Source organism: candidate division TA06 bacterium B3_TA06, assembly GCA_005223075.1.
Lineage (GTDB): Bacteria > Hydrothermota > Tepidihabitantia > B3-TA06 > B3-TA06 > B3-TA06.
In genome coordinates this window covers 1-57,671 of sequence record NJBO01000010.1, presented here as the reverse complement: position 1 = coordinate 57,671, position 57,671 = coordinate 1, and the positions used below count along the sequence as shown (strand labels likewise).

Below are 57,671 nucleotides of genomic sequence, written 5' to 3'. Positions count from 1 at the left end.
GCACGCTTACGAGGAGCACGATCAAACCGGCCAGAACCGCACACACTCCTATCTTGAGGATGATGGATACCGCGGGGTTGATAATGAACTCCTTTATCAACATGAACCCGCCGAACCCCAGTAAAAGGATCGCGCCCAGGGATAGGAAGATCCAACCTAGCCCCCGCTCCAGACGGTTGTAGAGCGAGCGGGCGTAAGCGGCGCGCGCGTCCTCACTCAAATCCTTCAACTTGATGGTAGACATAAGTTCCTCCAGACTTTTGAACTCTCCGTACTCGCACCGGCACTCTTCACAGGAGCGGATGTGAGTTTCAAACTCCTCTCGCTCCTTCTCTGTCGCGACCCCATCAACCACCTTCAAGAGCAGATGCTTGAAGCGCTCGTGAGTCATCTTTCCCCCTTTAACATACGATCCTTCAGATGCTTGCGGGCGTAGTAGAGCCTGGACATAACCGTTCCGATCGGAACACCCAGCTCATCCGCAATCTTCTTGTAGGAGAGGTCTTCAAAGTAGAACTTTCCGATGATCTCTCTATCCTGCGGCGAAAGCCCTGCCAACGCACGATTGAGGACGATCTTGGTCTCGACGGCGATCCCTGAGGAGGGTGAGGAGGGCTCTGCGATTTGAAAGTCTTCTATGTTATAGGCCTGTTTCCGTTTACGACGCCGCAGGAAGTTGTAGCACAGGTTGCGGAGAATCGTGGCAAACCACGGGAAGAATGGGCGGTTGGTGTCGAAACGGTTCAGGTTTCGATATGCGCGAATGAACGCGTCCTGAGATACATCCATCGCGTCCTGCTCGTTCCCAAGAACGTATAAAGCCATTCGGTAAGCCCTTTCCGTGTATCTTGCCACGATTACTGCAAAGGCATCTTTATCTCCGGCGATGGTAAGGGAGATCGCCTCCGCATCGGCGGTGTTCATGTCTACCATACCTACATTATCCGCGCCTGTTTTATTCAGTCAACCCGTAACACACCAATGCTCCTTTTAGCCTATGGCTAAAAGATCGCAATTAAAAGAAGATCAAAGTCAGGCTGACCTCTACATATTCCATCTCAGATCCTTCCCGTTCAGGGGTGCTGAAGACTTTAGGGAAAAACGAACCTAATTCCTGCGATCTTTTCTCCAAAGGAGAAAAGGAGCATAGTCGGGTTGACAAGTTACAAACCCTGTATAATCTTAACCGATGATAAAGGGTAAGCGAACGATAACAGAGCTTGCAGTCACTATCTTGCTACTGCTGGCCAGCGGTAGCTGTCGCCGCCCTGCTCCACCTGTGACCGAAATCAGCACCTTTGATATACTCTTAGACTACGATGAGCAAAAGGGCACAAACCTTGCCCAGGTCTACCGCCACGCAATGGAACGCTTTGAGGACTACGATATGTCAAAGGATAAGATAGAGGAACGCACGGATACTGTGGGTGATCACATCATCCATATCTTGGGCATTCGTCACGAGTCCAGGCTGGCCATCATTCGCTTCCTGCGCAACGTGCTTCCCTTCATTCAAAATCCAGATGAGTGGATATTCCTTGTAGAGGGTTGTGAGGAGGAAGATCCCGTACTGCCCGAGCTCTACTTCTTCACCGGGGTCGCCAAAGAACTAAACATATCTACAGTTGACCCCATAGTCTCGCTTCTGGGGGAAGAAGTAACGCATCGGCTCATCTCCGGGGCACATCCACTCCTAACCCTGAAGGACATCCACTTCGCCGTCCTCAACAGCATCTTCCCTGACCAGGAGTCGCTCCATTCATTAAGCGAGAAAGCCCGCGCACGCTACGTCTTGATGATTGCTTCCTACAGTTCGCTCCCCGCAGACTCTATAGAAAGCTTTCTTGTTGAATACGACACCATCTTTCTTGCCCATCCCTTAAACCTGGCTGCTGCTCGACGGGTTTACGCACAGATCCGCAATGACATGATAGATACGGCCAACGTACTGAGCAGTGAAAAGTTGACGGGAGAAATGCCAAAGATAAGTCGAGCCCGACACATATTCATCTGCGTGGGTACCTATCACCTGCCGGTATTTGATGATCTTAGCGAACTCTTTGGAATCGTCCACGAGCTGCATATCTTGCCTGAGGAGGAAGCGTCGAAAAAATAGTGTCTGACTCGACAGACTGGACCCGCCGCACACCAGAAGAAACGAGCAAGATACTCGAAACCGATCTTGCCTCAGGTCTTACGGTAAAAGAAGCAAAAAAGCGACTTCAGGAGTACGGACCGAATCGCTGGATTGAAGAGAAGAGACCGAATCCACTTGCGATGTTCGCCTCCCAGTTCGTTGACCCTATCGTTCTTATTCTGGTGGCGGCACTGGTGGTATCGGGCTTTATCCTGGGTGAGTGGCTCGATGCCGCGGCCATCGGCGTAATCCTGATCCTGAACGCTGTCTTAGGTTTCGTCCAGGAGTACCGCGCGGACAGGACCCTGGCGGCCTTAAAGAAACTGGCAAGCCCGCGCTGCCGGGTGATGCGGGAAGGAAAGATAGCAGAAATTGACACAGAGGAGTTAGTTCCAGGCGACGTGGTTCTGCTTGCGGCAGGTGATAAGGTACCGGCTGATGGTCGTCTTATAGACGCCAAGCACATCCTTGTGGATGAGGCCAGCCTCACCGGGGAATCGGTTGCGGTGGATAAGCAAACCGCCCCGCTTGAGGCCCAAACGCGTCTTCTGGGCGAGAAGCGCAACATGACCTTTTTGGGAACCAGCGTGGTCAAGGGACGTGGGGCGTTTGTGGTAACGGCGACCGGCCGTGGAACCGAGATGGGAAAGGTGGCCTCCTCCCTTGCAACCAAGAAGGAAGAAACCCCGCTTCAGAAAGACCTGCGCAAGCTAGGCACCAAGATACTGTTTATAGTTCTGGGCACCTGTGCAGTGGTGTTCCTGGTCGAGCTCTTCAAGCAAAGTGCGGAAAGCAACTGGCTCACCCCTCTGCTTGTGGCTATCAGCCTAGCCGTGGCAGCGATCCCTGAAGGGCTGCCTGCTGCGGTTACCATCTCGCTTGCCTTGGGGGTAAGACGCATGGCCGAACGCCGCGCCATCGTGCGCCGCCTGCATGCGGTAGAAACCCTTGGATCAACAAGCTTTATCTGCACAGACAAAACCGGTACCATCACCGAAAACCGCATGAGGGTGGAGAAGATCCTTACCCTTGATCCGAACTCCGAAAGGACGCTTCTTCAGGCAATGCTTTTATGCAACGACACCCATCACTCGGGCGAGGGGGAGCTGGTGGGTGATCCAACCGAGACCGCCCTGGTGCGTTTTGCTGAAGAGAGGGGGTTTGTTTTAGAACAGATGCGTCAATCCTGTGCCAGGGTAGATGAGCTTGCATTCGACTCGGAGCGCAAGATGATGACCACCCTGCACCGCACCGACAGTGGTTTCGTATCCATGACCAAGGGTGCTCCTGAGATGGTTCTGGAACGCTGTGCCAATCTCGACGACAGGCAACGTAAAGAATGGTACAGACGCTGCGAGAGGCTTTCTCGTCAGGGGTTCCGACTGCTCGGCTTTGCCAAAAAAGACGTCTCACAGATGAGCGCCGATTCATCCCTGGAGGAGGATATGGAGTTTTTGGGGTTGGCAGCAGAAAGCGACCCGCCCCGCGTCGAGGTGCCTGGTGCACTCAAGGAGTGCACCAGTGCAGGCATTCGCGTAGCAATGATCACGGGCGATCACATGGCCACCGCCCAGGCTGTAGCCGAGCGTGTGGGTCTTAAAGGAGAGGCACTCTCAGGCGAGGAACTTGCCCGGATGAGCGATGAGGAACTCTATGATCGGGTACAGAATATAGGAGTATATGCACGCATCTCCCCTCTTCAGAAGGTAAAGATACTTGAGGCACTCAAGTACCGCGACCAGGTAGTGGCCATGACCGGGGACGGGGTAAACGACGCACCGGCGCTGAAGTGTGCTGACATCGGGGTGGCGATGGGTATTACTGGGACCGACGTGGCGGTGGAGGCGTCTGAGATGGTCCTCACCGACGACAACTTCGCCACCATCGTTTCCGCGGTAAGGGAAGGAAGGTTGATCTTTTCAAATATAAAGAAGTTCGTCCACTTCCTTCTGTCGTGCAACGTGAGTGAGGTGCTCACCGTGCTTTTAGCCTCGCTTCTGGGGATGCCCTTCCCTCTCTTACCTATACAGATCCTGTGGGTGAATCTGGTAACCGACGGCTTGCCTGCTTTAGCCCTTGGGTCTGACAAACCCAACCGAGATTTAATGAGCTCCCCTCCGCGCAAATTGGGTGAAGGCATCATTACCCAGATGGGGCTTCTGGGCATAATCCTTCAGGGGCTGATATTGACCGTGGGGGTACTCGGCGCCTACACCGCCTCGCTTTATCTTCTGCCAAACTGGTTCGCGGGCTGGCTGCCCCGGTTGGGTGAGGGACAGGCCCAAGCCTACACCGTCAATCTCGCCCGCACCATAGCCTTCTCAACCCTGGTTTTCAGTCAGTTGCTGCACGCATTCAACTTCCGCGTGGGGCGCAGTTTCCTTTTCTCAAAACAAACCCTGCGTAACCTGTTCCTTAACGGCGCGTTCGGGCTCTCGCTTGCACTTCAGGCTGCGGTGATCTACTTCGGCCCGGTCGCCACCATCTTCAAAACCGTTCCTCTGAGTTGGATTCACCTGGTTGTTATAGCCGTCGCTTCGTTGATTCCGGTAATCTGCATCAATCTCCTGCGCCGAGCCACGAAGATCCAGTGAGAACAGAAGATCTGGAAAGGGTCTTCCGTATACTGAGAGACGAAACAAAGCGACTTAATCCACCTCTGGCGGAGAAGGAAAACCGCACAAGCCCGTTCATGGTTTTGGTTGGGGTGCTGCTTTCATCAAGGACGAAGGACGACACAACCGGCCCCGCGGTGGACAGGCTCTTTGAGCAGGCATCAACACCTGAGAAGATTGCATCACTTCCAGAAAAACGGATCGAGGAACTGATCTTCCCTGTGGGCTTCTATCACACAAAGGCCAGGCATCTGAAGAAGACGGCAAGGATGCTTGTTTCAGAGTTTAACGGGGATGTGCCACAAACGATACAGGAGCTGCTTTCGCTGCCAGGGATAGGTCGAAAGTCGGCCAACCTTATCCTCGCTGTGGCGTTCGGGATACCTGCGATCTGCGTGGACACCCACGTGCACCGGATAACAAATCGCTTGGGGTATGTAAAGACCAAGGACCCTTACCAGACAGAGACGGCCTTAAGGGAGAAGTTACCCAAGAGATATTGGATAGAAATAAATAGACTACTGGTAATTTATGGGCAGAATGTGTGTACCCCACTATCACCCTACTGTGCTAAATGCAAGATTGAGACGTATTGCGATAAGGTTGGGGTCACGAGAATAAGGTAGTGTTAACTCCGATCTTTTCTCCGGAGGAGAAAAGGAGGATTAGCATGTAGTGCGAGGCTTCAGCCTCGCTCCCAATAAGCGAACCTGAAGGTTCGCACTACGAGCGGCGGTTATGAATGTAAATCATGTGGGGTGATTTATTTGTGTGGTACGAGCCGTGCAAAACGCAGCTTGCCGACCTTGAGTACGGATGCACCGACAAGCTTGAGGGCGTAATTCACATCCCCAACCTTCTCGCCATCCAGACTTACCGCCCCCTGCTTGATAAGCCTGCGCGCCTGGGTTTTGGATGGAGCAAGGTCATTTGCGGCGATCACGTCAACCAACCTACTTCCCGGATTAACCCTGATTTCAGGCATCTCCTCTGGCACGCCACCTTCGGAGAAGACGCGACTAAAGGTCTGTTCAGCCTCACGCGCGGTCTGCGCTGAGTGATAGCGGACAACCACCATCCTTGCCATCTCAGCCTTCAGATCGCGTGGATTCTCGCCCGAGGCAAGTCTTTTCCGTACCTCCTCAAGCTTAGCCTCATCCGCGCATGCGGCCAGGTCGAAGTACTGCTCTATAAGACGATCCGGGATGGACATGAGCTTGCCGAACATCCCGGAGGGGGGCTCCTCGATTCCAACATAGTTGTTGTAGGATTTTGACATCTTGAGGGTGCCGGAGAGGCCTTCAAGAAGCGGCATCATCATGATCACCTGAGGGGGCTGGTCGAAGGAGCGCTGAAGCTCGCGCCCCACGATAAGGTTGAGCCGCTGATCGTATCCGCCCAGCTCCACGTCAGCCTCTACCGCAACCGAGTCATACCCCTGGAAGATGGGATAAAGTAGCTCGTGAAGGAATACAGGATCGCCAGCATCAAGCCTCTTTGAAAAATCCTCGCGTTGAAGGATCTGGGAAACCGTGTACTTGCCGAGCAGCTCAAGCACCCCTCGTGTACCCAGAGCCTCGCTCCACTCCGAGTTGTAGCGAATCTCGGTGCGCTTTGGATCGAGTATTCGGTAAAGTTGTTGTTCGTAGCGGACCACGTTCGCCTCAACCTCTTCGCGGGTAAGCTGAGGACGTGTCTTGGATTGGCCCGAGGGATCACCGATCATCGCGGTAAAGTCTCCGACTATGAGAACCGCGGTGTGGCCTTCATCCTGGAACTCGCGCAGCTTGCGCAGAGGAACGGCAAAGCCAAGGTGTATCTCGGGTCCGGTTGCGTCTATCCCCAGTTTGACGCGAAGTGGACGAGCATCTTTTTGGGCCGCATCGAGCTTCGCGCGAAGCTCCCCTTCGGTCACACACTCCTGCACCCCTCTCATGAGTTTTGCAAGCTCCTCAGCCATTATCAGAGCCTGAAGTCCCCGAAGTTCTCCGGATCGGTGTCCTTAAGCCTTTCCTTAAGCTCGTCAAGCTTCGCCTGCTCGTCTTCGGCAATCTCCTTGGCCTGGGCGTCCATAAGGGCATCGTCAACAAAGATAGGAGCATGCATGTGAACTGCAATAGCCACCGAGTCGGATGGACGTGCGTCTATTGAGATCAAAGACCCATCGCGGGAAAGGACCAGGTTCGCGTAGTAGGTGTTGTTCTTCATCTTGTTAATAATGACCCGCTCCACGCTGGCCCCCAACGCCTCAACAATTCGTTTGATAACATCAAGGGTAAGTGGCCGCTCAAAAGGTTCGCGGCGAACAGCATAGGTGATAGCAGATGCCTCGACAGGCCCGACCCAGATGGGCAGCACGCGGTTGCCTCCACGTTCACGCAACAAAAGCACCGGCGTGTTGTTCAAATCCAGGGAGACCCCATGCACCTCCACCTCAATCACACTATCCCTCCTTGGCAGGCTTGGATATATCCTCTACCTGAGCGGATTCTCCCTCTGGAACAATCCAAACCTTGACGGTGGCGGTCACATCCTCAAAGAGACGAATCCGCACGTCGTGAGCACCGGCCTCCTTGAGGGGATACTCGAGCATAACCTGATGGTGATCAAAGTAAATCCCCTTCTCGCGGAACCCTTCTGCGATTTGCTTTGCGGTAATTGAACCGTAGGCCTTACCTGTTTCCCCAAAGGCAAGGGTGAACTTTACATGCTCCCCATCGAGTTTGGCGCGAAGCTCCTCCACGGAGGTACGCTGTTTTTGTATCCTGGCGCGAGTCTGGCGCATCACCTCTTTAAAATGACTCCTGTTGGCGTCGGTTGCACGAAGAGCAAGCTTCTTCGGAATCAGATAGTTGCGAGCGTAACCGTCTTTCACCCCAATTATCTCTCCTCGCTTACCAAGTTTAGCTATGTCTTCGGTAAGAATCACTTCCATAACACCTTCCTACTACCTAGCCACGTAAGGCAGAATCCCCAGGTTACGGGCCTGCTTTATCGCCCTGGTCAGCTTACGTTGATGGCGAGCGCACAGACCCGTGGTGCGACGACCAAGCAACTTCCCCTTATCGGTCAAGAAATCAGAAAGATAGCCAGCAAACGGAGAGATCACATCCTTCTTCCCCGCACAGAACCGACATTCCTTCTGGCGTCTCATCATTCTCACAGTGCTCCTTTGTTCCTTATAACTACTAGTTTACTATTATTCAGGTAGTTGTCAACTTGCGAACGGGTCTTCCTCATTACCATCCGGGCCAGCGGAGCCTGCCTCCGGAGAAACCTCGCCCGCACTGGGTGCCTTCTCAAGGAACTGCAAGCGTCGCGAGACGACCTCTACCACGTAACGTCTACTCCCGTCCTGGGTCTCGTAGGAACGGGAACGCAGTGTCCCTTCGAGGAGAACGGGCGAGCCTTTACGCAAACGCTCCCCGGCCATCTCCGCCATGCGATCCCAGACAACCACGTTGAAGAAGCTTGTTTCCTCCTTGAATCCGCCTGCATCACGGTCTCTGTAGTAGCGTGAAACGGCTATGCGGAACGAGCACACGGCTGTTCCTTTAGGGGTGTAGCGCAGCTCGGGATCGGCCACCAGACGACCCGACACTATAACCAGGTTAAGATTGGGCAGCCGTAAGTCAGCCATTTTTCTCCTCCTGTGAAGACTCCTCTTCTTGCCCCGGAGCAACACTCAGATACATCTGACGCAGCAGACGTTCGTCGTGACGGATCTCTTCCTTCAGCTTGGCGATCAAGTCGGGCTCTGCATCAAAGGCCACTCTCCAGAAGCGTGTACGAGGATGCTTCTTGATAGAATGCGCCATATCGCGCACATCTGCTTGTAGTTCCTTGACGTTGACGGCCTTGCCTTTTTTAAGGAGCTTATGGAATCCCGCTTGGAAATCCTCAAGGGCCTTGTCTTCAAGATCCGGGTCAAGTATTAATACGGCCTGATAGCGTCTCAACGATCCTCCTATCTGAATTTAACAAGCAGGACATCTTGATCCTGCACTACGTAATCCTTTCCTTCGACTTTCATCTTTCCTGATCCAGAGGCCTCCTGCCAGGAACCAGCCTCTATCAAATCACCGGCACCCACAACCTCGGCCTTTATAAACCCATCTGCTATATCGGTGTGAATCTTTGCCGCGGCTTCGTGCGCTGTGGAACCTTCAGTGATCAGCCAGGCGCGAACCTCGGAACCCTTGATGGTATAGAAACGTATAAGTCCCAGAACCTTGCGCCCCTCTTCCACGAGACCGCCCACCCCCCTGTTGTCCACACCGACCTCCCCACGCAGCTCCTCACGCTCACCCGGATCAAACCCATCAAGGACCTTCTCCAATCCAACGGATAACCGGTAGGCGCCACGAAGTTCCACCGAAGAGCACCTATCAGGGAGGTTAAGCACATCGATGCGTGGACGAGGGATAAGAAGACCCCATAACCTCAAGCACAGCGTCTCATCCTCTGTGTAGGAATCATTCAGGCTGAAAGCACCTCTGGAGGTAAGCGAGTGGTAGCGTTCAAGTAGCTGAACCTCATCGCGAGCCTGGGGCTTTTTGCGCTGCTTTGCCAACCTGCGCTCGACTATCTCCAGATCGGCAAGGGCAAGCTCTGAGAGGACAATCTCGGCATCGCGGCAAGGATCAACGGTGTCGAAAACATGGGGAATGTTCTCATCGGCAAATCCCCTGATCACGTGAAGCAGAAGATCCACGTCCCGGATATGCCCGAGGAAGCGGTTGCCCAACCCCTCGCCCTTGTGCGCGTCCTTGATAAGACCAGCTATGTCGATTACCTCTATCTGGGCATGGGTCAGCTTTTGGGGGGATAGCATCTGCCCCAGGCGATCCAAAGTATGGTCTGCAAGGACCGCCATGCCACGATTGGCGTCGATGGTGGTAAATGGATAGGTCTCGACCGCCGCCCCTGCCTTGGTAAGGAGATTGAAAATGGACGATTTGCCCACGTTGGGCAATCCAACGATGCCTATCCTCATGCCGGATTGACCTTATTCATCGCGATATCAATCCCTTCACTCGTTGCCAGTAGAACTGCATCACGCGCACGTTCGATCATTCCAGGAAGCTCGGCAAGCTCGGTTTTGGAAAAGGGCGAAAGCACGTACTCGGAGAGATCAGCTCCCTCAGGCCTCGGACCGATGCCGATACGCAGCCTTGGGAAATCCTCGCCTCCAAGATGATCCCGGATAGAGTCAAGTCCATTGTGACCGCTAGTACCCCCCCTCTTCCGAAGTCTCAGTTGACCCCACTCAAGGTCAACATCATCGACCACGACAAGGAAATCATCGCTGCACTTTTCCAAAACGTCCTTGACCACCTGTCCCGAGCGGTTCATGTAGGATAGCGGTTTTACCAACCAGAGCTCCTGCAAGCGGTATTTCCCCTCTGCAATAAGGGTCTGGCCATGGGGCCGGAATCGCCAGCCAAGCTCAAGAGCCAAGGCGTCTGCAACCATGAATCCAAGATTGTGCCTCGCAAAAAGGTACTCATCGCCTGGATTACCCAGACCGAATACAATCACCCCTTGCCCTCGGTCTCCTCTGCGCCTGTCTCGCCCTCTGCAGGCGCGGCTTCTTCGCCTTCCTCGGCTTCGCCTTCCTCCTCAGCGGCGACCTCAACGACACGACGAGGAGAGGCGATGGTCACGATCACAGCCTGAGGAGGATCAACTACTTCGATACCCTCCTCGAACTTAAGGTCGCGTATCCTGACCGCATCGCCCAACTCAAGGTGGCTTATGTCGATATCCATATGCAATGGGAGCTTCTCAACCGACCCTCGAACATCAACCTCGTAGCGGATGTGATCGAGAATACCACCCATCTTGAGTCCTTCCGGGGTGCCATGGGTTATGATCGGTATCTTGACGTGCAAAACCTCACCAGGATGAATATTCTGGAAGTCAATGTTGAGGAACTCATCGGTCAAAGGATGCTTCTGAATCGCCTTTATAGCCGCACGGAAAACATCGCCCTTAGGAGGCGCGAGCTCGGTTATCATGAGCTTTCCTCGCAGGTGTGAAATTAGATCCTTAAACTCCTCTGCATCTACCGTGATAGAGTAGCTTTCTTCACCGCGTCCGTAAATCACACCAGGAATCTTGCCATCCCTGCGCAACTTACGGGTAACCGACTTGCCCGTACCCTCTCTTGTCTCAAAGTGAAGCACGTTCTTCGCCATCGTTCTCCTTCAGTTGCAACCTTAAATAAACAACGAACTCACCGATTCACCGTTGTGGATGCGACGCATCGCCTCGGCCAGAAGCTTCGCCACGGAAAGGACTTGAAACTTCTTGCCCTTCAGCCGATCGTGCACCGGAAGCGAATCGGTAACAACTATCTCCTCCATTGGAGAGGCAGTAAGTTTTGCTATTGCTTCTCCTGCAAATACCCCGTGACTGATAGCAGCTCGAACCCCACGTGCTCCGTGTTTCAAGAGAAGCTCCGTAGCCTCGATAAGGGTAGTACCGGTAGTCACCACATCATCCAGAAGTAAACAGGTCTTGTCCTCTACATCTCCCACCAGGTTAAGGGCTTCAGGCCTGTCCTTTTTCTCCCGGCGCTTGTCCACGATAGCCATAGGCAAACCGCCCATACGCTTTGCATAACCTCGGGCACGTCTTGCGCCACCTGCATCCGGTGAAACCACTACATAATCAGATAGATCGCGTTTGGCGTAAAACTCTGCGAAAACCGGCGAGGCATAGAGATGATCAACCGGTATGGAGAAGAACCCCTGTATCTGCTCGGCGTGAAGATCAAGAGCCAGCACCCTGTTCGCACCGGCCTGGGTCAAAAGATCGGCAACAAGCTTGGCGCTTATGGGCACACGAGGCTCATCCTTCTTATCCTGTCGGGCATAGCCGTAGTATGGGATCACCGCTGTTATCCTAGCAGCCGATGCCCTCTTTGCCGCATCAAGCATCAGCAAAAGCTCCATGAGATTCTCAGCTGGAGCCTGGGTGGATTGGATCATAAAAACGTCCACCCCACGAACGTTTTCCTCTATCTTGACCCTTATCTCACCGTCCGAGAACCGATCCACGGTTATTTTACCAAAGGGAACTCCAAGCTTCTCACAAATGGCCTTAGCCAATCCAGGAACCGAGTTCCCACAGAATACCTTCATAGTATCTTGCTCCACAAGCCTCCTTTGTCTACTGGGGCGCAGGGAGTCGAACCCCGATTGGAGGAACCAAAATCCTCCGTCCTGCCATTAGACGACGCCCCAATGCTCTAGTGTTCTTACACAAAACAAACGTCCGCGTGCGCCTGCAGGAAGCGAAACCTCCACATCCGGCCCAACCGCGGCAAACAAAGCAGACCCTGATCCCGAAAGTCCTGCAAACCACGCACCATTGGAGACAAACCACCCCACCATTCTTTCAAGTTCCGGGCACCGCTTGTAAACCACCTCTTCAAAAGAGTTATAAAGCCACCGCGACGCCTCGTGGTAGCGACGCGCGCGAAGCGCTTTAGCGAGAAGTTTACATGGGTTTTTGCCGTTTGTCAACCGCTTAAGCTGCTTGTAAGCCCACCGGGTTGAGATGCCGAACCCAGGCGAGTAAATCACAAGATCAAACGAAGGAACATTCAGGGGTTCCATCCTCTCGCCGCGCCCGGTCACCAGGCAGGGACGTGGATCAAGAAAGAAGGGGCAATCCATCCCCAACTCTATCGCAAGCGAGTGAAGTTCATCACGAGAAAGACGTGTATTAAAAAGCCTGTCCAATCCAAGGAGCGTTGCCGCCGCATCCGAGGAACCTCCACCCAGCCCATGACCTACTGGTATTTCTTTCTCCAACTCGATCCTCACCCCGGAACGAACACCCGTATACGTAAAGTAAAGATCGGCTGCACGCCAAACAAGATTTTTGGAATCGGATGGAACGCGCGGTATCTCACACGAAAGCTCTATGCCGCCCTGCTCACGAGCCTCAAAGCTCAACCGGTCGAAAAGGCTTACCGGAAAGAACAGCGAACGTAACTCGTGATAGCCGTCCGGGCGCCAGCGCTCCACCCACAGACCGATATTTACCTTAGCCGGTGTTCTTAAGGTAAGCACGCAGCGTCTCCTGCCATGGCCTTAGGGTACGTCCAAAGGCCTGCTCGAATTTAGCGCACGAAAGGGCCGACTGCCTGGGCCTTGTGGCAATGAAGCCGATCTCAGCACCTGTGGAAGGTATTGGTTTAACCCGGCTTCCAAGGATTCGGATAATCTCCTGCCCCATCTCGAAACGATTACAGCTACCTCTGTTGGTAAGGTGAAAGATGCCGCAAGCACTGGATTGGGCGATCTCATAAATTGCCGGAAGCAAATCCGGTATATAGCCGGGCGAACCTTGATGGTCTGTAGCAAGCTTAGGGGAACGCCCTCGAGCGATCTCTCCCTTAACGAAGGAGCAGAAATCTCTTTCTACCCCGAACAACCAGGCCATCCTTATGATCACATGATCGCTGACCAACAAGCTCACCGCACGTTCAGCCTCAAGCTTAGTCTTGCCATAGACGCTCAAGGGAGTTGGGGTGTCAGTCTCGGTGTAAGGTGAAGATTTGTGCCCGTCAAAGACGTAGTCCGTGCTGAAATGGATGAACCGGGCGTTGAGCGCAGCCGCCGCCTCGGCCAGGTTACGTGTAGCCTCTACGTTATCGCGCCGAGCCCGCGTCGGGGCTCGTTCACACTCGTCTACGTTAGTCATAGCCGCAGCGTGGAATATAAGATCAGGAGGAAGTGCGGCAAGGCATTTACTCACCCCTGCCTTCTCGGAAAGATCAAGCTCATTTCTGGATATCGCCCTAACCTCCTCACCCCTGGAAACAAGGAACTCATAAAGAGCCGAACCCAACCTTCCTTTGGCACCGGTAACGAGAATGGAACCCATATCGAAGTCTAGTCCCCAAAAGGGCTTGTGTCAAGAATCCCTACAAGAGGGGTTGACAATTTAATCCATAGCGTTATAATAAGAATTGTGAACAGACTTAACACTACAGTTCGCTATGCTGTTCGAGCTACTCTTCTTTTGGCGCAGCAGACCGATCGTCCTCTTTCTATCAAGGCAATCTCTGAGTCAGAGGGGCTATCTATCAAGTATCTCGAGCAGCTGTTCCTTAAGCTGCGCAAAGCCGGGCTCGTGAAAAGCGTACGAGGCATGCACGGTGGCTATTTTCTGGCCAGGCCTCCGGAAAAGGTCACGATAGGTGACGTCATCCGGGCGGTTCAAGCCGATGGGATTTATGCCGCGCCATGCACCAAACGCAGGGGCCGCTGCGAACGCCAGAAGGAGTGCAAAGCCACTAACTACTGGAGCAAGCTCCAGAAACTCCTGGATGACTTCTTCAACAATACCACCCTTGTCAGCTTTAAGGAATGACGTTCCTCGCTGTCCATACCAGCTTTTCAAACCGTACGGATGCAGAGCGGGTATCCCGTATCCTCGTGAACGAAAAGCTCGCCGCATGCGTCAACATATTACCTGCCCACTCGATATACCACTGGAAAGGAAGTGTGGAGGCCGAAGACGAGGTGCTGGTAATCTTAAAGACCGACGAGGAAACCTACCCGGCGCTGGAGAGACGGATTTTAGAGCTGCATCCCTACGAGGTACCCATGATTGTAGCTACACCTATCTGCTCTGGATCAAAAAGTTACCTTGCCTGGATCAGCCAGAGCCTTGCAAAGGAGGAATAAATGGTAACTAAAGCCCAGGTGCGCGAAGCCTTAAAGAGGGTAATCGATCCTGAGATCGGAATCAACATCGTGGATCTGGGGCTTATATACGACGTTAAGGTAGAAAATGACGTAGCCCACGTCTGTATGACCCTTACAGTTCCAGGCTGCCCCCTGGCAAACATGCTTACCCAGCAGGCCGAGAAGGCGGTGCGAGCAGTGGAAGGGATCAAGGACGTCAAGCTCGAACTTACCTGGGACCCACCCTGGAACCCGAAGATGATGAGTGAGGATGCAAAACGCAAGCTGGGCTGGGGCTAACCAGTAACACACTCACCCTACAAGAAATACGTCATCGAGAGCAACTCGTAGATTTGCATGGCGATCTTATATGGGAGAGTATGTAAGGATTTAGGTTTAGGTGTTTATTTCTCGAGTGTATTCTATCTTCGGCTCTTATCTAAGAAGACTTACAGGTAGCGAATCTCAGGGGAGAGTTCCGCAGTCTTCCCTCAGGAGAAGGTGGAGGGACGTGGCATCCTGCTGACACGTGCACGAACTTAGCCACCTTGACAAATCGTCTGAGGTGAATATAGTTAGCGTATGCATCTCGGGCGATTAGCTCAGTTTTGGTTAGAGTGCTTGCTTGACATGCAAGAGGTCACTGGTTCAAGTCCAGTATCGCCCATCCTATCCTCAGAGGAATGGCCCTGTGCCTGACCTGAAGGAGCTACTTAAAGAACTTCAGGCCACCGACACGGAACTTCACAAACTGACAGCCGAACGAGATGTGATCCCTGAAAAAATCGCCGCCCTTGAGCAGGAGATCAACCTGTTGAGCCACCGTCTTGAAGAAGCCAAGCAGAAACTCACAAACTCCCGTACGGAACTAAAGCTTGCAGAACTCAATCTAACCTCACAGGAAGAGACGCTCGCCAAATACAACTCGCAGTTATTCAGCGCCAAAACAAACGAAGAATACAAAGCGTTTCTCAAGGAGATCGAAACCGCAGAGCGCAAGAAGAACGAGATGGAGGATCAGATAATCATGCTCATGGAACGCATCGAGCAAGAGGAAGTCCAGCTCGCCAAACGAAGAACTGAGAAAGAGACCGAGGGGAGCAAGAAGGAACAAGAGATTCAGGCGGTGAAGGCTTCACAATCGCAGTTGGAGGCTAGGCTCAAGGAGGTGCGCGAAAAGTACGAACGGCTACGCAAAGAGTTGCCTGCGAACATCCTTGCACTCTATGATAGGATCAAGAAAAGCAAGCACGGATTGGCTGTAGCGCGGATACTGGATGCGAATCGTTGTTCCGCCTGTCTTAACCCTGTCCCAACCCAGCAGGCAATCGAGGCCGCTCATTCCAACACGCTAATCTTCTGCGAGTACTGCGGACGCATCCTGTTTGTGTAACCAAACAAGGGGGAAGCACACCAAAGATGCAGAAACATCTTTCTGGCGAAGATAAAACCACGGCTCAGGCCTGGATTGATGGGTCCTCATCAGGCAATCCTGGACTGGCAGGGGCAGGGGTGATTATAAAGAAAGGTAACGAGGTTTTGGGGAGCTGGCAGGAGTTTTTGGGCAAGACCACCAACAATGTCGCAGAGTACAAAAGCCTTATCCTGGCGATTCGCAAATCTCTTGAGCTCGGGATCAAACGCCTCGTGGTCTATACCGACAGCGAACTCCTGCATCGTCAGCTCACCGGTCGGTATCGGATACGCAACCCGCGCATCAAGGAGCTTTTTGCCAAGGTCAGGGAGCTGCTCAAAGACCTCAAGGATTTCAGGATAAAGTATATCCCCCGCGAGCAGAACAGCGAAGCCGACCGACTGGCACGAGCAGCCCGAAGACGCAGATGAGTGCCGCTGCACGGTTGATTCCATATATCGCATTGATGCAACGCATTATGCCCGCAAAACTCCTGCCTGTGTTGACCAAGAGCATCGGACGGATGCTGGCCAATATTCAAAAGAAAAGACGAAGGGTGCTCCAACGCAACCTCTCCTTGATCGGGGTTCAAGCAACTCAAGATCGAATCACACGAACCATCGAGAACTGGACATACTCCCTCTCAGACCAACTGAGCTCCCTGTGGTTCTCCAAAAGCAAGCTTCAGGGCATGGTTCAAGACTGCTGGAGCCATAATCTCAACCAGGCACTTCTCATGAAGCGCGGAGTAGTGCTGCTTACAGCCCATCTTGGTAACTACGAACTGGCCGGTTCGTATCTTGCATCCTTCGATCTTCCTGTCTATGCAGTGGTGGAGGATATACCAAGCGGACACACCCAGGTCTTCAACCGCATCCGCCGCCGCTTCGGGATGGGGGTGGTCGGATACTCTGATGTCCCTCGAATGCTCAAGATACTTCGCTTGCGCAAGATACTCGTGCTTCTAGCTGACCGAGACCTGGAAGGGACTGGTGTGTGTGTGCCCTTTGGTAAAGGCATAAGACGCGTTCCTGTTGGTCCTGCACTGCTTGCTTTGCGGACCGGCGCTTGCATCCAAACCGGATACTTCGTTTGGGAGAAAAACAGAAAGAGCTACCGGTGTGTCATAAATCCGGTGCTTGAGCTGAAGCCCAAAGGATCACTGAAGAAAAAAACCGTCTCCATCACACAAGCGATCTCTGAGGAGTTGGTAGCCGCCATCCGCAGCTATCCTGACCAGTGGTTCGTGTTCCAGGACGAGTGGGGTTCGGCGGAACCCTGCCCTCCTCAGCCCCCTTGCCCTCCTCAGAAATCCTTTTAGACGCTTGCCGCAACTACTTCGCTTCAATTTGCATTTTGCACTTCATTATTGAACCCACGAATTTAAAATGAGTGTCGCAGGCACGTTTGCTTGACGCAACCTGAATCCTGAGTATTCTACGGTAGATGAAAAAAGCCAAGCTTGCGATCCTTGCATCAGGCCGCGGCTCGAACGCGGTTGCCATTATCAAAGCGACCCAGGCGGAAGATTTCCCTGCAGAGGTAGCAATTGTTCTATCGGACAACCCCGATGCGCCGGTTCTTGATAAGGCACGCAGCCTGGGGGTTAAGGCGATCTGGCTTGACCCGGGCCCCAAACGTACCTTCCTTATCCCTGAGGTTGAAGCCAAATGGATCCAGGTGTTGCGAGAGCACAACATTGACTATGTGCTCCTTGCCGGATTCATGCGGGTAATAAAAAAATCCATGCTCGATGCTTTTGCGGGTCGGATACTCAACATCCATCCTGCGTTGCTCCCATCGTTCAAAGGACTGGAAGCTCAGCGTCAGGCATGGGAGCACGGGGTGAAATACTCAGGTGCGACGGTGCACTTTGTTGATGCCTCCCTGGACGGCGGACCGATTATTATTCAAGAGCCGGTCGAGGTAGCCGACGATGATACCCCTCAGACACTTGCGGCACGCATCCTTGAGGTTGAGCACCGCATATACCCTGAGGCAGTCAGATTGTTGGCGGAAGGGCATCTAAGGATAGATGGACGAAGGGTAAAGATCCTGAAGGAGGTCCATGGCGGATAAGCTTAATATTGCACTCGTGGGATGCGGAGCCAGAGCTCAAACCGCGCATCTCCCCTACCTGAAGAAAAATCCCCGTATAGACATAGCGGCACTTTGCGATGTCGATGAAGTAAAGCTCGCGACCCTGGGGGATCGTTATAAAGCTCGTAAAATCAGCACCACCTACAACGAGATCCTCAACGACCCCTCGATTGATGCGGTAGTAATAACCACTCCCCCCCACCTGCATCATCCCATGGCCCTGGCAGCCCTTGACTACGGCAAGCATGTTTTTGTAGAGATGCCCATAGCACTCAACGAAGCCCAGACAAAGGAGATGATAAGCAAATCCAGGCGCAAAAAGCTCGTACTGGCCGTGGCTCACGACGACCACTTCCGACCCGACGCAATACTCATGCGACAGTTCATGGAACGCAAGGAGGTCGGAGAACTGACCTATGCCAAAACGGGCTGGCTGCGCTCAGCCCAAAGGTGGGGCCATCCAGGATGGCAGGAAGAAAGCTTAAAATCAGGCTCCGGAGCATTCCTTACCCTGGGCATACCCTTAATCGACCTCGCTCTCTTTGTGCTTGGCGAACGTCAACCCAACGCCATATCGGGAATGGCGTTCAAGCGCAGTCCTGATCTGGAGGCCGAGGACACTGCAGTTGCACAGATAAGGTTTACCGATGATACCATTCTGGTTGTTGAGGTAAGCTGGATACTACACGAGCCGCGTGACGTACTCTACCTCAACGCATACGGAACCAAGGGTGCTGCCCTATTCAACCCCCTGGAGATACACAAGGAGATGTTCGGCAGGCTGGTAAACGTGGCACCAGCCATGAATAAAAAGACCCTTGGCCCGACTTCATACCAGGGACAGATAAACGCCTTCGTATCCGCGGTTATGGGCAAGGCACCGTTCCCTGTCCCCATAGAGGACGCCCTGCTTCTTGCCCGCATATCAGACGGGTTCTACCGTTCAGTCAAGGAACGAAAGGAAATCCCATTAAAAACCAGAGGAAGCTAGACCGCTTCAAGTGGCTTGCGGCCCTCGGATCAGGACTCCTGCTCTCTTTCGCCTTTGCTCCATATCCTACGCGGTTTCTAGCATTTATAGCTTTAGTTCCCCTGTTCTGGTTGATAGAAGAGGAAAGACGCGTCTTCCTTTACGGCTACCTGTTCGGGCTGGGAATGGCCGGAGGCCAGATGTGGTGGCTTGTTTCGCAGACCTACCCCTTATTGCCCCTGATACGATTCCTGCTGTGGATAGGCGTCATCCTGTTGATCGGATTCCTGGCGCTCTTTCCTGCTCTCTTTGCATCGCTCACCAAGAGGATAGGTCTCTGGTCAGCGCCGCTTGTCTGGCCTGCGGTGGAGATGCTGCGGGAGATAACCGACCTGGCCTTCCCCTGGGAGCTTTTAGGCTACAGCATGACGCCGTGGCCGCTTTTTACCCAGACTGCCTCGCTGTGGGGAGTATACGGCCTAGGCTCTCTAATAATCCTTGTTAACCTGTGTATATACAGACTGCTGAAAGAATGGAAGACACCAAAACTCCGACTGCGTTGGGGAGGCATACTTGCAGGGGTGATGATCTTTATGGTAGGATTTGGGGCTATTCGATTGATGACCGCCAAGCGCACCTCCCCAATCAAAGTTGCCCTTATCCAGCCAAACGTGCCTACGGTTCTCAAGGGGTCCAGAAATCTCTATGACTCACTAATCACGGCCATGCTTGATCAAACGCGGCAAGCCGCACTGACAAACCCCGATCTCATCCTTTATCCGGAGACTTCCACCCTGGTTGATCTCACGCGGTCAGGAGACTACTCATCCCTGTATCTTGATCTGGTTGACAGCCTGGATATTACGCTTGCAACAGGCATCCCCCATCGGGTCAGGGATGAAGGGCGCTCGCGCTTTGCAAACGCTGCCACCCTGGTTCATCCGGACGGATCGCTCGATAAGGTCTATATCAAGATACGTCTGGCTTCGTTCGGGGAGACTATCCCATTTGAACACATTCTGCCCTTCCTTCGAAAGATAGACGTTCAGGGAGGCCACCACTATCGGGGCAAGGAGTACGTTGTCTTTCACCGCGCACCCGAACCGCTCGCATTTCTCATCTGTTACGAGTCGATATTTCCTCTCCTGACGCGGAACTTCGTGAACAAGGGCGCAAGATTACTCTGCAACGTCACGAACGACGTGTGGTTCGGTCAACTTCAAGGACCGGCTCAACATGCCGAGATGGCGGTTTTGCGCACGGTTGAGAACGGGGTGCCCTTGATTCGCGCGGCCAACAACGGCATCTCCATGATCATTGATCCCTATGGAAGGGTTCTTGCCCAGAGTCCGCTTCTGGTAAAAACCATCGTTACCGGTGAGGTGGCGAAAGCTTCTGGACGCACGATCTACACGAGCTTCGGTTTCCTGTTCCCCTATGCAGCGGCTGTTTTTGTAGTGGTTATGCTTGTTTTTAGAGGAGTCCAGCGCGGCAAGCGGCGTAAAAAGAAAGGTTAGGCGTTGCGCACGCCGTCAAATTTGCGATTTGCATTTTGCAATAAGTAGCATGTAGCGCGAACCTTTAGGTTCGCCGCGAGGCTAAAGCCTCGCACTACATGTTAGCCTTGACCTTATTGGGCCATTACCTTATACTAGCACATGACCAAAACCAAAGGCGTTCCCCTCCCCGACCCGAAAGAATGGAAGTGGTGCGAGCACCCTGAATGCATGGAGAAAGCGCAGATAGAAAGTGGCTTTGGTGTTGGAGGAGAAAGAGAACAAGCACTGATGCGGGAAGAACCTCATCTCTGCGCCCGTTACGACGAAGAATACTGCTGGAAACACTTGTCAGAAAAAGCAGAATCCTTGTATGAGGCAAAGATTGAAAAATGGATGAAAGATGGCCGTTCTCTTGCAGGGGCTAATCTCATTGGTATAAGGCTCCAGAAAGCTTTCCTCTGGCACGTCAACCTCCAGGGAGCCAACCTCCAGTGCGCCAGGCTCCAGGAAGCTGGTCTCAGGTTTACCCAACTACAGGGAGCTGACCTCCGCTGGGCTAAGCTCCAGGGTGCTAATCTCATGAGTATCAATCTACAGAGAGTTAATTTCTGCTTCGCCGAGTTCTATAGAACCAACCTTAGAGGAACCAACCTCCAGGAAGCCGACCTCCGCTACGCCAACCTCCAGGAAGCCAACCTCTCTGGGGCCAATCTCCGTGAAGCTTACCTCTCAAATGCTAGACTACGTGGGACTTTTTTGCACGGGGTCCTCCTGGATGGTGCACTAGAGCTGACGTGGAAACAGGTAGAAAGGGTAGGTGAAGAGAAAAACGAAAACTGGAAAGGTGCTCGCGATGCCTACCGGCGACTCAAAAATTACTTTCACCAGCAAGGGCGTTACGACGACGAAAGCCAGGCCTACTACAGAGAGAAGCTTATGGCTAAGCACGAAGCGCACGAGCAGTGCTTCAAGCAAAAACACCCCAAGAGTTTCTTCAACTGGTTCGGCCTGTGGCTGCTTTGGGCGGTGGCTGGGTTCGGGGAGCGGTGGATGCGAATTATCCCCTGGGGGGCGGGCATCCTTTTATTCTTCACCGGGCTTTACTTCCTGGGCAGCAACCTGGGCTGGGGAGCACCGTATGATCACCCAACGCTTTTATCCATCGGCAATCTCTTCGACTGCTTCGTGTTCAGCGTGGTGACGTTCGTCACCCTCGGCTTCGGTAAAATATGGACCTCAGCTTGGCTGACCAAGGCTCTCATAATACTCGAAGCAGGGTTAGGGTTCGTATTCCTGGGAATGTTCGTAGTCCTCATCGCCCGCAAGTTCGGGCGATAACTTTCACCCCACGCGTCTACTTCGTAGCCGCGCGGGGACCCCGAATAAATACCACAAATAACGCCCTGACGCGCTGATTGCAGAATGTAAATTTTAAATTTGATAGCGATTCGCTCAATCCGTGTAATCTGTGCAATCTGCGGTTAGGCAAATCCGGCAAGGTGGACGCCGTAGGCAACAAGATGGGAGCAGATAAGGTTCCCCTCCACGATCGTTTCAAATAAAACGTCCGAATATACCTTTTCCCCTCTGGTCAACCAAAGCATCACAAACGCATAGACCAGGTTAAAGATAAGAAGCAGGGCGAGCACCGAGCACCATCCCAGGATAAAGGAGGCAACAAGTCCACAAGCGGCCAAGAAAAGCACAACCGCTCCCAGTCTGCGGGTGAGGCTCTCGCCGATAAGAACAGGTATGGTCTCGCGGCCCACCATCCGGTCGCCCTGAACGTCGCGAATGCTGTAGACAAGCGAACGGGTGAAGGCCAGGCTGAATACAAATAGTGCCGTGATACCTGTGGCAGGACTGAAGGTTGAGCCGCTTGCAGGAACAACAAGAAGCGCAATCACCACGGTCCAGGCAAGCCCCAGGAAAAGGTCCTTTGAGCCAGGGATGTCCATAAGCCTGTGTGCCCCTAACCTTCGCTTTCCGAAAAGCTCCACCCGGTAGATAAGACCCAAAAGGGACATGGCAAGGATCAAGATGAAGGTGAAAGGCCCCAGCAAGTAGGAAACAACAAGGGTGGAGCCTATTCCCAAGAGTCCCAGTGTGAGCAGCAATCTCCGGAAACGAGCATAGAACCCTACTCTGGCAGGGTAGTTGATCTGGATGGAGAAGACATCGGTAAAGTGATTGAGAAGGTGCATCCCGAAGATGTATGCGGCAACGATCCATTGATAGTAAAGTTCAGGTTCTATCCCCTGCAACCGGGATGAGGTGTATACGAGCTGGGCTGCGGCAAACGCTACGAGTATGTTGCTGCGAACGATGAATCGCCATACCTCCTGTAAAAAAGAGACAAACGAACGTCTCTTCCCGACGAGTTCCATCGCATGAAGTACGCGGCGGATCATCCATGAGGGAGTCGAGGCACCGGCAGCCACGCCTACCACTTCAAAACGCCCCAACTTGTTTGCTGCTAAATCAGCCTCGGTCTCAACGTGGAACGCGGGTATTCCCTCTTCCCGCGCGACTTCTGCTAAACGCCGGGTGTTGGCACTTCTAAGACCTCCAACCACCACCATCGCCTTGACTTCCCTGGCCAGTTCTCTCACCTCAGATTGTCGCTCGTCGGTGGCTCCACAGATGGTTTCGTGTATCTGGGCATCAGGTTTCAGGCGACACACCTCCCTCTTAAGTTCCTCCCAAGCGGAAAGATTCTGTGTGCTCTGCGCAAGCAGGGTAATCTTTTCTTTACGAGGGATTCGCCTCAGTGCCCTGCGCAATCCCTTCAGGTCCTTCACTATGCTTACCCTTCTGCCTGCATGCGCCGCGATACCCTTGACCTCTGAGTGCTCCCTGTCCCCAAAGATAATCACGTGTCTCGCTCTTCGTCCGGCACGTTCGGCAAGCTGCTGGACACGCACCACCCTGGGACAGGTGGCGTCTATTATCCTCAAACCACGTTTTCCAAGCTCTGCCTTTATCTGTGGGCTTACCCCGTGCGAGCGGATGATTACCGACGCGCCGTCCGGGATCTCATCCACGCTCTCGGCAATCTTAACCCCCCGCAGCTTGAGGATCTCAAGTACCTGGGGGTTGTGGATCAGCTCGCCCAGTGTGTAAAGATTGTCCGCATGAAGGGCCTCGTCGAACGTCCTGTTAACCGCTCTTCGGACCCCGTAGCAGAACCCGGAGGTCCGCGCAAGTTTTATCTTCACGTTCTGGGATAAGGTTTGGCAGAGTTGCGCTCCGCCGCGATCTGATCGAGATCGGCGTCGGTTACCGGGGTGGGGTATTTGCCCGAAAAACAGGCGGTGCAGAAGTTCATCTTCCTGCCGCCTGCAACCGCGGCTACCATGTCATCGTAGGCCTGGTAGATCAACCGATCGGCGCCTATCAAACGTTCGATCTCTTCCTCGGGGTGATCCTTGGCGATGAACTCGTCACGGGTAGCCATGTCGATCCCGTAAATGCAGGGCGAACGCAGAGTTGAGCCGTATACCGCATAGTAGACCTCCGATGGCCCGGCCTGACGCAGAAGCTTGATAAGCTCAAGCGAGGTGTTCCCACGGACGATGGTATCGTCAACCAGAAGAACCTTCCTCCCTGCCAGTTCGCTACGAACAGGGTTGAACTTTTGGCGAACAGAGGAACGGCGCTTGGTCTGGGTAGGCATGATGAAGGTACGCTGGATGTAGCGGTTCCGGATCAGTCCCTCGGAAAGACGCCAACCCGTTGCCTCAGTCAAAGCCAGGGCGGCGGGACGCCCGGTATCAGGAACAGGAACTACCACCTCGGGCTCGATCCCCACCTCGCGGCATCGCCTTGCCAACGCCTCACCCAGACGTCTGCGTGCCTCAAGCACACCTATACCCTCGATGACCGAGTCGGGCCTGGCAAAGTAGACCCACTCAAAGATGCAGGGATGATGATCCGGTTCGGCAATCTGACGGCGTGTCTCTTTTCCGTCCGCACTTACATGAACCGCCTCTCCAGGCGCCACATCGCCCAGGCTTTCAAATCCCAAGAAATCAAAGGTAACCGTCTCCGAGGCGAACGCCGTCACAGCATCCTTTCTGCCCATCACGAGCGGACGGATACCCAGGGGGTCACGGAAGGCTAAGAGACTGCCGTCGCCGAGCATGGCCACAACCGAGTACGTCCCTTGCACCCTTCGGAATACACCGGCCACCGCATCGAAGAGATCGTCAAGGGAGAAGACGGACGAACCTTTATGCACCAGCTCGTCGGCGAAGACGTTAAGTATGGCCTCAACGTCGCTTGTGGAGTTCAGCTTCCTGCGATGCACCCTCTGCAGCTCCTCTTTAAGGGCAAGGAAGTTGATAACGTTACCGTTATGCACCATGGCCACCCCGTAGGGGTAGTTAACGTAGAAGGGCTGGGAGTCCTCCGGCGACCCACGACCTATAGTAGGGTATCGCGTCTGGCCAATCCCGACCGTACCGCGCAAACGAGAAAGGTTCTTACGATTGAAGACACGCTGAACCAAACCGATTCCCTTCTTCAGATGCAGAATGCCGTCGTAGGTTGCAATCCCTGCCGCATCCTGACCTCGATGCTGAAGGGTCAAAAGCGCCTCGTAAAGATCGTATCCGACATCACGATCCTGACTGATTATGCCGACGATCCCACACATCAGCGATCACCTCGGTTCAAAGAATCATTGGCAGGATTTCCGGATCGTGCAGTATCTGTTTGGACACTTTCCTTTTTTACTGTATCCTGTGGATCGATCATCTGCAGCCTTTCCTTTGCTACCTGGCGAAGGAAGTCGGGATCAGAAGCTAGTCGCTCGACCTTCTGGTGGGTAATCTCGATCTCTGCTTGGAGCTCGATCATGCGTTTCTCAAGCTCGGCTTCACGATGCTTCATCTTTATTAGCTTCACAAGTCCGTTCGGCCCGGCCAGGAACAAAAACGCCACCACAGCCACCACGGCAAGCACAATTAACCAGCGTCTGCCCTTTTTCATGTGAAGAGTCTGGATCCAAAGAAGCGAGCACCGGTCTCTTCTTCGATCCTTAAAAGTTCGTTGTACTTGGCCACCCGTTCCGAGCGCGTCGGTGCACCGCTCTTGATCTGAGATACGTTAGCGGCCACCGCAAGGTGGGCTATGCTCACATCCTCGGTCTCACCCGAACGATGAGAAAGAATGGTGCTGTAACCTGCATCCTGCGCCAGGCGGATGGCGTCCAGGGTCTCCGAAAGCGTGCCTATCTGGTTCGGCTTCACCAACAACGAGTTAGCCACTCCTTGCTCTATGCCGCGGGAAAGGATCTCAGGGTTGGTAACGAAAATATCATCACCCACAAGCTGAACACGATCACCAAGGCTTGTTGTAAGAAGCTTCCAACCGTCCCAGTCGGTCTCAGCAAGTCCGTCTTCTATCGAGACAAGGGGGTAGCGTTCCAGGAGATCTTCGTATAGATCTATCATCTCCTCGGCACTCAACGAACGCTCACCCAGGAGATAACGACCGTCGGTGTAGAACTGGCTTGCGGCTACGTCGAGTGCTAAAAATATCTGCTCACCTGGCTTATAACCTGCCTTCTCGACCGCCTTGACCATCAGCCCTATTGCCTCTTCGGTATCGGCAAGATTGGGGGCAAAACCTCCCTCATCACCGATTCCAGCATCCACACCTGCATCCACAAGCTCCCTTTTGAGCGCATGGTAGATCTCGGCACCGGCACGAATCGCCTCGGCAAAGCTCGTAAATCCTGCAGAGACCAGCATGAACTCCTGAAATTCGAGGTTGTTGGTTGCGTGCGCTCCTCCGTTGATCACGTTGAGGAGCGGAACAGGCATGGTGTAACCGACTATACCACCAAGATACCGATATAGAGGGAGGCCGAGGCTCTCAGCAGCCGCCTTTGCAACCGCAAGTGAGGCGCCGAGAATCGCGTTTGCGCCCAGCTTTTGCTTGTTTTCGGTTCCGTCAAGATCGAGAAGGATGCCGTCAATCAACCGCTGGTCAAAGGGAATCTCTCCCACCAGAGCCTTGCGGATCAGGGTGTTTACGTTACCGACCGCCTTAAGAACACCCTTGCCGCCGTAGCGGTTCGCATCTCCGTCACGAAGATCAAGCGCCTCAAGCTCGCCCCTGGATGCACCTGAAGGAACCATAGCCCTGCCCGAAGAGCCGTCCTCCAGGATACACTCTACCTCAACTGTAGGGTTGCCCCGGGAATCAAGAACCTCACGGCCAACAAGATCAAGAATACTCATCATGTTTCCTTTCACTCTCCCTGAGCTGAGATACTTCCATACTCCTTACGACGCTCCGCATAGAGTGGGAAGCTCTCGCAGAGCTCGCGGACCTTTGCTTTTACGCGAGGATAAACCTCTTCGTCTTCGATGTTGGAGATGACCTCATCTATAAGTTCTGCCACCTTTGCCATCTCAGGCTCCTTCATCCCACGAGTGGCAAGTGCCGGGGTTCCCAATCTGATGCCTGAAGCGATGAAGGGCTTTTCAGGATCGTATGGTATGGTGTTGCGGTTGCAGGTGATGCCTGCACGCTCCAGCCTGCGTTCGGCCTTGCGCCCGGTCACGCCCTTGGGACGCAAATCCACCAGCATGAGATGGGTGTCTGTCCCGCCTGCCACCATCCGGTAGCCACGCTTGGTTAATTCCTCAGCAAGGGCCTTGGCGTTGGCCACGATCTGCCTCTGATAGAGAACGAACTCCTCGCTTAACGCCTCCTTGAACGCCACGGCCTTGGCAGCAATCACGTGCTCCAGCGGACCGCCCTGCATGCCCGGGAAGCTGACCTTGTCCACGGTCTTTGCGTGTTCCTTCTTGCACATGATGATCGCGCCGCGCGGCCCACGAAGCGTCTTGTGAGTGGTGGTGGTGGTGATATCCGCATAGGGAATGGAGGAGATGTGCAGCTTGGCAGCAATCAGGCCTGCGATGTGGGCGATATCCGCAATAAGATAGGCTCCCACATCGTCGGCAATCTCGCGGAACTTATCAAAGTACATGGTTCTTGGATATGCAGAAGCACCGGCAACGATCATCTTCGGCTTTGCCTCACGGGCGAGTTTGAGCAACGTGTCGAAGTTGATCTGCTCGGTTTCGGGATCAACCTCGTACTGCACCACCTTGAAGAATCTTCCTGAGAAGTTTATGGGATGGCCGTGCGAGAGGTGCCCGCCGTGTGAAAGGTTGAGTCCAAGGAGTGTATCGCCAGGCTCTGCCAGGGCGAAGTAGGCGGTCATGTTGGCTGTGGTGCCGGAGTGCGCCTGAACGTTCACGTGGTCTGCGCCAAAAAGCTCTCTGGCACGCTCGATCGCAAGCTTCTCCGCCTCGTCAATGAACTCGCATCCGCCGTAGTAGCGTCCGTACTTGGAATAGTCAATCTCGTCTGTCTCCTTATCCCACTTGTAGGGATAGCCCTCGGCGTACTTGTTTGTAAGTACCGACCCAAGGGCGGCAAGCACCGCCTCGGATACGAAGTTTTCCGATGCGATCAGCTCCAGACCGGCGTGCTCACGAACTGTCTCATTGTGAATAGCGGCAAAGATTTCCGGATCAGTTTTATACAACTCTTTCGAGTACATAAAACCTCCTCTGGTTTGAAAAATCCAAACAACTGAATTCACATTCTTTTAACTGCGATCTTTGGCCCGAAGGGCAAAAGGAGCATGTAAATTCCTTCGAGTACATATGACCTCCTTGGAATCCTTGAATCTTTATTTTATACTCATTATAAGCTAAGTCAAGGGTTAGCTCTTTATATAAGGACGCGGAGACTACCTCTTATCTCGAAATAAAACGGAATCCAAGCAAGGCAGGAGCTCGTAGGGGCCGACCTCAGCGTGCCCCTTGGGGTACTGAGTGCCCCATAGGGTATTAGGTCGGCCCGCCTTCCTAAAACCGGAGGGTGGAACCTACCAATTGAGACGATCCAACTCGGCAAGGAACCTTTTCGTCTCATAAGCAGGGTTTCCGGCACCAAAGACAGCCGAGATCACCGCCACCCCGTAACATCCTGCATCTAGCATCTCCCCTACCCTCTCGGGCGCGATCCCTCCGATCGCATAGCAAGGCAGGCGGCTTGCGGCAACCAGTTCCTTGAACTTATCCAGTGGTACCACTTCCTTATGCTTGGTTGTCGAAGGATAGGGGCTTGATAGACCGATGTAGGAGATATCTTCAGGAGTCCAACGTTTTACGAGATCCATATCCTCGTAGCATGAGACACCGATGATTGCATCCTTGCCCAGGATTCCCCGCGCTTGAGGGACTTGTGGATCATCCGCACCCAGATGCACGCCGTCGGCTTCGATCGCATTGGCAAGCTGGGGCGAATCGTTGACTATGAGCAAGGAGTTATATTCCCTCGTGAGTGCCCTGATCTCCTGGCCCAGCCTCAGCCGCTCATCAGCCGGAGTCTTTTTGAATCGAAGCTGAAGAAATCCGGCTCCCGCCTCAAGAACCTCCCTCACCTTGGTGATCAGTTGAGCATTAGGCAGAACCTTCTCGTCGGTTATTGCGTATAGACGTGGTAGCCTCATCCCTTCATTGCCCGGTCGAACGCAGACCAGAAGGGATCAACCCTGGGATGCTTCAACGGCTCGCGCTTGCCGCCGCGGATGACCATAATCCCATCCGATGCTTTCATGAATCGACCTATCTCGGTTATTGGTGTGTTACGGGCGGCCATGTGTTTGCTAAATGCCTGCCAGTGCTTCTCTTTGACCGCAAGAATCAGCGTTCCTTCGCTTATGGAGATCTCAGACTGCATGCCGAACATCTCGCAGATTGCGCGGATCTCAGGGTAGACCACACACCACCGAGATCAACACTCTCGCCCGCCACGACCCGCCTCCGATCCCTCGCACGCGGCACCGATACCCCCGCACTCGGTGGCATCGTGCATGGCGGCCACACCGGCTTCACGCACACCGAACCGTGCCGCGGCCAGGGAATCGTCCACCGTACTCATAAGGTTGAATATCTCCCAGCCCTTCTTTGCCACTTCCTCTCCCAATCCTTCCTTTATCTTCTCGTTGAAGAGCCTTGAGAAGATGCCAACGGCTTCAACCGCGGCGCTCTTGGTCATGCAGAGGATGTCACCCGGCCTGGCCATCTGAGGGGTGATGTAGGCATCCTCATCGCCAACGGCAATGAACGTGGCGCCTCCGACCATCGGGTAGTCGGTGCCTGTGTAACGTGCGGTGTGCCCGCCGATTATGGCCACCCCGTACTTCTCTGACTCGCGGTCAAACACCTTCCAGATCTTAGCAAACTGCTCCTCGGTGATACTCATGGGCATGTTGAAATCGAAAACAGCATAGGCCGCAGGAAGTGCGGAGGTTGTGACGTCTGAGGCAAGGATGTGCCAGGCGAACCACGCCGCCTCTTCCCAACCGTAAGGCGGAACGATGTAGATGGGATCGGTGGTAACTGCCATCACCTTGCCGGGTGCGGTTCGCACGATTGAGATATCCACTCCGTGATGGGGACCTACCAGAACCTCGGGGCGTTTGGCGCCTAGTGCCGGATAGATTACTGTATTGAAGAACTCCGGTGAGACCTTACCTATGGCAGGAAACTTGGCTTCTTCGTTCACTGAACCTCCTTAGTCTTATCAGAATTGCTGAATTATAACTGCTCCGAGGTTTCTGTCAAAGGGGAGGGACTTAACCACAGATTACGCAGATTTCACTGATTTTACCGATCTGCGTCATCTGCGATCCGAAGGAGAACGACTGCAAGGAGTTCTACCGAAGGGAAACGAGTGAAACGAGTTTCAATCTGCGGTTTATCTTACTTGAGGTGATTGATTATTGGCGTGCCCTCACCGGCATATAAAAGATCGGCCAGTTTGCGGTCTATGTATGCTTCAGCAGAAGCAACGGCATCGGCCATGGAAGAGCCCCTCGCTAAATACGCGGTTATCGCTGCAGAGAGCGCGCATCCGGTACCGTGGACGTCGCGGAAACCTCGCCTGGGCTTAACGAATCTGCGGGCATCGGTTCGGGTAAGGAAAAGATCCACCACCTGATCTTCCTTCAGATGCCCGCCCTTAATGAGCACCGCCTTGGCCCCGATATTGAGCAAAGAACGCGCGACCCCTTCAAGTGAACTGTTGTCAACGATGGTGATATCCAGAAGCCTCTCCACCTCAGGCACATTGGGGATGATCAGAGCGGCGCGGGGAATCACCTCTTTTCTGTAGAGTTCAATCATCTGGGAGGAGGCAAGCAAAAGGCCTGAACCGGATTCAAAGATCGGATCAACCACCACAGGGAACGAAATCTTCTTCAGGAACTCGATTATCGCAGGCAGAACGTTGGTGGTAAGAAGACCGGTCTTGGCAGCAGCAGGCTGGCGGTCCTCCAAGAGACAGTTGATCTGTTCTGAAACCAGTTCAGGCTTAACCACTACGGCCCTGCGCATCCCGAAGCTGGACTGCACTGTAATCGCTGAGACTACTGAAAGTCCATGCACACCCAGTTCGTGAAAGACCTTGAGGTCCTCCTGGATACCGGCACCGCCAGATGGATCAAAGCCGGCTATGGTAAGCGCTAAAGGCACCTTAGCGTTCATCTAAAGATAGATATCCTTTCTGCTTGCCCTTGCGGTAGGCAAACCCTACGTTGTACCGCTGACATCGAAGACAGCGCTTTGCTTCCTCCTGATCTGATTCTCCGGTCAATCCGCATATGGTCTCTACGTAAAGACCCGGATTCTTGTAATTGGTTTGTTCTCTGACCCGTGATTTGACCGGAGGCTTTTTCTCGGTCCATGCAGCGCCCTCAAGTCTCTCAAGCCCGAAGTCAGGATCAAAATCTGCAATATGCTCAAAGAATCCGGGCAGGAACCGCGGCCTTAAGAAGAAATCTATGGCCTGTGCTGCCTTACGTCCGTCTGCCACAGCCTCGACAACTGCTGCCGGACCGCGGACCATGTCGCCGCCGGCAAAGAGCTTGCGGTGAGGGACCCGTAAGCTGCGGCGCACCTTGATCCTGCCGTCTATGTCTGTAGGAAGGTTTTCTAGGAGTGTAAGGTCAGGCTCCTGACCGACCGCGACGATCACCGCCTCAACCTCTTCGTTCCACTCTTCACCTTCGACCGCCTCAAGTTCAGAACCGCGTCCTAATCCGTGACTTAGGAGCCTCATGCGTCCGAAACGCACACGTTCAACCCTATCCTTGCCTTCGAACCTTAGGGGAGCGGCAAGGAACTTAATCTTCACCCCTTCCTTCTCGGCCTCGGCTACCTCTCCTGCATAGGCAGGCATATGCTCACGCCTACGACGGTAGAACAGGGTCACGTTCTTTGCTCCAAGCCTTAATGCTGCCCTGGCTGAGTCCACAGCGGTGTTGCCTCCACCCAGAACCGCAACGTGGCCGGAGAATGAATAAGAGGATTCACCTGTGCAAACATCACGTAAGAATAAAAGTCCTGGGATTACGCCTCTGAGGTTTTCTCCCTCTATTCTTAAGGGCCTTGGCTTGGATGCCCCCAAAGCCAGATATAAGGCGTCGTAGGAGCGCTCCAGTTCACCTAGATCGAGGTTCTCTCCCAGTGTCTTGTCGCCTTTGAAATGAATCCCCTCGCTTGATGAAAGGATAAAGTCGATGTCTTCCTTCAAAGCCTCACGCGGAAACCTGAAACAAGGGATGGTAGTTGAAAGCAGCCCGCCAGGACTCCCCTCCCGATCGAATATATCAACCGAATAACCTCGTTTTGCAAGAAAATAGGCGCAGCTGAGGCCCGATGCACCCGCTCCAACAACCGCTACTTTTTGAGGATGCTTGACGGTGAACTGCGAGTTAGTAGACTCGCCACCGCTGTGTTCCCCGACACTTCGCTTGAGTGCCCGGATAGCTATGGGTTCTTCTATCCTTGTTCTGGTGCAAACCTCCTCGCAAGGTGCAGGACATATCCTGCCAAGGGTCGCGGCCAGAGGTGCACGCTCACGAATAAGCTCAAGCGCTTCGGCATAACGTCCTGCTGCAACAAGCGCCACGTAGTCTGAAACGTTTATCTCCGCAGGGCAGTCACCCCTGCAAGGAGCGGTCCGGAGCCGTGTGCCGCGGTAGGCGTCGTAGGCAACAAGGAGATAATAGAGTCCAAATGTAACACCCCATAACAGCCAGATAAGCCAGGTTAGATTCGTGAGTTCATTCTGGATCACCACTATCCTTATCATGGTCAAGGGGAAAAGCACGAAACCCGCATCCAGGATCAAGGCTGCGATACCGATACCTATCCTTCCCGTAGCAAGTTGTCCCAAACCGGGAAGAAAGAGCGAAAGTATAACTCCTGTCAGCCTCTTTTTACGTTCCCTTCTCCTTCGTTCAGCAACACTCATCCTGCTAGAAGCCATAGCTCAAGCCCGCTCCTGCGCTCAGGTAGTTTATGATACCCAGATCCGGCACGTCCGGATCGATCGCCGCGGCGTACTCACCAAAGAACGCGGTTGTTGTGTTCGCACGAATTGAAAGATCAAGCCCCAGACCTTTCCATTCAAGCGTGGTGGAGACCCCGAAGAAGAGTCCGGGGATCGAGTAGATAGGCATCTCTTCTATCTTCGTCACGCGGTAGAAGAGAGCCTGACTGAAGCGGATAGGTACCTTCCAGTTATAACCGAAACCTGTCCCGAAGAACACCTCACTAGTTCCGCGCCCCCATGTTCTTGACGCGGTAAAACTCGCATCTATGATCCAATCCCCAGGTGTTACTTGAATCCCTCCACGGAAAGAGGTCCGCGGGGGCAGGGTAAGCAACTCCCTACTCTCCACCTCACTCACCTGAAGATCATCATAGCCCAGCACAACGGTCATCTCACCTTTAAGAATCCTTGCATCAGCGTCCACCTCGAGGTTCTCAGTATTAAGCTCGACAACCCGAGGCAGCCCTCCTCTCCTGCTTCCCCCGATCCTTGTGCGCAGTATGTTCGCGCCTAGATCCTGCTCCACTGAAAACCCCCAACTAATTAGATCGCTCGGCTTCTGCATTCCGAAAGCTGCTCCCAGCTGATTCCCAACGAGGATAGCAGAGTATTTGTTGGAGTATATCTCGCCCCCTTCAACCACCGCTGAAATAGACACCCCGACGTCCCATTCATCAGATTCGGAGTAAACCATAGCACCGGTTGGCTTCAACACAGGGGTAAGGGTGTCAGTATAGTCAATCCAGCCGTCGAAGGTGCTCCAACGAAAAGCAACCCCGTAGTTTATCCCCCTATCTTCGGTGGCAAGGATAAGATAGAAGGGCGTTGCCTTGAGTCGGGCTCTGCCCTCAATAGCCATCGATCCACCCCCCTCTCCCTTCAGGTCTATGAGTATAGGGATAGTAGTTCCCTCTTCCTGGCCGGGAAGATCGGCCTCTGTAAGGGTGTCGCGCAACGAGTAGGTGGCGCTGAAGGCAACATCTGCACGTGCAAAAATATCCCCATTGAAGCGGTCTCCTTCTACGTACGCAAACCCCACAACTACCTCACCCATCCTTGCCGCACCGCCGCCGAAGTATACCCCGCTTGCCTCCTCAGCGTAGAAGGAGATGGGCACCTTCACCTCGCCCACGTAGGGTATCTCGGAACTCAGGGTAAGTTCCACCCCGCCAGTCCGGCCGAAGCCTGCTGCAAGGCCTCCTGCGGCGGTTTTCACCAAGGCAAGTGCAGCAGGATTGGTAACCGCGCCGCGCATACACGAAGCAGATGCTGGGTTCTTGTAATCATAGTTCAAAAGATACAGGTAAGGATCAACATAGTTGTAGGAAAGAGCCCCCGAGATAGAGGCAACACCTTCCAACGAGAAGGCCGTGTCCCCCACGATCTGTCCTACAAGGGTCATTAATAAAAAAGTCCACCCCATTGGTATGATTATAAGACACAAGCCCCACAAGTCAACCACCTTAGTCCTCCTTTTCTCCTTCGGAGAAAAGATCGGAGAGGACACTACAGAAATATCCATGGTCAATACATCGTTATCTGGTAGAAAGAGGTTGAGATCGTCAAGCAGGAAGACAGGGAAGTTGATGAAGTTCCCATCGAGATGATTGTATTCGTGGGATTGAAGTCATGCTTGTGCCCCGGAGGGATACAAGTGGAGATAGGCCGCCCATGCCCTTGCCGAAGCACTCTTGTCTGTTCAAAAGTCTGTTCGGATCCAAAAAAGAGACAGGAGTGTCTGCGCTGTATTGCTCCACCCCAACCAAAGTAGTGGTGCTGCACTAAGGAAAGTAGGCTACTCCATCAGATCTTGCGGAACCAGAGTTCCGTAAGCAGATTAGGGGTGCGGTTGACATAAGTGGTCTAACTAAATATTATTATAGATGCACATCACAAGGAAAGAACTAGCAAAACGCATCAAGGCGCGGGATTTACCCGCGGCATTACTTTGCTACGGCGAAGAGGCGTTCTTTCACGAAGAGATTCTGACAGCCCTTCGTGCAAATTACGGCGGAGCAGGAAGTTGGGGCTACGAAGTAGTGGATGCCGCATTGCTTGATCCGGCCCAGCTACTGGCGTCGGCTGGGACCCTCTCGTTCGGAGGGGAAACAAAGGTCACGGTGCTGCGTTCGGCGCACAAGCTCAAGAAAGATCAGCTCCAGGCGCTGGAGCGGGTAGCCTCCCACCCGGCAAAGGTACGCGAGGTGTTACGGGATGTGTTACGGGTCGTGGTTATGATGGCCGAAAAGGAACTGAAAGCAACTGATAACCTTCTCAAATGGGCTAAAGGACAAAAGATCACGGTATGTCATCTAGTCTCACCCAAGCCCAGTGAATTGACATCGTGGCTGAAAACCCAGGCCTCGTCCAAGGGATTCTCGCTTGACGATAGAACCGTGGATTTCATGATCGATCTTTCTGCAGGCAACCTGATGGCGCTGGCACAGATGCTTACGAAGATTGATCTGTACCGCGGTGAAGGGGATAGGGTTGGTCTTAAGGACGTAGAAGATCTCCTGCACGATTCATTTGAGAAGGGGGTTTATGATTGTGTTAGGGCGGTATTTGCCAGAGATCGGGACAGGGCATCAAGGGAATTGCATCGTGTTTTGCGTTTCGATTCAAGGGAAGGCATGCTTCAGATTATTCGTGCTCTTTCCAGGGAGGCATTTGCGCTGCTGAAATATCATGAACTCAAGGGAAGGGTTCCGTCTGAAGAGATGGCGAAAGAGTTGAGATTGGGTTCGCGTAGGTGGCTGCTTTCGAAGGAGTATCCGGAAAGGGCTCGAAGGTGGCCCGCCGAAAGATTGCATCGGTTTCTTATGCGTCTGGCTGAGGTTGACTTGGCTGTCCGTACCACTGGCCGCGATGCAGAGGCGATGCTCGAGCAGGTAGTTATTGGAAATCTGGCACCTACAAGCGTTGAGGAGTTTGATGAAGTATTCTTATAAGGAGATTGAAGCCAAGTGGCTTAAGCGCTGGCAGGAATGGAAGTTGTACGACACACCGGTAGATCCTGAACGCAAGTTCTATCAGCTGGAGATGTTCCTTTACACCTCTGGCGACATCCACATCGGCCACTTTAGAAATTATATCATCGGCGACTTTATGTGGCGTTACAAGCGCATGCATGGATACCAGCTGCTTCATCCCTTCGGGTTCGACGCGTTCGGTCTGCCTGCCGAAGAAGCGGCCATAAAGCGTGGGGGATCGCCACGGAAATGGACAGAGACTAACATTGATACTGCCACTGAGACTATAAAAGCCCTCGGCTTAAGCTACGATTGGTCAAGGGAGGTGCGAACCTGCGATCCTCGCTATTACCGCTGGACCCAGTGGCTGTTCATCAAGCTCTATGAAAAGGGGCTGGCGTATCGGGACACTGGCTTAGTAAACTGGTGCCCCGCCTGCAATACGGTGCTGGCCAACGAACAGGTGATCGGTGGCAAATGCTGGCGCTGCCAGGCTCAGGTCGAAAAGAAGGAACTGGTGCAGTGGTACTTCAAGATCACGGATTACGCCCAGAGGCTGCTTGATAACCTGGACAAACTTAAAGACTGGCCAGAACCTATAAAGATCATGCAGCGCAACTGGATAGGCCGCAGCGATGGTGCCGAGTTGATATTTGAGTTGAAGGATAACCCCCAGATCAAGTTGCCGATATTCACGACCAGACCGGACACCGTCTACGGGGTCACTTTCATGGCCATTGCACCCGAGCACAAGCTGGTCTCCAAGCTCCTCGATAGGATGCCGAACAAGGACAAGGTGAAGGCGTACCGGGATGCCGCCCTTTTGAAATCTGAGATCGAGCGCCTGGCCGAGAACAGGGAGAAGGACGGGGTGGATACCGGCTTGAGAGTTCGTAACCCGTTCAATAACGAGGACGTGCAGCTATGGGTGGCCGACTACGTGCTGGCTTCATACGGAACAGGCATGGTGATGGCCGTACCTGCACATGATCAGCGCGATTTCGAGTTCGCAAAGCGCTACGGCATACCGATCAAGATAGTTATTCAACCGCCGGATTCCAAGCTCGTGCTTTCCGAGATGGAGGCCGCCTACGTTGAGCCGGGTGTGATGGTTTCATCAGGACCGTTCGACGGCATCAGCTCGGTGGAAGGAATAAGGAAGGTTGCGGAGTATGCGGCTGAGGAGGGCTTCGGCAAGCCTGCGGTCTCCTATCGTCTCCGCGACTGGCTCATCTCCAGACAGCGCTACTGGGGTGCGCCCATACCCATGATTCACTGCCCGAAATGCGGTATGGTGCCGGTGCCCGCCGAAGAGCTGCCCGCGCTCCTGCCTGATGAGTCAAAGATCAACTTCGTTCCCAAGGCCCGCTCGCCCCTTGAGTCGGTGCCCGAGTTCATAAACGTCTCCTGCCCCAAGTGCGGAGGTAATGCAAAGCGTGATACCGACACCATGGATACCTTTGTTGACTCGGCCTGGTACCACTTGAGGTATGTGGATCCAAAGAATGACAAGGAGATATTTAGCAAGGCTGAGGCAGAAAAGTGGCTGCCCATAGACCTTTACATTGGTGGCGACGAGCACGCCACCGGACACCTGATCTACTTCCGGTTCATAACCATGTTTTTATACGACTTAGGGATCTGCCCGGTCCAGGAACCGGTCATAAAGCTCTTCAATCACGGGATGGTGCTGGACGAGAACGGTGACGTGATGAGCAAGTCCAAGGGCAACGCGGTCTCGCCTCGAGAACTTATAGACCGCATCGGCGTTGATGCCGCGCGGGTAGCCATGCTCTTCTTCGCCCCGCCAGGACGTGAGGTTCTTTGGTCGGAGAAGGGGCTTAAAGGATCGACACGGTTCCTTGAACGTGTATACTCAGAAATCACTAAGTCTACCACAATTCAACCTGAGTTTTTTGACCGCTCGACGCTTGAATGGCCTGATGATGAACTATACGTTGCCATAGAACGCACTGTCAAGCAAGTCAGCGAAGACATTGGGAGAATGAGCTACAATACCGCAGTAGCAAGAATGATGGAATTCATGAATCGCTTTTCGATGCTTCCTCTCGAACCAAATGCAGTTGTGAGATATGCGGTAACGAAGTTCGTGCAGATATTAGCTCCCTTTGCCCCGTTCATCGCAGAAGAGCTTTGGGAGGCTCTTGGGAACAATGAAAGTATCTTCGAATCACAATGGCCCGAATTCGATAAGGAAGCAGTAATTGAAAAGGTCGTGGAGATCCCGATTCAAGTAAATGGTAAAGTAAGGACAGTAATAGCAGTACACAAGGGCACTTCTAAAGATGAAATTATAGCAATGGCTCGTGCAGATGACGTAGTGAAAAAGTACCTTGTCGCAGAACCGCGCAAGATAATTTTCGTCCCTGATAGGCTTCTTAATTTCGTTGTATAGAGCACCGGGATAAAATAATCCTCAGGTTTCGCAGACGACGCAGATATGAATTTGATTTTCAATCTGCGTTCCGAAAGGAAACGTGTGAAACGAGTTTCAATCTGCGGATAAATTCCTGAGGTCCGTTACGGGTTGACATCAGTCTACTTCGCGTTAAACTCAGATGATGAAACGCACAATAGCATTAATCCTTTTCATCGCTGGAGCTGTGATGGCCTTAGAGACGGGCCAGACCGGACTCAACCACCTGCGCATCCAGCCCGATGCCAGAAGCCAGGGAATGGGCGGTGTCTCACTGGGGGTAGCGGACAATCCTCAGGCGTTCTTCGCCAACCCGGCAGGATTATCCTCAAGCGAAAATATGATCCTTGCTGCCAACTATCTCCCCTATCCTGCTGGAATACACATCGGTTCAATCATCTTTAAGCCCCAGTCCTCTGGCCAACTACGTTATTCAGCCGGAGCCTTCTATCTCAACTCGGGAACCATGACAAAGACTTCGCCAACCAACGAGGATCTCGGCAGTTTCGGTTATCATGTGATCAACCTGGGCGGAACCCTCGCCTACGGGATAATCGAAAATCTAAGTGCGGGAGCGAACCTGAAAATCCATCTTGCTGTGGCCGACTCAAACACCCAGATAGGAGCCGCTGCTGATGTTGGACTGATGTATACTGATCTTCTGCCCGGCCTAGCTATAGGCGTTGCATTGCAGAACGCTGCATACGAGATAACACCTTTCGTGGAAGAGCGCTCCGGGATGCCCTTGGGCATCGGAGGCGGTGTAAGCTACGCAGGGGTGAAGAATCTTCTTCTGGGTCTTGATGTCTCCAAACCCTTTGATGCGCCGCTAATCGTTCGGGCAGGGATCGAGTTCCTCCCTGTTGACATCCTGGCTCTAAGGGGAGGATACTCAACCCAGGGCTCGGCATGGAAGACAGGGGAAGGTGCTGACATCCTGGCCGGATTCTCGTTGGGTCTGGGAATACACGATCTGGCAGGGGTATCGGTTGACTACGCGATCACCCCGGGGCTTGACCTGGGATTCTTCCACCGCATCTCCCTCTCATACCGGTTCTGATGAAGAGACAGTTCATAGAGAACTTACGCTCCGGCGACGATGTAGATGATGTCTTCTACCTAGCCGACAAGGAGACCCGGAAGACACGCGAGGGCAAGAATTTCTTAATCTTCCAGCTACGCGACCGAACCGGCATTCTCAAGTCCATCCTCTTCGATCCTACACCTTCAAGCAATCTTCCCAAAGGCATCTTTGCCTGTGTGCGAGGCCATCTCTCAGAGTACAACGGACGTCTTAACCTGAAGATAGATGGAATCAGGCAGATAAAGGAAGCAGAGGTAGACTACACAGATTTCCTGCCAAAAACAACGAGAGACGTTGAAGGCTGTTATCATAAGCTCCGTGAGACCGCAAATCAACTGCGTACTCCACTTTCAGCACTTCTAACCGCCTTCTACAACAACTCTACGTTCGAGCGGCAGTTCAAACTCGCCCCGGCAGGGGTGCGCGCTCACCACGCATATCTCGGTGGGTTGTGCGTCCATACATACGACATGCTTACCGCAGCCGAAGCGCTCTGTGAACTGAATTCGGATCTGGACAAGGATTTGCTTCTCGCAGGGGTACTCCTGCACGACATAGGCAAGATACGGGAGTACGAATATACGCGCACCATAGATAATACAGACGAGGGCAAACTCTTAGGGCACATCGTGATAGGAACAAGGATGATCGAACGCGAGATAGAACGCATCCCTCGCTTCCATGAAAAGCTTGCATGGAAGCTCTTACACATGGTTATCAGTCATCACGGGTTTATGGAGTACGGCTCGCCCCGCAGACCTCTCTTCCTGGAAGCAGAGATTCTGCATCAACTTGACAACCTCGATGCCAAGCGTGCAATGTATGAGGAGGTTGCGGCTCGCAGCAATGCGGGCGAGCGGTGGAGCGAGTACCATCCCTACCTGGAACACGACACCTACCTTGACCGCGACGTGTGACCCGTAACACCCATAACACCCACAATACCCACAATACCCATAACACCCACAATACCCGCAATACCCGCAACACCCGTACCCCTGCGGGGCATCTCCATAACTTCCTGGGACTAACGCCCCTTAATCAAGGACATAACACCCGTACCCCTTCGGGGCATTCTCATAATTACTCGGAGCTTGCGCTCCGCTCACAAGGAAATAACACCCGTAACACTGAAGCGTTTCTTCCGACGCTACGTGAGACCTGAACTTTAAGGACAATGTATGAACCAGCAACTTGAGAAGTTCCTCACAAGCAAAGGAATCATGCTCTTAGCGGATCAACAGGATAAGCTCAAGCGATACAAAGAGCTGATCCTTGATGCTTCCAAAAGCATCAATCTGGTCTCTCGAGGAGATCTTTCTCGTCTTGAGGAGCTGCACTTCGCAGATTCACTTGTTCCATTAGATCTTATACCTCGGAAAGCAAAGGTAGCGGATTGGGGATCAGGTGCTGGACTGCCTGGCATCCCTCTGGCTGTAGCCCGGCCTGATATTCACGTCACCTTAGTGGAATCGCGTCAAAAGAAGGCCGCATTCCTCTTGCGGGTGATAGGAGAACTCCAACCAGCCAATCTAGAGCTATTCCCTGATCGAGGCGAGAATCTAGAAAAGCGTTTTGATCTTATCACCGTCAGAGCAATAGGAACGATTATTGAGGTCTTACCCGTAGTAATAAATCATCTTAAAGAGAAGGGTGGAGTTCTCTTCTACAAGGGACCTGGAGGCAGGGCTGAGCTGGATGAGGCGGACTTGCTGATCGAGCGCTACGGGCTGAAGTCGCGGATGGAGAGTCTGGTGCTCCCTTGCGGCGAGGGACGAACCTACATCCTTCTTAAAAGGGGTCCCCAAGCGCTTGCTTCGCAAGCGTTTGGGGGTAAAAAAAAGAGGCCGGTTTAGCCGGCCCCTTGATATCTTTTGTCCTCTCTAATCCAGAACGGTAGCGATGTAGGCGGTCACGGTCGAGCCGATGGGAACCACGCTGCCCGCCTTGGGTGTTTGATAGTAAAGGGTGCCCTCGTAGTACTCGGTACTTACCCTGTAGACGAACTTCGCCTCCAGGCCTGCATCCTCGATCTTCTTCTTCGCCGAGCTCTTGCCCATGCGAATCACTTTGGGAACCACCGCTGTCTTGGGCGGTTCAGGACCCATACTTACCTTTAAATTCACGGTGGTGCCTTTCTGGACCATCATGCCTGGGGAAGGATCCGATGATACCACAAAGTCCTTGGCGATCTCTTCGGAGTATACCTCCTCCACGTCAACATCAAGTCCCAGCTTGCTCAGCTTAGCGCGTGCCGCACTCACAGCAACATTCTCAATGGCAGGAACTTCAACCCTGACTAAGCCCTTGGAGATCCAGACCTTTACAGAGGAACCCCGTTTGACCTCAGAAAGGGGAAGAGGCTCCTGCTTGGCTATAAGCCCTTTCTCTACCTCGTCAGACTCAATCTCGTCCACCACATAGATCAAAAGCCCTCTCTTCTCAGTGGAGACCTTCGCGTTCTCAACGGTAGATTTGGTCAGATCGGGGATTTCAACGGTTCGCCTCAGGGCGTCGCATCCAGTGACAGTCAAACCCACGAACACAATCGCAAGTAGTGCACCAATTGCACTCTTCTTCATTACGGTCCTCCTTCTTTACCTTAAATCAACTTATGTCAGGAATTTTACACCATTTATGCTTGACTGTCAAGGGGGGGCTGTGGGTCAAGGGATGGTTGTCAGGGTAGAGGGTGTGGCGTCAAAGATGCCGGGGCGTGGCATCAAAGGTGCCGGGGGGTGATGGAAAGATGTGGAACAGCCTCACCTGCCCATGTACATGAGGGTGTCGCTCAATTCAAATTGCAAATTTGTCTTGACTGTTTGACGGTAAACAGTTGACCTCCAAGTGCTGTGATTGTTGGAAGGTTTTTCTTTATCAATATTCAACCCTCTGCATCTTCAATTTGATATTTACTCCGTAACCGTCGTCCTTCGGTGCATTTTGAAATTTACAGGGTAACTTCGTGGAACCTCATACGTATCTCAGCATCTCATCCAGTGCTTTTTGTGCCCGGAAAGCGATGGAAGGGTCAACCTGGATCTGGTACTGATCCTTCTTTAGCGCCTCCAGAACGTGCTTAAGCCTTATCTTCTTCATGTTCTCGCAGACCTTGGGCGCGCCGAGCGAGTAGAACTCCTTGGCAGGGTTCTCCTTCTTGAGACGGTAGATAAGCCCCTCCTCGGTTCCCACGATGAAGCGTTTGCGATCGGATGATTGCGCAAGTCTCACCATTCCGTTGGTTGAGGTAACCTCATCAATCAGATCAATAACCTCAGGATCGCATTCAGGATGGACCATGATAAGTGCGTCAGGATAGCGCTCGCGCACGGCTTTGACCTCCTCCACGGTGAACCGCCGGTGAATCGGACAGAATCCTGCCCAGGGGATTATCTTCTTCTTTGTGAAACGCTGGACGTAGGATGCAAGGTTGCAGTCAGGGACGAAGATGATCTCTTCGGCATCCACCCCTTCGACCACCTTTACCGCGTTGGCAGAGGTGCAGCAGACGTCGACCTCAGCCTTGATGTCAGCGTTGGTGTTGACGTAAGCAACCACCTTGGCATTCGGATGTTCGGCCTTCAGGTTGCGCAGACCTTCAACATCGGCCATGTCGGCCATGGGGCAGCCCGCATCTGGGCGGGGCAGAAGAACCATCTTGTCCGGGGCAAGGATCTTGGCGGTCTCGGCCATGAAACGCACACCGCAGAATAATATTACCGGATGCGTGGCCTCGGCAGAACGCCGGGCCAGATCAAGCGAATCGCCGAGATAATCGGCAAGGTCCTGGATCTCCGGCAGTTGATAGTTATGAACCAGGATAAGCGCCTGTCGTTCACGAGCCAGCTGTCTGATCTCAAGAGTCATCTCCTCAGTACTTAACTCCTTAGTAGCAACAGCATCAGCCATAACGTAACTATAACAGTGAGGATGAGAATGTCAACTCGAAGAACAAGTGGCACGTTGACAAGACCCCGATCAGGTGTAGGTTAGTATCCAAGGAGACGGACATGGCAAAAACATCCACGCTCCAGAAACATCTGAGGAATCAATACCTGCCCATATTCCAGAAGATGATGGGAATGTCCATGGCAAAGGCGAAGCGAACCTTCAAAGACCTGTTCACAAAGGTAACCGAAGAAGCAAGGAAGGAAGACACCATGAACCTGCCGCCTAACCTGGGCGATATGCTTTTAGAAAAAGAATCCACAGATAAAAAAGTCAAAACCGTACTGGCCAAGAAGAGGGCAGAGGGTGTTCGGGACCAGAACATCCGGTGGTGGTGGAACATGCACGATCTTGAGCGCAGGATGATGTCAAAGGTGGATGAGGTCTTTGTATACGCACTTTTCCTTAGGTTTACGAAAGAGGAAGGGCTGAGTGCCGCGGAGGCAAACGAGAGGATTTGCAAGGTTCGCCCGATGTTCGGCGACCCAGCCGATAGCAGGTATGGTAGAGGAAACGACCGCCCACTGCCCGACGAACTTCGCCAGAGGGTTAATGCCTACATGAGCAGAAGAGCGCAGCAAGATCCGGAAGGGCTGAAGCGGGACGCCGAGGCCTGCTCCTCATTCAACGCCTTTGTGAGAAAAGAGATCCGTAAAGGGAACTTGTAATCCTATCAGTCATCGCGAGGAGCGAAGCACCCGAAGGGGGCACAAGGCGACGCGGCGATCTCATATAAATGACGCGCGTTGATCTGAGACGGCCTTTGATCACCCTCAATTGAGGATATGAGCATGTAGAGCGAGACTTTAGTCTCGCAGCGAAGCTAAAGCTTCGCACTACGTGCGTTAGAGATCGTGAACGGATGGTGATCAGAATAGACGATACGAAGCAATTGTCAGAAAACCGCTTTTCCGACAAACTCCTTGATGGGAGGGGGTAGAGAGAGGGTGAAAGCCCACAATCACCACCTCCTTTATTCTCCCCCATCAAGGGGGAGGTAGGTGTGTTACGGGTGTTGTTCCCTTAAGGTAATAGCATCAGCTCGGAGTAATCATGAGAATACCCCGCCTGCGCCCTGGTCAGGTACTTGCAATAACTAAACACCCCTCCCTTGACCCTTGACGGGAAGGCAAAGTAAGCTAGAATATATCTGTTATAGACCAATCGTTAGGAGCTAATTATGGATTCAGGCAAAAAGGGGTTCAAAAATCGGCACTGGTGGTTCTGGACAGCCGGGTTCTTTGCGTTTCTCTGGGTCCTGCTCAGAAGCGGAACGAATCCCAAGCGGCTGACCTACCCCTGCCAGCAGATGGCGTTTCCCCTTGCTTCAACTTGGTTTCTGGCAGTGATTGCGGTTTTAGGCGGGGGCTTGTTTTTAAAGAGATTTGCAAAGCTTTCTGCAGTGTCCATCTTGCTGGTAGGAGTCATGTTCTTGGGAGCGTCACCCGGCCTTGCCGGGGCCAAGGAGGCACCCTCATCACTGCCCACCTGGGAGATCTCAGACCCGGTCTCAACCGTCTTCGTGATGGATTCCATCCCATCCACGTCCGGCTCACTGGCCCCAGGCGACGCATCCGTTCCAGACCCCTACTTGAAAGACCCGGCAGTAGACACCCTTCTGGCGATGCTTGCCGCCAAAGATATCTTCCTGCACCGGACCACCGAACACCCTAACGGCATCGTTGGCGCGGACAATGTAGTAATCATCAAGGCCAACTTCCAGTGGAACGCACAGAACGGTACCAACTCCGATCGGATCAAAGGCCTCATCTGGCAGATACTCAATCATCCCGACGGGTTCAGTGGTGAGATTCTTGTATGTGATAATACGCAGGATATCGGCACCGGCATCAACGATCAAGACAACAACGGCGACGATCCGGAACAATCAATAGTGGATGTCGTTGCGACCTTCAAGGCCAAGGGTTATCCGGTTGATACCCTTGACTGGAAATACATCTGGAACGATGTGGCCTCAGAATATTCTGAAGGCGACTACAACGACGGATACGTCTACGAAGCCGAGACAAAGATCACCTACCCCAAGTTCCGCTCCCCTTCCGGAAACTACTACATCTCCTTACGGTACGGCATCTGGGATCCTGATCTAGAGTCCTATGACGCGGAGCGGCTCTGTATAATCGACTTCCCGGTGCTCAAGGCTCATTTCCTGGCCGGTTCAACCATCGGTGTTAAGAACTGGATAGGGGTGCTTACCACCGCCTACGCACAGCAGCGCTACGGCGGTTCCAACGCCATGCATTACAATTACTTCTTCAGTGATTACGCTCTGGTGGCGCGAGTGATGGCGGTTACCTGGCCCCGTTTGACCATAGTGGACGCCACCTGGACCTCGGGCGAAGGCCCCAACAATCTCAACTATCTTACCAACACAAAGATGCTACTCGCCTCCACCGACCCGGTTGCCTCCTCATGGTATGCGGCCAAGTTCATCCTTACCCCGGTTGCCAAGGACCCGAATGAAACCGATCCCGACCGCCAGGGAAGCCTTTACAACAACCATCTTTCAAGATGGACAACCTACCTTAGAGAATCAGCAGGGCTGCCGTGCACCATGGATTCGGCAGATATCTCCGTGTATGACCGTGAGGTGCTACCTGAGCCTGGAGTGGGAGAAGAAAGCACTCCTGAATCTACATCTTTCGGATTGGAGTCGATCTCTCCAAACCCATTCAGTGAAACGAGCATCATCCGGTATGTCATACCTCAGAAATCGCGAACAAAGCTCGTGATATTTGACACCTCAGGCCGGCCGGTCAAGACCCTTGCAGAAGGCCTCAGAGTGGCTGGTAACTACTCTGTTCGCTGGGACGGAAATGACGATGCGGGCAACCCCCTTAGCGGCGGTATATACTTCTGTCGCCTCCAGGCCGGAGAGTTCGCGCAGACGCAGAAGATACTGCTGGTAAAATAATGCTCCTTTTGTCCCGAAGGGACAAAAGATCGCAAAAGATAATGTGGCTCAGCCTCTCCAGGCTGAGCAAATATTAAAGAACAGGCTTCCAGCCTGTTCTACATCCCCCTTGGGTGACCGACACTTAGAGGCAAATCCTCGAACCCTGCCAGATATGAGATTGCTTCGCGGCTTCCAGCCGCTCGCAATGACGGGGTGTTTCCCCGCCCTTGATGGAACAGTGTGCCCCTGTCGGGCAGGGGGAGGATGAAAGCTCACAATCACCCCCTCCTTACGCGAAGCGGCGTCCGCGTCAATCCTCCGCCAGACGGTGGCACTTCGCCGGACTGTACTTCTTCACGGAATCTCCTGGTCGGGGCTTGACGAGGTATCATAAATCGCCTATAATTGTAAACTGCACGGGCAAAAACCCGTCGACAGTAAAGATTAAAAAAAGGAGGAACTACTTGACTTGAAGTGTGTTGTAGCCATTGACGGAACCGCCTCTTCAGGCAAAAGCACAACCGCCAGACTTCTCGCAAAAAAGCTGGGAGTTGTCTATCTGGATACCGGCGCGATGTATCGTGCGGTTACCTATTTATTATTGCAAGAAGACGCCCTCGAGGCCTCGGACAGGCTTCTTCAAAAGGCCCTCCTGGATGCCCCGCTTGAATTTAAGATACGCAACTACAAGCTTTACGTCTACCTTAACGGCAAGCGTCTTTCAGATGAACTTCGCTCCCACGAGGTAGATCGCTGGGTCTCCCCTGTTGCCGAACGGGCGTTGGTGCGCGCGTTCCTTGTGGCCAAACAGCGCCAGTTAGGACGCAACCGCAAACTGGTCTGCGAGGGCAGGGACATCGGCTCGGTGGTCTTCCCTGACGCAGCCCTCAAGGTCTTCATGAGCTGTGATCTTGTTGAGCGCGCCAGCCGCCGTCAGAAAGAACTGGAAGAAAGGGGTATCTCCCGCGATATCGAAGAGGTGAAAGCAAACCTGGCAAAGCGAGACGATACAGACTCCCATCGCAAGATAAGCCCGCTTCTTCACACACCGGATGCATTCTACGTGGAGACCACCAACCTCACCATAGACCAGCAAGTAGATATTATCTACGAAGAGGTAATGACAAGAATGGGAGAAGGGTGATGAGGTTGCGCTGGATGATTGGATGGTCGATAGTCGGTCCCACTTTACGATTCCTGTTTGGAGTACGGGTGCATGGACGCTCCTACGTTCCACGGAAAGGAGCAGTGCTCATCGCCTCCAACCACATGAACTTCATTGATCCCCCACTCGTGGGTCACGCAGCCGGACGCGAGTGTTTTTTTCTGGCCAAGGAGGAGTTGTTTGCCCAGTCCAGGTTCTTCCGCTGGCTTATCGCCTACTTCAACGCCATCCCTATCAAACGCGGCAAGGCTTTCGACATGCACCTGTTTAAGGAAGCATACAGACTCATCAAGAAAAAACAAGCAATAATCCTTTTCCCTGAAGGCACACGCAGCCTTAATGGAACGTTCCTGCCGTTCAAGTCAGGAGTAGGGATGCTTGCACTGCGCTACAAAATCCCGGTGGTTCCGGCATACATAAAGAACACCCATCGTCCCTGGCTGGACTGGCTCACCAGACGTTCAATGGTGGAGGTTTTCTTCGCAGAGCCTATCTACCCTGAGGGCCCATCCAAGGACAAGGAAGCTTACGAGGAGTTCACCCTTCGCATCGAACGCGAGGTGCACCGCCTGGCGGACATCGCTCACGGCAGGGTGAACTCGAAGAGAATCGGTCAAGCAGCGAGCAAAGCTCCACTTAAACCTGTAAACACTGAAAACCAAACCCTTTCTGCGCGCAAAAAGGCAGATTGGGATATCCAGGTGAATCTCTAGACTAGGAGGAAAAACCTAATGACAGAAAACGTAGTCAAAGATCCAACAAGCGAAGAACTCGAAAAACTAATCTCCGAGTCGCTATCGAGCTTGCATGTAGGCGAGATAGTCACGGGGAAGATAGCCCGGGTTGAGGGCAACTCAGTGCTTATTGACCTGGGTTGGAAGTCTGAAGGGGTGCTTTCCATCACCGAGTTTAACGAGCCTGAGGAGATCAAGGTAGGCGACGATGTGATGGTGTTCGTGGAGTCACTTGAGAACCGCGAAGGGCTCCCTGTGATCTCCAAGAAGAAGGCCGACTTCCAGATGGCCTGGGATACCATAAAGCGCAAGCTGGAGGCCGAGGAATCCTGTCCTGCCCTGGTGCGCAAGAAGGTTAAGGGCGGTCTGCAGGTGGAGGTTTTCGGCCTCGACGCATTCCTGCCCGGCTCCCAGGTTGACATTCGCTCGGTAACCGACTTCGACGCCTACATCGGTAAGGAGATCGAGGTTAAGATAATCAAGGTCAACTGGAACAAGCGCAACATCGTTGTCTCGCGCCGGATGCTTCTCGAGGAAGAACTCGCCAGACTCCACAAGGAGGCCCTTGACAGGCTTAACGTGGATGAGGTGGTTGAAGGGATAGTGAAGAACATCGTGGACTTCGGCGCCTTCATCGATCTGGGTGGCCTTGATGCACTTCTGCACATCTCAGACATCAGCTGGAAGAAGATTGTGCATCCTGCTGAAGTCCTGAAGGTTGGAGAGAAGATCAAGGTTAAGGTTCTCACTAAGAACGAGGAGACAGGCAGGGTAACCGTAGGTCTAAAGCAGCTTACCCCGCATCCATGGGATAACGTTGACAAGCGCTACTCCATAGGTTCTCGCGTCAAGGGGACAGTCACGAGCTTCACCGACTACGGTGCTTTCGTTGAGCTGGAGAAAGGCATAGAAGGCCTTATCCACATCAGCGAGATGTCATGGACCCGCACGGTAAGTCACCCGGCTCAGATACTGCAGATCGGCCATGAAGTAGAAACAATCGTTTTATCAATGGACAAGGATAACAGACGTATCTCTTTAGGTCTCAAACAGACTACGCCCGACCCATGGTCGATGATAGACGAACGCTACCATATCGGTCAGCGCCTGGAAGGAACTGTAACCTCACTCAAGAACTTTGGGGCATTCGTTGAGATCCAGGAAGGGATCGAGGGCCTTGTGCGCAACGTCGATCTTTCCTGGACCAAACGCATCAAGCATCCCCGCGAGATCCTTAAGAAGGGAGAGCGGGTCGAAACCATCATCCTGGATGTGGACAAGGAGAGCCGCAGGATAACCCTCGGCATCAAGCAGACCCAGGAAGACCCATTCTACAGCTGGTCCAAGGAACACAAAGAGGGTGCTCATGTGTTGGGCAAGATCATAGACATGCCCTCTTCCGGCGTAGTGGTTGCGCTTACCGAGGAGATCGAGGGCTTCGTTCCTCAACAGCAGCTTCGTAAGCGCAAGATAAAGAAGATCAAAGACCACTACAGGCTGGGCGAGGAGCTCCAGCTAATCATACGTCGAATCGACCTCAAGGGCCGCAGGGTGATCCTTTCTGAACGCGACTACTACAAGAAGACCGAGGCAAAGGAACGTCGTCACGCCGAATCCATCAAAGCCCCCAAAGGCTTCTCACTTAAGGACCATCTTGCCGATGCCCTAAGCACCCTGGAAGAAGCGGCTGAGAGCACAGAGGAAACAAAGCAAACTACCAAAGCCGCCGAAAAAACCAAGAAGAAAGAACCAGAGACCAAAGTCAAAGAAGCTGCCAAGGACAAATCAGAGGTCCCAACCAAAGAAAAAACAAAAAAGAAAACCACTGCTCGCAGGAAGAAACCTGACGCTGAGGCGAAAGCCGAACCGAAGAAAACTACCAGGAAGAAGACCGCGAAAAAGGAAGAACCCCACGCTGAGGCGAAAGCCGACGGTGAGGTGAAAGCCGACGGTGAGGCGAAAGCCGAACCGGACGTCGACGCCGAAGCCAAGAAGGCTGAGAAAAAACCAAAGAAGCGCACCAGAAAGAAGAAGGAAGAGACAGGGGGCAAGTAAGGAATCATCCTTACTTGCCTGAAGTTATTAGATCCCCGGATTCTGAGGATCAATCGTGCCTGGACCTAAGGTATTGGTGGCCGCCACAGGCTGCAAGCTCAATCAGGCCGAGGCCGACCTCTGGAAAGCCTGGTTTGTGCAAAATGGATACGAGCTCGCAGAAGATGCACGGCAGGAGGCCAGTGTCAAAGTCTGTCTCGTGACTACGTGTACTGTAACAGGACGGGCGGACAGGAGTTCTGTGGCTCTTATCCGCCGTCTCCATCGCAGATACCCGGATGCAAAGATAAAGGTCACCGGCTGCGGTGCCACACGGATACCCGAACGGATGGCCGCTCTTCCTGGTGTAACCCGGATCATAGGATATGAGGAAAAGGAAAACCTGATCGTACCTCTGCGTTACGGAAAGGATAGCTGTGATGTCTTCGTCATCTCTCGGAACCGCGCTTTTCTTCGCGTAGGCGAGGGGTGTGAGAGAAGGTGCAGCTACTGTGTGGTTTCAAGGATCCGCGGCCCTGTCCGCTCCAAGCCTAAAGAGACGATTCTTGAGGAACTCCATGCACTCCACTCCGAGGGCTTCGGCGAGGTGGTGCTGGTGGCGCTTAACCTGGGTCTTTGGGGACAAGAACGAGGCGAAAGTCTAACCTTGCTTCTTAAAAGGATTGAGCAAGAAGGGAGGGGGGTGCCTAGAATCCGCCTGACCTCGCTTGAGCCTGACACGATCTCAGACGAACTGCTGGGGGTACTGGCTACAAGTTCACGATTCTGCCCGCACCTGCACATTCCATTGCAGTCGGGCGACGATAGGATACTTGAAGAGATGAACCGTCCCTACCGCACAAAGGAGTTCTCTCGATTAATGAATAAAGTGGCAAGGATGTTGCCTGACGCGTGCATAGGCACCGACATAATAACCTCAACCCCTGGAGAGGATGAGGAAAGTTTTGCTCGCACCCTTGAGTTCGTGCGCGGCCTGCCGGTGAATCATCTGCACGTCTTCACCTACTCGGCCCGTCCCGGAACGCCAATGGCCAATATGAGCAGTAAATCACTAAAGGCCCCGCGCGAAAGAACGAAACTTCTCAGAGCAGAGGGTGAGAGGAAATCGTTCGAGTTCCGAAAACGCTTCCAAGGCAAGGTAAGACAGGCTGTCCTGCTCTCCCCTACCCGTGCGCTTACGGATAACTATATCGATGTTAAAATCCCACCTACTTCAAAGCCAGTACGTTCGTTGGTAAATGTCAAAATAACCGAGGTTACACCTGAAGGAACAATAGGAATAGTGAAGTGAAGATAGATATCAAGAACCTGACCCTTGATCAACTACACCAGGAGTTGGCCAAACTCGACCTGCCAAGCTTCCGTGCCAGGCAGATATTCAAATGGATATGGCAGAAGGGTATAAAGGATTGGGAGCTAATGACCGACATCGCCAAGCCTCTGCGCGAGCGCTTGGCCGAGCGCTATCGCATCTCGAGTCTCAAGCTCAAGAACCGGGTGGGATCGGCTAAAGAAGGTGCGGTAAAGCACCTCTTCGAGCTGGCGGGCGGCGAACGAATCGAATCCGTATGGCTCAAGGATGGAACCCGACGCACGGTATGTGTATCAACCCAGGTGGGCTGTTCTTTTGCGTGCCGCTTCTGCCGCACCGCAGATATGGGATTTGTACGAAACCTCACGCCTGCCGAGATTGCAGGTCAGGTCTTAAAGATTGCCAAAGGTCAGACCGAGCGGATAACCAACGTGGTGTTCATGGGGATGGGCGAGCCGTTCTTAAATTACGATGCTTCTCTGGACGCGGCAAGGATACTTAACGGTGACTTCGGCTTAAACATCGGCGCGCGCAAGATTACACTATCCACCGTGGGGATAGTGCCGGGTATCAGGAGTTTCGCAGAAGAGCCTGAGCAGTTCAAGCTGGCCGTGTCTCTGAACGCGGCAGATCAGGAGACGCGAGAACGCATCATGCCCATCGCCAAGCGTTATCCGTTGAAGGAGCTTATCCCTGCTGTTAGGGAGTATATCGAGATCAAAGGCAAGCGGGTGACCTTCGAGTACGTTCTTCTTGCAGGGATAAACGACCGCCGCAAGGACGCGGAAAATCTTACTCTGCTCCTTGCCGGGATACCATGCAAGATAAACCTTATTCCCTTCAACCCTTATCCTGACGCCAGCTTCGATGTGCCGAGCGATGAGGACGTGAAACGTTTCCGGGAATGGCTCATGCCTGATCTGCCAGCGGTCACCTTACGCAAGAGCTTAGGCGCAGCCATACTCGCGGGATGTGGACAATTAGCGACTTCTTCCCTCAACGAAAAGGAAAAATAAAAGCGAACAGTCCTTCCCTCAATAAAACAAAAATCAGGGAGCTTTTTTATGGAGTGCAACAATCGTATTGTTGCAGCAATGACATGGTCATTGCACTCCAAAAGGCCCGCTTCATTTGTTACTAATCCTCGTGTGCAGGAACGTCGCAGGCTGAGTCCCCGCAGCCGCATTCGGCTTCCTCTTGCTTGCGATTACGGCTACGCCTAAAAATCTTGAGGCCGAACTGGTATCCGATCAAACCAAGCACCAGCGCCGCCGAGGTGATCTTCACTATACCAGGCAACTCAAACATCCCGATCACCCTGCCGTTGGATGGAGCGGCCAGACCGCGAGGGACAAGGAGATCGAAAAGAAAGCCCATACCGATCGAGACAAGGACGATGGAGGCAAGGTAGATCGCAAGCGAGCGTCTGCCAAGGGTTTTGGAGACCACCGTGACCGTGACCGCGTTGGTGGCCGGACCCGCGATCAGGAACACAAGCGCCGCACCGGGCGAGATACCCTTCATGATAAGGGCCGCGGCTATGGGCAGCGAACCCGTAGCGCAGATATAGAGCGGGATGCTTAAAACAAGCATTAAAAACATCTGAAGGACCGGAGAAGGAAGGTAGGTGCCGATCAGTTCTGCAGAAACAAAGTAGGAGATAGCACCGCCTATAAGTATCCCGATAAGTAGCCACTTACCGATGTCTGCAACAAGCTCACCAAACGAATATGCAATCATCGCCCTCAGGCGGGTGGTGAAGTTGTGAGTGTGACCGTTCGCTGTCGCGTCCTCCCCGCAGACGACACAGGTTTGATTCTTGGCTGGCTTATCTTCTACCTCATCACGTCTGTCAAAGATGTTGGCACCCAAACCGGCAACCAACCCGGCGGCAAAGGAAGCGGCCACACGGTATAACGCGAAGATGGGCCCAAGAAGCGAGTAGGTGGCAAGGATGGAGTCAGCGCCTGAGGTGGGGGTGGAGATGAGGAAAGCAAGAGTCGCTCCACGACTGGCTCCGCTTCTCCTGAGCGAAGCAACAGCAGGTATCACTCCACAAGAACACAAGGGAAGAGGGATACCGAAAAGCGTTGCCTTAAGCACCGAGGAGAAGCTTGACTTCCCAAGATGCCTGGATATGCGCTGGACAGAAAAGAAAACGTGCAAAATCCCCGCGAATAGGAATCCCAGGAGAAGATAGGGGGACATCGCGGCCAAAAGGTTCCATGACTCACGCAGGATTCCCAAAAGGGCTTGCCAAACCCAGAAAACTAGCGCCTGCATCTTTGGATACCTGTGAGGTTTGTCTCAATCATACTGTAATTATAGAGTTTTCCCCTTCGATGTCAATCCCTATTGGCTATCTGCTTAACTAGCGCCCTACTCTTCCTTGACGGTTACCGTTTTGATCTTATCATTCCTCTCTATCTCGTCAAGGACCTCCTCTCCTTTCATAAGCTTCCCTATTATGGTGTAGCGGCCGTCCAGCTCCGGCACGGCCTTGCGGCAGATGATAAACTGCGAGGAGGTGGTCCAGGGTCTGCCGAAGTTGATCATGGAAAGCGTTCCCCGCTCATGGTGAAGGGTCGCCTCGATCTCCTCCTTGATTAGATTGCCGGCGTGACCGGTTCCGTCGTTGCTCGGACAGCCGGACTGAACCAACCCCTTATCTGAGATATGCCAGAAAAGCAGGCCGTCGTAGAAGCCTTCCTTGGCAAGCCTCGTGAACTGGGCCACCCCATTAGGGGCATTCTCAGGGTACAGCTCGAACCACATTATGCCGCGTTCTTCTACCTCGATAGCGGCATAGATTTTTTTCGCAGCCTCGGCTTCCTGCTGTTTTGGCCCGCAGCTTACCCCTGCCAGGATAAAAAATATTGTCGCGATTATACAAAGCGCCTTTCGCATTGCATCCTCCTTCACATTAATAATAGGGAGAATCCTTCACAGGTCAAGTATCTTAGGGTTAAGTCAAAAGAGGTAAAATCCCCGGAAAGTGCCTGGGGCAAGCGAAAAAAGGGTTGTCAAAGACCGAACCAGCCAGTATCAGGAATCTCTCGTTGATTACATGAGGAAATATCTACAGCGTAACTTCAGGAATCGCTTTCATCCTCTTCCGCAGGCGCCATGTCCCGATTGCGGCCCAGGACGTGCCAGTGGAAGCTTCCCTCGCTTCCCTGCTCGGCATTCCTCAAATCTATTACTTCCATGTGTCGTAGGAGGGTTACGATCTCCCGCGCGTCGCAATAATGACGCATCTCTCCTTTATCGGCAAACGTTTGCGGTTCAATCTCCCTGTCCTTGCGGTAATTTGTGTTTTTCGTCGAGATCAGCGTTATGTAGAAGAAACCATCCTTCCTGATGCCGGAAAGCAGTCCTTCAAAGCGTTCGGTAAGCCCCTCCAAGGTGGTTTGGTAAAGACAATTGAACCCGACTGCGAAATCGAAATGACGGAGAGGAACAGGCAGGTCGCCAGGTGCGGCTTTAAGCAGCCGAGCCGAAAGGCCTGCTGCATCGAGCTCTTTCGCAAGACCGTCAAGCGTCTCTTGAGGGGGATCGAGAACGGTTAGCTCGAAACCTTTACGAACGAAGATGAGCGCGGATTGGGTATCCTCTGCCCCGAGGAGAAGCACCCGCCGCACCCACTGGATCTGCAGGAACACCTGGAAACGTCTTATCTGCTGGGTTAGTTCAATCCCCGGCATCAGACCGCCTTAAACCCTAAGCCGTTCTTAAGAGTTTACCGCTACAAGTATGGATACGTATAACGTTCAATCCTGTGCTAGTCGCTCCGGCATCTACGCTTGCGGCGGTTTGCGTTGATGGTTGCTCCACTGCCACCACCCCAGATTATGATTACTCCTAAAAGGAAGCCAAAGTCGTACCAGCCGCCGCTATTGGCTCGTTCATAGACCTCTACGCTTTTCGAAAAGAGCGAGATTATGAAGGTTATGACTGCAATCATCCCGTGCCAGAGCCCGGCCCAGAACCCTGCCGGGTTTGCTACGTTCCAGCGCGCGGCGTCACCTGCGGCGCACCCCAGGAGCAGGACGGTTGCCGAGGCCATTATTACAGGTACATTCGTGCGTAAGAAGTGCTTCATTTTATCCTCCGTACGAAATATAACCGAGGAATCGAATTAGTCAAGTGATTTGTTGCCTAACAGGATCGAGGAAACCGGAGGCAATGGAAGGTAATCTGGTTGTCCCTGACGAGGCCTATGACGTATTGATGAAGAAATAACGTGCTCCAACCCCTCCAAAGGGAGAGGAATTGAGGGTGATGGAGTGCTTGACAAACCTTAATCTTCATTATATCATTACCTATGGATCAGGAGCCGCGCAACCAGCTATACTTCGGGGATAATCTGGAGGTCTTGCGGGAGAACATCGCCTCGGAGTCGGTGGATTTGGTTTATCTCGACCCGCCGTTCAACTCCAAGGCGACGTATAACGTATTGTTCAAGGAGGCTGAGGGCACGCCGTCTGCGGCGCAGATCGAAGCGTTTACCGACTTCTGGCACTGGGACGAGGTCTCGGCCCGCACATATCACGAGCTTGTGACCGGTGGTCAGGCTCCGCCCGCGCTGGTAGACCTGCTTCAGGGTTTCGAGCAGTTCCTAGGGCACAACGACATGCTGGCGTATCTGGTGATGATGGCTCCGCGCCTGGTGGAGCTGAAGCGCGTGCTGAAACCGACCGGCTCCATCTACCTGCACTGCGACCCCACCGCTGGGCATTATCTGAAGATACTTATGGATGCGGTGTTCGGGGTCAAGAACTTCGTTAATGAAATCATCTGGCAGAAAATTCGTGTTGGTAAAGCCCAGAGTCACCAGTTCGCTAAATTGCAAGACGTTATCTTCTTTTACAGTAAAACTAATAAAAATACTTTCAACCAATTAAGGATGCCTCCATCTCAAGGATACATCGATAAATACTACACCAATGTTGAAGAAGAAACAGGGAGAAGATATCAGTTAATAAGTTTCATCCAAGGGGGTGAAGGACCTCCACGTCGGTTTGGAGATAGAATATTAAAACCACCCGCAGGTAAACATTGGATTTGGTCACAAGAGCGAATTGATGAGGCGATGGAGAAAGGTTGGTTGGTTTTCACTGACCCTAATAAGCCTAGACTTAAGAGATACCTAGATCAATATGAGGGTAAGAATATTGGTACAATTTGGACTGATATCTTTCCCATCAATGCGGTTGCTAAGGAACGTCTTGGCTATCCTACTCAGAAGCCAGTCGCTTTACTCGAACGCATCCTTCAAGCCTCTTCCAACGAGGGAGACGTGGTGCTTGACCCGTTCTGCGGGTGCGGAACTACCATTGCCGCCGCGCAAGCGCTGGGCCGCCGCTGGATAGGCATAGACATAACCTACCTTGCCATAAACCTCATCAAGAACCGGCTGGCTGACCACTTTGGTGAAGAGGTAGAATATGAGGTGCACGGAATCCCCAAGGACTGGGAATCGGCGCGCGAACTGGCCGAAGCCACCGACCGTCCCCGCAAGGAGTTCGAGCTGTGGGCGCTGTCATTAGTTAATGCAAGACCGAAGGGTGATCCTACCAAAAAAGGCGGCGCAGACAAGGGCATTGACGGCATCCGCTTCTTCATAGACGGCAAACAGCGCAAGTATCAAAAGGTTATCGTTCAGGTGAAGAGCGACGCCAAACCCAAGGTCTCATACGTGCGTGACTTAGTCGGCACCATGCAGCGGGAAAAGGCGGTCATGGGCGCGTTGATATTGCTCTACGAACCTTCCGAGCGCTCCGACATCCCCGCAGAGGCGGCATCGGCAGGGTTCTACCATTCGGAGATTATGAACAAGGACTACCCCAAGGTGCAGGTGCTCACGGTCAAAGGACTTCTGGAGGGCACCGAGCGTCTGAAGATTCCGCAGATTGCACCTGACGACGTGACCTTCAAACGGGCGGAGCGGATCACCAAGGACAAGGATAAGCAGAAGAAGCTGGACGTGTAACCCCCTCCCCCTAGCCCCCTCCACAGAGGGAGGGGGAAATCCCCTTCCTTGATGGCGTAAGTATTCCTGTCGAGTAAAAGGTCAACACAAAGTGGCGGGGAAGGTGATAAGAGTTTCACCCCCTCCCTGCCCTCCCCCATCAAGGGGGAGGTAATATTAATGTAGGACAGACAAGGAGAGC

At 53.2% G+C, this 57,671-nt stretch carries 57 protein-coding genes and 2 tRNA genes (1 of these 59 running past the window's edge); 27 read left to right on the top strand and 32 right to left on the bottom strand.

The features are described 5' to 3' along the window. Positions 1-391: the 5' portion of a hypothetical protein gene (locus CEE36_07115; GenBank protein TKJ42663.1), read on the bottom strand. 59 nt of this gene lie to the left of the window's left edge; only the first 391 of its 450 coding nucleotides appear in the window; it begins with the start codon at positions 389-391; its stop codon lies off the left edge, out of view. Then, positions 388-933 (bottom strand): RNA polymerase subunit sigma-70, encoded by a 546-nt coding sequence (locus tag CEE36_07110; protein ID TKJ42662.1) that lies wholly within the window; start codon positions 931-933, stop codon positions 388-390. The genes CEE36_07115 and CEE36_07110 overlap by 4 nt, the downstream gene beginning before the upstream one ends. 256 nt (positions 934-1,189) lie before the next feature. Between CEE36_07110 and CEE36_07105 the strand changes: the two genes are divergently transcribed. From CEE36_07105 to CEE36_07095, 3 genes are read left to right on the top strand one after another with little or no spacing between them, the layout of a single operon-like run. After that, positions 1,190-2,116, top strand: a complete 927-nt coding sequence (locus CEE36_07105; GenBank protein TKJ42661.1) for a hypothetical protein — start codon at positions 1,190-1,192, stop codon at positions 2,114-2,116. Next, complete coding sequence (locus CEE36_07100; protein ID TKJ42660.1) at positions 2,116-4,731, top strand: ATPase; 2,616 nt, start codon at positions 2,116-2,118, stop codon at positions 4,729-4,731. Before CEE36_07105 ends, CEE36_07100 begins: the two co-directional genes overlap by 1 nt. Beyond that, positions 4,728-5,378 carry an endonuclease III gene (locus CEE36_07095; GenBank protein TKJ42659.1) on the top strand — a complete coding sequence of 217 codons (651 nt, stop codon included), beginning with the start codon at positions 4,728-4,730 and terminating at the stop codon, positions 5,376-5,378. Before CEE36_07100 ends, CEE36_07095 begins: the two co-directional genes overlap by 4 nt. A gap of 137 nt (positions 5,379-5,515) precedes the next feature. Here CEE36_07095 and CEE36_07090 read toward each other — a convergent pair whose 3' ends face one another. The 13 genes from CEE36_07090 to rfbD form a co-directional block, all read right to left on the bottom strand. Then, a complete protein-coding gene (locus tag CEE36_07090) occupies positions 5,516-6,712 on the bottom strand; it encodes a tyrosine--tRNA ligase (GenBank protein TKJ42658.1) in 1,197 nt (398 codons plus the stop codon). A 2-nt stretch (positions 6,713-6,714) separates the two neighbouring features. Next, positions 6,715-7,224 carry a hypothetical protein gene (locus CEE36_07085; protein ID TKJ42657.1) on the bottom strand — a complete coding sequence of 170 codons (510 nt, stop codon included), beginning with the start codon at positions 7,222-7,224 and terminating at the stop codon, positions 6,715-6,717. Continuing rightward, on the bottom strand, positions 7,196-7,687 hold the full coding sequence (locus tag CEE36_07080) for a 50S ribosomal protein L9 (GenBank protein ID TKJ42656.1): 492 nt from the start codon (positions 7,685-7,687) through the stop codon (positions 7,196-7,198). The genes CEE36_07085 and CEE36_07080 overlap by 29 nt, the downstream gene beginning before the upstream one ends. A 12-nt stretch (positions 7,688-7,699) precedes the next feature. Next, on the bottom strand, positions 7,700-7,909 hold the full coding sequence (gene rpsR, locus CEE36_07075; GenBank protein ID TKJ42655.1) for a 30S ribosomal protein S18: 210 nt from the start codon (positions 7,907-7,909) through the stop codon (positions 7,700-7,702). Between the two features lie 57 nt (positions 7,910-7,966). Then, positions 7,967-8,392 carry a single-stranded DNA-binding protein gene (locus tag CEE36_07070; GenBank protein ID TKJ42654.1) on the bottom strand — a complete coding sequence of 142 codons (426 nt, stop codon included), beginning with the start codon at positions 8,390-8,392 and terminating at the stop codon, positions 7,967-7,969. Next, entirely contained in the window at positions 8,385-8,729 is a 345-nt protein-coding gene (rpsF, locus tag CEE36_07065) for a 30S ribosomal protein S6 (GenBank protein ID TKJ42653.1), read from the bottom strand. The genes CEE36_07070 and rpsF overlap by 8 nt, the downstream gene beginning before the upstream one ends. After that, the gene (locus CEE36_07060) at positions 8,720-9,748 is read right to left on the bottom strand and encodes a redox-regulated ATPase YchF (protein ID TKJ42652.1); all 1,029 of its coding nucleotides are present in this window, start codon (positions 9,746-9,748) and stop codon (positions 8,720-8,722) included. Before CEE36_07060 ends, rpsF begins: the two co-directional genes overlap by 10 nt. Beyond that, positions 9,745-10,293, bottom strand: coding sequence for an aminoacyl-tRNA hydrolase (locus CEE36_07055; GenBank protein ID TKJ42651.1), 549 nt, complete (start codon positions 10,291-10,293; stop codon positions 9,745-9,747). The genes CEE36_07060 and CEE36_07055 overlap by 4 nt, the downstream gene beginning before the upstream one ends. Then, the gene (locus CEE36_07050) at positions 10,290-10,952 is read right to left on the bottom strand and encodes a hypothetical protein (protein ID TKJ42650.1); all 663 of its coding nucleotides are present in this window, start codon (positions 10,950-10,952) and stop codon (positions 10,290-10,292) included. Before CEE36_07050 ends, CEE36_07055 begins: the two co-directional genes overlap by 4 nt. Positions 10,953-10,973: 21 nt before the next feature. Next, on the bottom strand, positions 10,974-11,900 hold the full coding sequence (locus CEE36_07045; GenBank protein TKJ42649.1) for a phosphoribosylpyrophosphate synthetase: 927 nt from the start codon (positions 11,898-11,900) through the stop codon (positions 10,974-10,976). 31 nt (positions 11,901-11,931) lie between these two features. Further along, positions 11,932-12,002, bottom strand: a tRNA-Gln gene (locus CEE36_07040). Then, a complete protein-coding gene (gene ispE / locus CEE36_07035) occupies positions 11,988-12,836 on the bottom strand; it encodes a 4-(cytidine 5'-diphospho)-2-C-methyl-D-erythritol kinase (GenBank protein TKJ42648.1) in 849 nt (282 codons plus the stop codon). Before ispE ends, CEE36_07040 begins: the two co-directional genes overlap by 15 nt. Continuing rightward, the gene (gene rfbD / locus CEE36_07030) at positions 12,811-13,653 is read right to left on the bottom strand and encodes a dTDP-4-dehydrorhamnose reductase (protein TKJ42647.1); all 843 of its coding nucleotides are present in this window, start codon (positions 13,651-13,653) and stop codon (positions 12,811-12,813) included. The genes ispE and rfbD overlap by 26 nt, the downstream gene beginning before the upstream one ends. An 87-nt stretch (positions 13,654-13,740) precedes the next feature. Here rfbD and CEE36_07025 point away from each other — a divergent pair, with 87 nt between their 5' ends. The 11 genes from CEE36_07025 (at position 13,741) to CEE36_06975 (ending at position 21,780) form a co-directional block, all read left to right on the top strand. Continuing rightward, the gene (locus CEE36_07025; GenBank protein TKJ42646.1) at positions 13,741-14,142 is read left to right on the top strand and encodes a transcriptional regulator; all 402 of its coding nucleotides are present in this window, start codon (positions 13,741-13,743) and stop codon (positions 14,140-14,142) included. After that, positions 14,139-14,459: a hypothetical protein gene (locus CEE36_07020; GenBank protein TKJ42645.1), complete on the top strand. Its 321-nt coding sequence runs from the start codon at positions 14,139-14,141 to the stop codon at positions 14,457-14,459. Before CEE36_07025 ends, CEE36_07020 begins: the two co-directional genes overlap by 4 nt. Beyond that, the gene (locus tag CEE36_07015; protein ID TKJ42644.1) at positions 14,460-14,759 is read left to right on the top strand and encodes an aromatic ring hydroxylase; all 300 of its coding nucleotides are present in this window, start codon (positions 14,460-14,462) and stop codon (positions 14,757-14,759) included. A 291-nt stretch (positions 14,760-15,050) separates the two neighbouring features. After that, a tRNA-Val gene (locus tag CEE36_07010) sits at positions 15,051-15,126 on the top strand. A 24-nt stretch (positions 15,127-15,150) separates the two neighbouring features. Then, complete coding sequence (locus tag CEE36_07005; protein ID TKJ42643.1) at positions 15,151-15,852, top strand: hypothetical protein; 702 nt, start codon at positions 15,151-15,153, stop codon at positions 15,850-15,852. Between the two features lie 26 nt (positions 15,853-15,878). After that, complete coding sequence (locus tag CEE36_07000) at positions 15,879-16,304, top strand: ribonuclease H (protein ID TKJ42642.1); 426 nt, start codon at positions 15,879-15,881, stop codon at positions 16,302-16,304. Beyond that, positions 16,301-17,194, top strand: coding sequence for a hypothetical protein (locus CEE36_06995; GenBank protein ID TKJ42641.1), 894 nt, complete (start codon positions 16,301-16,303; stop codon positions 17,192-17,194). The genes CEE36_07000 and CEE36_06995 overlap by 4 nt, the downstream gene beginning before the upstream one ends. Before the next feature lie 125 nt (positions 17,195-17,319). Continuing rightward, positions 17,320-17,952 (top strand): phosphoribosylglycinamide formyltransferase, encoded by a 633-nt coding sequence (locus CEE36_06990; GenBank protein TKJ42640.1) that lies wholly within the window; start codon positions 17,320-17,322, stop codon positions 17,950-17,952. After that, a complete protein-coding gene (locus CEE36_06985) occupies positions 17,942-18,964 on the top strand; it encodes a hypothetical protein (protein ID TKJ42639.1) in 1,023 nt (340 codons plus the stop codon). The genes CEE36_06990 and CEE36_06985 overlap by 11 nt, the downstream gene beginning before the upstream one ends. Positions 18,965-19,128: 164 nt before the next feature. Then, a complete protein-coding gene (lnt, locus tag CEE36_06980; GenBank protein ID TKJ42638.1) occupies positions 19,129-20,460 on the top strand; it encodes an apolipoprotein N-acyltransferase in 1,332 nt (443 codons plus the stop codon). A 141-nt stretch (positions 20,461-20,601) separates the two neighbouring features. Next, a complete protein-coding gene (locus CEE36_06975) occupies positions 20,602-21,780 on the top strand; it encodes a hypothetical protein (GenBank protein ID TKJ42637.1) in 1,179 nt (392 codons plus the stop codon). 143 nt (positions 21,781-21,923) lie between these two features. On the opposite strand, the gene ispH is transcribed toward CEE36_06975, so the two are convergent. The 11 genes from ispH to CEE36_06920 all read right to left on the bottom strand — a co-directional run bounded on the left by ispH (position 21,924) and on the right by CEE36_06920 (position 34,276). Next, a complete protein-coding gene (gene ispH / locus CEE36_06970) occupies positions 21,924-23,660 on the bottom strand; it encodes a 4-hydroxy-3-methylbut-2-enyl diphosphate reductase (protein TKJ42636.1) in 1,737 nt (578 codons plus the stop codon). Continuing rightward, positions 23,657-25,099, bottom strand: coding sequence for an amidophosphoribosyltransferase (locus tag CEE36_06965; protein TKJ42635.1), 1,443 nt, complete (start codon positions 25,097-25,099; stop codon positions 23,657-23,659). Before CEE36_06965 ends, ispH begins: the two co-directional genes overlap by 4 nt. Continuing rightward, positions 25,099-25,434, bottom strand: coding sequence for a hypothetical protein (locus CEE36_06960; GenBank protein TKJ42634.1), 336 nt, complete (start codon positions 25,432-25,434; stop codon positions 25,099-25,101). Before CEE36_06960 ends, CEE36_06965 begins: the two co-directional genes overlap by 1 nt. Then, on the bottom strand, positions 25,431-26,693 hold the full coding sequence (locus CEE36_06955; GenBank protein TKJ42695.1) for a phosphopyruvate hydratase: 1,263 nt from the start codon (positions 26,691-26,693) through the stop codon (positions 25,431-25,433). Before CEE36_06955 ends, CEE36_06960 begins: the two co-directional genes overlap by 4 nt. Before the next feature lie 8 nt (positions 26,694-26,701). After that, the gene (locus tag CEE36_06950) at positions 26,702-28,027 is read right to left on the bottom strand and encodes a serine hydroxymethyltransferase (GenBank protein TKJ42633.1); all 1,326 of its coding nucleotides are present in this window, start codon (positions 28,025-28,027) and stop codon (positions 26,702-26,704) included. A gap of 330 nt (positions 28,028-28,357) precedes the next feature. Beyond that, positions 28,358-28,984, bottom strand: coding sequence for a thiamine phosphate synthase (gene thiE / locus CEE36_06945; protein ID TKJ42632.1), 627 nt, complete (start codon positions 28,982-28,984; stop codon positions 28,358-28,360). Next, complete coding sequence (locus CEE36_06940; GenBank protein ID TKJ42631.1) at positions 28,981-29,256, bottom strand: hypothetical protein; 276 nt, start codon at positions 29,254-29,256, stop codon at positions 28,981-28,983. The genes thiE and CEE36_06940 overlap by 4 nt, the downstream gene beginning before the upstream one ends. A 12-nt stretch (positions 29,257-29,268) precedes the next feature. Then, positions 29,269-30,042, bottom strand: coding sequence for an AIR synthase (locus CEE36_06935; protein TKJ42630.1), 774 nt, complete (start codon positions 30,040-30,042; stop codon positions 29,269-29,271). A gap of 197 nt (positions 30,043-30,239) precedes the next feature. Beyond that, complete coding sequence (gene thiD, locus CEE36_06930; protein ID TKJ42629.1) at positions 30,240-31,022, bottom strand: bifunctional hydroxymethylpyrimidine kinase/phosphomethylpyrimidine kinase; 783 nt, start codon at positions 31,020-31,022, stop codon at positions 30,240-30,242. Next, the gene (locus CEE36_06925) at positions 31,012-32,808 is read right to left on the bottom strand and encodes a hypothetical protein (protein TKJ42628.1); all 1,797 of its coding nucleotides are present in this window, start codon (positions 32,806-32,808) and stop codon (positions 31,012-31,014) included. The genes thiD and CEE36_06925 overlap by 11 nt, the downstream gene beginning before the upstream one ends. Continuing rightward, positions 32,798-34,276, bottom strand: a complete 1,479-nt coding sequence (locus CEE36_06920) for a hypothetical protein (protein TKJ42627.1) — start codon at positions 34,274-34,276, stop codon at positions 32,798-32,800. The genes CEE36_06925 and CEE36_06920 overlap by 11 nt, the downstream gene beginning before the upstream one ends. A gap of 481 nt (positions 34,277-34,757) precedes the next feature. Here CEE36_06920 and holA point away from each other — a divergent pair, with 481 nt between their 5' ends. The 5 genes from holA (at position 34,758) to rsmG (ending at position 41,223) form a co-directional block, all read left to right on the top strand. Continuing rightward, on the top strand, positions 34,758-35,825 hold the full coding sequence (gene holA, locus CEE36_06915; protein TKJ42626.1) for a DNA polymerase III subunit delta: 1,068 nt from the start codon (positions 34,758-34,760) through the stop codon (positions 35,823-35,825). Beyond that, on the top strand, positions 35,809-38,262 hold the full coding sequence (locus tag CEE36_06910; GenBank protein TKJ42625.1) for a leucine--tRNA ligase: 2,454 nt from the start codon (positions 35,809-35,811) through the stop codon (positions 38,260-38,262). The genes holA and CEE36_06910 overlap by 17 nt, the downstream gene beginning before the upstream one ends. A gap of 166 nt (positions 38,263-38,428) precedes the next feature. Next, positions 38,429-39,343 carry a hypothetical protein gene (locus CEE36_06905; protein ID TKJ42624.1) on the top strand — a complete coding sequence of 305 codons (915 nt, stop codon included), beginning with the start codon at positions 38,429-38,431 and terminating at the stop codon, positions 39,341-39,343. Beyond that, a complete protein-coding gene (locus CEE36_06900; GenBank protein TKJ42623.1) occupies positions 39,343-40,284 on the top strand; it encodes a hypothetical protein in 942 nt (313 codons plus the stop codon). The genes CEE36_06905 and CEE36_06900 overlap by 1 nt, the downstream gene beginning before the upstream one ends. Before the next feature lie 264 nt (positions 40,285-40,548). Then, positions 40,549-41,223 carry a 16S rRNA (guanine(527)-N(7))-methyltransferase RsmG gene (rsmG, locus tag CEE36_06895; protein ID TKJ42622.1) on the top strand — a complete coding sequence of 225 codons (675 nt, stop codon included), beginning with the start codon at positions 40,549-40,551 and terminating at the stop codon, positions 41,221-41,223. Between the two features lie 27 nt (positions 41,224-41,250). On the opposite strand, the gene CEE36_06890 is transcribed toward rsmG, so the two are convergent. Then, positions 41,251-41,949, bottom strand: coding sequence for a hypothetical protein (locus tag CEE36_06890; protein TKJ42621.1), 699 nt, complete (start codon positions 41,947-41,949; stop codon positions 41,251-41,253). A 391-nt stretch (positions 41,950-42,340) separates the two neighbouring features. Then, a complete protein-coding gene (locus tag CEE36_06885; GenBank protein TKJ42620.1) occupies positions 42,341-43,276 on the bottom strand; it encodes a quinolinate synthase in 936 nt (311 codons plus the stop codon). 101 nt (positions 43,277-43,377) lie between these two features. On the opposite strand from CEE36_06885, the gene CEE36_06880 reads away from it, so the two are divergent. The 7 genes from CEE36_06880 (at position 43,378) to rlmN (ending at position 52,514) form a co-directional block, all read left to right on the top strand. Next, on the top strand, positions 43,378-43,983 hold the full coding sequence (locus CEE36_06880; GenBank protein TKJ42619.1) for a hypothetical protein: 606 nt from the start codon (positions 43,378-43,380) through the stop codon (positions 43,981-43,983). A gap of 512 nt (positions 43,984-44,495) precedes the next feature. After that, positions 44,496-46,250 carry a hypothetical protein gene (locus tag CEE36_06875; GenBank protein ID TKJ42618.1) on the top strand — a complete coding sequence of 585 codons (1,755 nt, stop codon included), beginning with the start codon at positions 44,496-44,498 and terminating at the stop codon, positions 46,248-46,250. Between the two features lie 451 nt (positions 46,251-46,701). Beyond that, entirely contained in the window at positions 46,702-47,376 is a 675-nt protein-coding gene (locus CEE36_06870; protein ID TKJ42617.1) for a cytidylate kinase, read from the top strand. Beyond that, positions 47,376-48,110: a hypothetical protein gene (locus CEE36_06865; GenBank protein ID TKJ42616.1), complete on the top strand. Its 735-nt coding sequence runs from the start codon at positions 47,376-47,378 to the stop codon at positions 48,108-48,110. Before CEE36_06870 ends, CEE36_06865 begins: the two co-directional genes overlap by 1 nt. Before the next feature lie 18 nt (positions 48,111-48,128). Continuing rightward, a complete protein-coding gene (locus tag CEE36_06860) occupies positions 48,129-50,186 on the top strand; it encodes a hypothetical protein (GenBank protein ID TKJ42615.1) in 2,058 nt (685 codons plus the stop codon). A gap of 52 nt (positions 50,187-50,238) precedes the next feature. Beyond that, the gene (locus CEE36_06855; GenBank protein TKJ42614.1) at positions 50,239-51,477 is read left to right on the top strand and encodes a hypothetical protein; all 1,239 of its coding nucleotides are present in this window, start codon (positions 50,239-50,241) and stop codon (positions 51,475-51,477) included. Further along, positions 51,474-52,514 (top strand): 23S rRNA (adenine(2503)-C(2))-methyltransferase RlmN, encoded by a 1,041-nt coding sequence (rlmN, locus tag CEE36_06850; GenBank protein TKJ42613.1) that lies wholly within the window; start codon positions 51,474-51,476, stop codon positions 52,512-52,514. Before CEE36_06855 ends, rlmN begins: the two co-directional genes overlap by 4 nt. 121 nt (positions 52,515-52,635) lie before the next feature. Here the strand turns inward: rlmN and CEE36_06845 are convergent, their stop codons facing one another. The 4 genes from CEE36_06845 to CEE36_06830 form a co-directional block, all read right to left on the bottom strand. Further along, positions 52,636-53,781 carry a hypothetical protein gene (locus tag CEE36_06845; protein TKJ42612.1) on the bottom strand — a complete coding sequence of 382 codons (1,146 nt, stop codon included), beginning with the start codon at positions 53,779-53,781 and terminating at the stop codon, positions 52,636-52,638. A 96-nt stretch (positions 53,782-53,877) separates the two neighbouring features. Further along, on the bottom strand, positions 53,878-54,405 hold the full coding sequence (locus CEE36_06840; GenBank protein ID TKJ42611.1) for a peptidylprolyl isomerase: 528 nt from the start codon (positions 54,403-54,405) through the stop codon (positions 53,878-53,880). A gap of 185 nt (positions 54,406-54,590) precedes the next feature. After that, complete coding sequence (locus tag CEE36_06835) at positions 54,591-55,202, bottom strand: hypothetical protein (protein ID TKJ42610.1); 612 nt, start codon at positions 55,200-55,202, stop codon at positions 54,591-54,593. Between the two features lie 77 nt (positions 55,203-55,279). After that, positions 55,280-55,621: a hypothetical protein gene (locus CEE36_06830; protein ID TKJ42609.1), complete on the bottom strand. Its 342-nt coding sequence runs from the start codon at positions 55,619-55,621 to the stop codon at positions 55,280-55,282. Between the two features lie 201 nt (positions 55,622-55,822). Here CEE36_06830 and CEE36_06825 point away from each other — a divergent pair, with 201 nt between their 5' ends. Beyond that, positions 55,823-57,490, top strand: coding sequence for a site-specific DNA-methyltransferase (locus CEE36_06825; protein ID TKJ42608.1), 1,668 nt, complete (start codon positions 55,823-55,825; stop codon positions 57,488-57,490). Positions 57,491-57,671: the final 181 nt, after the last annotated feature.

Excerpts from the sequence above, each read along its gene's own strand:
- CEE36_06985 (TKJ42639.1), top strand. The coding sequence starts at position 17,942 with ATGGCGGATAAGCTTAATATTGCACTCGTGGGATGCGGAGCCAGAGCT.
- CEE36_06990 (TKJ42640.1), top strand. The coding sequence starts at position 17,320 with ATGAAAAAAGCCAAGCTTGCGATCCTTGCATCAGGCCGCGGCTCGAAC.
- CEE36_06955 (TKJ42695.1), bottom strand. The coding sequence starts at position 26,693 with ATGATGAGTATTCTTGATCTTGTTGGCCGTGAGGTTCTTGATTCCCGG.
- CEE36_06900 (TKJ42623.1), top strand. The coding sequence starts at position 39,343 with ATGAAGAGACAGTTCATAGAGAACTTACGCTCCGGCGACGATGTAGAT.
- CEE36_07020 (TKJ42645.1), top strand. The coding sequence starts at position 14,139 with ATGACGTTCCTCGCTGTCCATACCAGCTTTTCAAACCGTACGGATGCA.
- CEE36_06910 (TKJ42625.1), top strand. The coding sequence starts at position 35,809 with ATGAAGTATTCTTATAAGGAGATTGAAGCCAAGTGGCTTAAGCGCTGG.
- CEE36_07060 (TKJ42652.1), bottom strand. The coding sequence starts at position 9,748 with ATGAGGATAGGCATCGTTGGATTGCCCAACGTGGGCAAATCGTCCATT.
- CEE36_07050 (TKJ42650.1), bottom strand. The coding sequence starts at position 10,952 with ATGGCGAAGAACGTGCTTCACTTTGAGACAAGAGAGGGTACGGGCAAG.
- CEE36_06925 (TKJ42628.1), bottom strand. The coding sequence starts at position 32,808 with ATGGCTTCTAGCAGGATGAGTGTTGCTGAACGAAGGAGAAGGGAACGT.
- CEE36_07110 (TKJ42662.1), bottom strand. The coding sequence starts at position 933 with ATGGTAGACATGAACACCGCCGATGCGGAGGCGATCTCCCTTACCATC.
- CEE36_07015 (TKJ42644.1), top strand. The coding sequence starts at position 14,460 with ATGGTAACTAAAGCCCAGGTGCGCGAAGCCTTAAAGAGGGTAATCGAT.
- CEE36_06875 (TKJ42618.1), top strand. The coding sequence starts at position 44,496 with ATGGATTCAGGCAAAAAGGGGTTCAAAAATCGGCACTGGTGGTTCTGG.
- CEE36_07105 (TKJ42661.1), top strand. The coding sequence starts at position 1,190 with ATGATAAAGGGTAAGCGAACGATAACAGAGCTTGCAGTCACTATCTTG.
- thiD (TKJ42629.1), bottom strand. The coding sequence starts at position 31,022 with ATGAACGCTAAGGTGCCTTTAGCGCTTACCATAGCCGGCTTTGATCCA.
- lnt (TKJ42638.1), top strand. The coding sequence starts at position 19,129 with ATGGCCGGAGGCCAGATGTGGTGGCTTGTTTCGCAGACCTACCCCTTA.
- CEE36_06840 (TKJ42611.1), bottom strand. The coding sequence starts at position 54,405 with ATGCGAAAGGCGCTTTGTATAATCGCGACAATATTTTTTATCCTGGCA.
- CEE36_06920 (TKJ42627.1), bottom strand. The coding sequence starts at position 34,276 with ATGACCCTTGTAGGACAGATCGTGGGGGACACGGCCTTCTCGTTGGAA.
- CEE36_06960 (TKJ42634.1), bottom strand. The coding sequence starts at position 25,434 with ATGAAAAAGGGCAGACGCTGGTTAATTGTGCTTGCCGTGGTGGCTGTG.
- CEE36_07000 (TKJ42642.1), top strand. The coding sequence starts at position 15,879 with ATGCAGAAACATCTTTCTGGCGAAGATAAAACCACGGCTCAGGCCTGG.
- thiE (TKJ42632.1), bottom strand. The coding sequence starts at position 28,984 with ATGAGGCTACCACGTCTATACGCAATAACCGACGAGAAGGTTCTGCCT.
- CEE36_07080 (TKJ42656.1), bottom strand. The coding sequence starts at position 7,687 with ATGGAAGTGATTCTTACCGAAGACATAGCTAAACTTGGTAAGCGAGGA.
- CEE36_06865 (TKJ42616.1), top strand. The coding sequence starts at position 47,376 with ATGAGGTTGCGCTGGATGATTGGATGGTCGATAGTCGGTCCCACTTTA.
- CEE36_06885 (TKJ42620.1), bottom strand. The coding sequence starts at position 43,276 with ATGGCTGATGCTGTTGCTACTAAGGAGTTAAGTACTGAGGAGATGACT.
- CEE36_07090 (TKJ42658.1), bottom strand. The coding sequence starts at position 6,712 with ATGGCTGAGGAGCTTGCAAAACTCATGAGAGGGGTGCAGGAGTGTGTG.
- rsmG (TKJ42622.1), top strand. The coding sequence starts at position 40,549 with ATGAACCAGCAACTTGAGAAGTTCCTCACAAGCAAAGGAATCATGCTC.
- CEE36_07045 (TKJ42649.1), bottom strand. The coding sequence starts at position 11,900 with ATGAAGGTATTCTGTGGGAACTCGGTTCCTGGATTGGCTAAGGCCATT.
- CEE36_06975 (TKJ42637.1), top strand. The coding sequence starts at position 20,602 with ATGACCAAAACCAAAGGCGTTCCCCTCCCCGACCCGAAAGAATGGAAG.
- CEE36_07070 (TKJ42654.1), bottom strand. The coding sequence starts at position 8,392 with ATGGCTGACTTACGGCTGCCCAATCTTAACCTGGTTATAGTGTCGGGT.
- CEE36_06880 (TKJ42619.1), top strand. The coding sequence starts at position 43,378 with ATGGCAAAAACATCCACGCTCCAGAAACATCTGAGGAATCAATACCTG.
- CEE36_06860 (TKJ42615.1), top strand. The coding sequence starts at position 48,129 with ATGACAGAAAACGTAGTCAAAGATCCAACAAGCGAAGAACTCGAAAAA.
- rpsR (TKJ42655.1), bottom strand. The coding sequence starts at position 7,909 with ATGATGAGACGCCAGAAGGAATGTCGGTTCTGTGCGGGGAAGAAGGAT.
- CEE36_06835 (TKJ42610.1), bottom strand. The coding sequence starts at position 55,202 with ATGCCGGGGATTGAACTAACCCAGCAGATAAGACGTTTCCAGGTGTTC.
- CEE36_06890 (TKJ42621.1), bottom strand. The coding sequence starts at position 41,949 with ATGAAGAAGAGTGCAATTGGTGCACTACTTGCGATTGTGTTCGTGGGT.
- CEE36_06845 (TKJ42612.1), bottom strand. The coding sequence starts at position 53,781 with ATGCAGGCGCTAGTTTTCTGGGTTTGGCAAGCCCTTTTGGGAATCCTG.
- CEE36_06905 (TKJ42624.1), top strand. The coding sequence starts at position 38,429 with ATGAAACGCACAATAGCATTAATCCTTTTCATCGCTGGAGCTGTGATG.
- CEE36_06995 (TKJ42641.1), top strand. The coding sequence starts at position 16,301 with ATGAGTGCCGCTGCACGGTTGATTCCATATATCGCATTGATGCAACGC.
- holA (TKJ42626.1), top strand. The coding sequence starts at position 34,758 with ATGCACATCACAAGGAAAGAACTAGCAAAACGCATCAAGGCGCGGGAT.
- CEE36_06950 (TKJ42633.1), bottom strand. The coding sequence starts at position 28,027 with ATGTACTCGAAAGAGTTGTATAAAACTGATCCGGAAATCTTTGCCGCT.
- CEE36_06965 (TKJ42635.1), bottom strand. The coding sequence starts at position 25,099 with ATGTGTGGGATCGTCGGCATAATCAGTCAGGATCGTGATGTCGGATAC.
- rfbD (TKJ42647.1), bottom strand. The coding sequence starts at position 13,653 with ATGGGTTCCATTCTCGTTACCGGTGCCAAAGGAAGGTTGGGTTCGGCT.
- CEE36_06825 (TKJ42608.1), top strand. The coding sequence starts at position 55,823 with ATGGATCAGGAGCCGCGCAACCAGCTATACTTCGGGGATAATCTGGAG.